The organism is Caproiciproducens lactatisolvens (genome assembly GCF_052443335.1).
GTDB lineage: Bacteria > Bacillota > Clostridia > Oscillospirales > Acutalibacteraceae > Caproiciproducens.
In genome coordinates this window covers 1-57,671 of sequence record NZ_CP195750.1, presented here as the reverse complement: position 1 = coordinate 57,671, position 57,671 = coordinate 1, and the positions used below count along the sequence as shown (strand labels likewise).

Annotated in this window: 54 protein-coding genes and 1 tRNA gene (1 of these 55 running past the window's edge); 27 read left to right on the top strand and 28 right to left on the bottom strand. The window is 55.7% G+C overall.

What is annotated here, in order from left to right:
- The 10 genes from ACRQV7_RS00275 to ACRQV7_RS00230 form a co-directional block, all read right to left on the bottom strand.
- Window positions 1-297: the 5' portion of an ABC transporter substrate-binding protein gene (locus tag ACRQV7_RS00275; protein ID WP_444659004.1), read on the bottom strand. 915 nt of this gene lie to the left of the window's left edge; only the first 297 of its 1,212 coding nucleotides appear in the window; its start codon is at window positions 295-297; its stop codon lies off the left edge, out of view.
- Window positions 298-458: 161 nt separating this feature from the next.
- A complete protein-coding gene (locus ACRQV7_RS00270; RefSeq protein ID WP_444659003.1) occupies window positions 459-1,352 on the bottom strand; it encodes a dihydrodipicolinate synthase family protein in 894 nt (297 codons plus the stop codon).
- Complete coding sequence (locus tag ACRQV7_RS00265; RefSeq protein ID WP_444659002.1) at window positions 1,345-2,385, bottom strand: 2-dehydro-3-deoxygalactonokinase; 1,041 nt, start codon at window positions 2,383-2,385, stop codon at window positions 1,345-1,347. Before ACRQV7_RS00265 ends, ACRQV7_RS00270 begins: the two co-directional genes overlap by 8 nt.
- 20 nt (window positions 2,386-2,405) lie before the next feature.
- The gene (locus ACRQV7_RS00260) at window positions 2,406-3,374 is read right to left on the bottom strand and encodes a C-terminal binding protein (RefSeq protein WP_444659001.1); all 969 of its coding nucleotides are present in this window, start codon (window positions 3,372-3,374) and stop codon (window positions 2,406-2,408) included.
- Window positions 3,375-3,536: 162 nt separating this feature from the next.
- Window positions 3,537-4,337 (bottom strand): IclR family transcriptional regulator, encoded by an 801-nt coding sequence (locus ACRQV7_RS00255; protein WP_444659000.1) that lies wholly within the window; start codon window positions 4,335-4,337, stop codon window positions 3,537-3,539.
- A gap of 466 nt (window positions 4,338-4,803) precedes the next feature.
- The gene (locus ACRQV7_RS00250) at window positions 4,804-5,229 is read right to left on the bottom strand and encodes a VOC family protein (RefSeq protein ID WP_275715043.1); all 426 of its coding nucleotides are present in this window, start codon (window positions 5,227-5,229) and stop codon (window positions 4,804-4,806) included.
- Between the two features lie 326 nt (window positions 5,230-5,555).
- Window positions 5,556-6,524 carry a ketopantoate reductase family protein gene (locus ACRQV7_RS00245; RefSeq protein ID WP_275715045.1) on the bottom strand — a complete coding sequence of 323 codons (969 nt, stop codon included), beginning with the start codon at window positions 6,522-6,524 and terminating at the stop codon, window positions 5,556-5,558.
- Between the two features lie 131 nt (window positions 6,525-6,655).
- Window positions 6,656-6,732: transfer RNA gene (locus ACRQV7_RS00240), tRNA-Arg, on the bottom strand.
- Window positions 6,733-6,793: 61 nt separating this feature from the next.
- Entirely contained in the window at window positions 6,794-8,713 is a 1,920-nt protein-coding gene (locus tag ACRQV7_RS00235; RefSeq protein ID WP_444658999.1) for a glycoside hydrolase family 13 protein, read from the bottom strand.
- A 27-nt stretch (window positions 8,714-8,740) separates the two neighbouring features.
- The gene (locus ACRQV7_RS00230; RefSeq protein WP_444658998.1) at window positions 8,741-11,203 is read right to left on the bottom strand and encodes a glycogen/starch/alpha-glucan phosphorylase; all 2,463 of its coding nucleotides are present in this window, start codon (window positions 11,201-11,203) and stop codon (window positions 8,741-8,743) included.
- A 497-nt stretch (window positions 11,204-11,700) separates the two neighbouring features.
- Between ACRQV7_RS00230 and ACRQV7_RS00225 the strand changes: the two genes are divergently transcribed.
- The 27 genes from ACRQV7_RS00225 to ACRQV7_RS00095 all read left to right on the top strand — a co-directional run bounded on the left by ACRQV7_RS00225 (window position 11,701) and on the right by ACRQV7_RS00095 (window position 39,114).
- Entirely contained in the window at window positions 11,701-12,222 is a 522-nt protein-coding gene (locus ACRQV7_RS00225; protein ID WP_275715051.1) for a cell division protein ZapA, read from the top strand.
- Window positions 12,209-14,275: a DUF3656 domain-containing U32 family peptidase gene (locus tag ACRQV7_RS00220; protein ID WP_444658997.1), complete on the top strand. Its 2,067-nt coding sequence runs from the start codon at window positions 12,209-12,211 to the stop codon at window positions 14,273-14,275. The genes ACRQV7_RS00225 and ACRQV7_RS00220 overlap by 14 nt, the downstream gene beginning before the upstream one ends.
- Before the next feature lie 9 nt (window positions 14,276-14,284).
- Window positions 14,285-14,746, top strand: coding sequence for a dUTP diphosphatase (dut, locus tag ACRQV7_RS00215; protein ID WP_444658996.1), 462 nt, complete (start codon window positions 14,285-14,287; stop codon window positions 14,744-14,746).
- Entirely contained in the window at window positions 14,743-15,009 is a 267-nt protein-coding gene (locus tag ACRQV7_RS00210) for a DUF4321 domain-containing protein (RefSeq protein ID WP_275715058.1), read from the top strand. Before dut ends, ACRQV7_RS00210 begins: the two co-directional genes overlap by 4 nt.
- Before the next feature lie 10 nt (window positions 15,010-15,019).
- Window positions 15,020-15,592: a Maf family protein gene (locus ACRQV7_RS00205; protein WP_444658995.1), complete on the top strand. Its 573-nt coding sequence runs from the start codon at window positions 15,020-15,022 to the stop codon at window positions 15,590-15,592.
- Between the two features lie 121 nt (window positions 15,593-15,713).
- Window positions 15,714-16,727 (top strand): rod shape-determining protein, encoded by a 1,014-nt coding sequence (locus ACRQV7_RS00200; RefSeq protein ID WP_444658994.1) that lies wholly within the window; start codon window positions 15,714-15,716, stop codon window positions 16,725-16,727.
- A gap of 86 nt (window positions 16,728-16,813) precedes the next feature.
- The gene (gene mreC / locus ACRQV7_RS00195; RefSeq protein WP_444658993.1) at window positions 16,814-17,731 is read left to right on the top strand and encodes a rod shape-determining protein MreC; all 918 of its coding nucleotides are present in this window, start codon (window positions 16,814-16,816) and stop codon (window positions 17,729-17,731) included.
- Window position 17,732: 1 nt separating this feature from the next.
- Window positions 17,733-18,245, top strand: coding sequence for a rod shape-determining protein MreD (gene mreD / locus ACRQV7_RS00190; RefSeq protein ID WP_444658992.1), 513 nt, complete (start codon window positions 17,733-17,735; stop codon window positions 18,243-18,245).
- Window positions 18,246-18,260: 15 nt separating this feature from the next.
- A complete protein-coding gene (locus ACRQV7_RS00185; RefSeq protein ID WP_444658991.1) occupies window positions 18,261-20,426 on the top strand; it encodes a penicillin-binding transpeptidase domain-containing protein in 2,166 nt (721 codons plus the stop codon).
- Window positions 20,427-20,543: 117 nt separating this feature from the next.
- Window positions 20,544-21,290: a nucleotide-binding protein gene (locus ACRQV7_RS00180; protein ID WP_444658990.1), complete on the top strand. Its 747-nt coding sequence runs from the start codon at window positions 20,544-20,546 to the stop codon at window positions 21,288-21,290.
- A gap of 36 nt (window positions 21,291-21,326) precedes the next feature.
- Window positions 21,327-21,731 carry a methylglyoxal synthase gene (locus ACRQV7_RS00175; protein ID WP_038322367.1) on the top strand — a complete coding sequence of 135 codons (405 nt, stop codon included), beginning with the start codon at window positions 21,327-21,329 and terminating at the stop codon, window positions 21,729-21,731.
- A gap of 274 nt (window positions 21,732-22,005) precedes the next feature.
- A complete protein-coding gene (gene hisS / locus ACRQV7_RS00170) occupies window positions 22,006-23,298 on the top strand; it encodes a histidine--tRNA ligase (protein ID WP_444658989.1) in 1,293 nt (430 codons plus the stop codon).
- Window positions 23,299-23,421: 123 nt separating this feature from the next.
- Window positions 23,422-25,206 carry an aspartate--tRNA ligase gene (aspS, locus tag ACRQV7_RS00165; RefSeq protein ID WP_444658988.1) on the top strand — a complete coding sequence of 595 codons (1,785 nt, stop codon included), beginning with the start codon at window positions 23,422-23,424 and terminating at the stop codon, window positions 25,204-25,206.
- A gap of 759 nt (window positions 25,207-25,965) precedes the next feature.
- A complete protein-coding gene (locus ACRQV7_RS00160; RefSeq protein WP_444658987.1) occupies window positions 25,966-26,640 on the top strand; it encodes an epoxyqueuosine reductase QueH in 675 nt (224 codons plus the stop codon).
- Window positions 26,641-26,718: 78 nt separating this feature from the next.
- Window positions 26,719-27,675 (top strand): MFS transporter, encoded by a 957-nt coding sequence (locus ACRQV7_RS00155; RefSeq protein WP_444658986.1) that lies wholly within the window; start codon window positions 26,719-26,721, stop codon window positions 27,673-27,675.
- A 160-nt stretch (window positions 27,676-27,835) separates the two neighbouring features.
- Window positions 27,836-28,243, top strand: a complete 408-nt coding sequence (locus ACRQV7_RS00150) for a winged helix-turn-helix transcriptional regulator (protein ID WP_444658985.1) — start codon at window positions 27,836-27,838, stop codon at window positions 28,241-28,243.
- Window position 28,244: 1 nt separating this feature from the next.
- Window positions 28,245-29,258, top strand: a complete 1,014-nt coding sequence (gene mgrA / locus ACRQV7_RS00145; RefSeq protein ID WP_444658984.1) for an L-glyceraldehyde 3-phosphate reductase — start codon at window positions 28,245-28,247, stop codon at window positions 29,256-29,258.
- Window positions 29,259-29,666: 408 nt separating this feature from the next.
- Window positions 29,667-32,000 carry an anaerobic ribonucleoside triphosphate reductase gene (locus tag ACRQV7_RS00140; protein ID WP_444658983.1) on the top strand — a complete coding sequence of 778 codons (2,334 nt, stop codon included), beginning with the start codon at window positions 29,667-29,669 and terminating at the stop codon, window positions 31,998-32,000.
- Window positions 31,990-32,511: an anaerobic ribonucleoside-triphosphate reductase activating protein gene (gene nrdG / locus ACRQV7_RS00135; RefSeq protein WP_444658982.1), complete on the top strand. Its 522-nt coding sequence runs from the start codon at window positions 31,990-31,992 to the stop codon at window positions 32,509-32,511. The genes ACRQV7_RS00140 and nrdG overlap by 11 nt, the downstream gene beginning before the upstream one ends.
- 128 nt (window positions 32,512-32,639) lie before the next feature.
- Window positions 32,640-33,854 (top strand): BTAD domain-containing putative transcriptional regulator, encoded by a 1,215-nt coding sequence (locus ACRQV7_RS00130; protein WP_444658981.1) that lies wholly within the window; start codon window positions 32,640-32,642, stop codon window positions 33,852-33,854.
- A gap of 33 nt (window positions 33,855-33,887) precedes the next feature.
- The gene (locus ACRQV7_RS00125) at window positions 33,888-34,979 is read left to right on the top strand and encodes a transglutaminase-like domain-containing protein (protein WP_444658980.1); all 1,092 of its coding nucleotides are present in this window, start codon (window positions 33,888-33,890) and stop codon (window positions 34,977-34,979) included.
- A 50-nt stretch (window positions 34,980-35,029) separates the two neighbouring features.
- Window positions 35,030-36,100 (top strand): type II secretion system F family protein, encoded by a 1,071-nt coding sequence (locus tag ACRQV7_RS00120; RefSeq protein WP_444658979.1) that lies wholly within the window; start codon window positions 35,030-35,032, stop codon window positions 36,098-36,100.
- Between the two features lie 18 nt (window positions 36,101-36,118).
- The gene (locus ACRQV7_RS00115) at window positions 36,119-36,445 is read left to right on the top strand and encodes a hypothetical protein (RefSeq protein ID WP_275715092.1); all 327 of its coding nucleotides are present in this window, start codon (window positions 36,119-36,121) and stop codon (window positions 36,443-36,445) included.
- Window positions 36,446-36,461: 16 nt separating this feature from the next.
- On the top strand, window positions 36,462-36,926 hold the full coding sequence (locus ACRQV7_RS00110) for a DUF4860 domain-containing protein (protein WP_444658978.1): 465 nt from the start codon (window positions 36,462-36,464) through the stop codon (window positions 36,924-36,926).
- Between the two features lie 13 nt (window positions 36,927-36,939).
- Window positions 36,940-37,383: a hypothetical protein gene (locus tag ACRQV7_RS00105; protein WP_444658977.1), complete on the top strand. Its 444-nt coding sequence runs from the start codon at window positions 36,940-36,942 to the stop codon at window positions 37,381-37,383.
- Window positions 37,384-37,395: 12 nt separating this feature from the next.
- Window positions 37,396-38,013 carry a hypothetical protein gene (locus tag ACRQV7_RS00100; RefSeq protein ID WP_444658976.1) on the top strand — a complete coding sequence of 206 codons (618 nt, stop codon included), beginning with the start codon at window positions 37,396-37,398 and terminating at the stop codon, window positions 38,011-38,013.
- 18 nt (window positions 38,014-38,031) lie between these two features.
- On the top strand, window positions 38,032-39,114 hold the full coding sequence (locus ACRQV7_RS00095) for a type IV pilus twitching motility protein PilT (protein ID WP_444658975.1): 1,083 nt from the start codon (window positions 38,032-38,034) through the stop codon (window positions 39,112-39,114).
- Between the two features lie 119 nt (window positions 39,115-39,233).
- Here ACRQV7_RS00095 and ACRQV7_RS00090 read toward each other — a convergent pair whose 3' ends face one another.
- The 18 genes from ACRQV7_RS00090 to dnaA all read right to left on the bottom strand — a co-directional run bounded on the left by ACRQV7_RS00090 (window position 39,234) and on the right by dnaA (window position 57,671).
- Window positions 39,234-40,667: a DUF4340 domain-containing protein gene (locus ACRQV7_RS00090; protein WP_444658974.1), complete on the bottom strand. Its 1,434-nt coding sequence runs from the start codon at window positions 40,665-40,667 to the stop codon at window positions 39,234-39,236.
- Between the two features lies 1 nt (window position 40,668).
- Window positions 40,669-42,351 (bottom strand): Gldg family protein, encoded by a 1,683-nt coding sequence (locus ACRQV7_RS00085; RefSeq protein WP_444658973.1) that lies wholly within the window; start codon window positions 42,349-42,351, stop codon window positions 40,669-40,671.
- Between the two features lie 12 nt (window positions 42,352-42,363).
- Window positions 42,364-43,068 (bottom strand): ABC transporter permease subunit, encoded by a 705-nt coding sequence (locus ACRQV7_RS00080; RefSeq protein ID WP_444658972.1) that lies wholly within the window; start codon window positions 43,066-43,068, stop codon window positions 42,364-42,366.
- Complete coding sequence (locus tag ACRQV7_RS00075; RefSeq protein WP_444658971.1) at window positions 43,065-44,051, bottom strand: ABC transporter ATP-binding protein; 987 nt, start codon at window positions 44,049-44,051, stop codon at window positions 43,065-43,067. Before ACRQV7_RS00075 ends, ACRQV7_RS00080 begins: the two co-directional genes overlap by 4 nt.
- A 325-nt stretch (window positions 44,052-44,376) precedes the next feature.
- A complete protein-coding gene (locus ACRQV7_RS00070) occupies window positions 44,377-44,628 on the bottom strand; it encodes a hypothetical protein (RefSeq protein WP_444658970.1) in 252 nt (83 codons plus the stop codon).
- A gap of 10 nt (window positions 44,629-44,638) precedes the next feature.
- Window positions 44,639-45,217, bottom strand: a complete 579-nt coding sequence (locus ACRQV7_RS00065) for an NUDIX hydrolase (protein ID WP_329493859.1) — start codon at window positions 45,215-45,217, stop codon at window positions 44,639-44,641.
- Between the two features lie 606 nt (window positions 45,218-45,823).
- Complete coding sequence (locus ACRQV7_RS00060; RefSeq protein ID WP_444658969.1) at window positions 45,824-46,459, bottom strand: lysozyme inhibitor LprI family protein; 636 nt, start codon at window positions 46,457-46,459, stop codon at window positions 45,824-45,826.
- Window positions 46,460-46,474: 15 nt separating this feature from the next.
- Complete coding sequence (gene gyrA / locus ACRQV7_RS00055) at window positions 46,475-49,021, bottom strand: DNA gyrase subunit A (protein ID WP_444658968.1); 2,547 nt, start codon at window positions 49,019-49,021, stop codon at window positions 46,475-46,477.
- Window positions 49,021-49,572, bottom strand: coding sequence for a YcxB family protein (locus ACRQV7_RS00050; RefSeq protein ID WP_275715116.1), 552 nt, complete (start codon window positions 49,570-49,572; stop codon window positions 49,021-49,023). Before ACRQV7_RS00050 ends, gyrA begins: the two co-directional genes overlap by 1 nt.
- 12 nt (window positions 49,573-49,584) lie before the next feature.
- Window positions 49,585-50,151 carry a YcxB family protein gene (locus tag ACRQV7_RS00045; protein ID WP_444658967.1) on the bottom strand — a complete coding sequence of 189 codons (567 nt, stop codon included), beginning with the start codon at window positions 50,149-50,151 and terminating at the stop codon, window positions 49,585-49,587.
- A 21-nt stretch (window positions 50,152-50,172) separates the two neighbouring features.
- Window positions 50,173-50,832: a YcxB family protein gene (locus ACRQV7_RS00040; protein WP_444658966.1), complete on the bottom strand. Its 660-nt coding sequence runs from the start codon at window positions 50,830-50,832 to the stop codon at window positions 50,173-50,175.
- A 133-nt stretch (window positions 50,833-50,965) separates the two neighbouring features.
- On the bottom strand, window positions 50,966-52,906 hold the full coding sequence (gene gyrB, locus ACRQV7_RS00035; protein ID WP_444658965.1) for a DNA topoisomerase (ATP-hydrolyzing) subunit B: 1,941 nt from the start codon (window positions 52,904-52,906) through the stop codon (window positions 50,966-50,968).
- 58 nt (window positions 52,907-52,964) lie between these two features.
- Window positions 52,965-53,363, bottom strand: coding sequence for a hypothetical protein (locus ACRQV7_RS00030; protein WP_444658964.1), 399 nt, complete (start codon window positions 53,361-53,363; stop codon window positions 52,965-52,967).
- 9 nt (window positions 53,364-53,372) lie between these two features.
- Window positions 53,373-53,645, bottom strand: coding sequence for an extracellular matrix regulator RemB (gene remB, locus ACRQV7_RS00025; RefSeq protein WP_444658963.1), 273 nt, complete (start codon window positions 53,643-53,645; stop codon window positions 53,373-53,375).
- 15 nt (window positions 53,646-53,660) lie between these two features.
- Window positions 53,661-54,728, bottom strand: coding sequence for a DNA replication/repair protein RecF (gene recF / locus ACRQV7_RS00020; protein ID WP_444658962.1), 1,068 nt, complete (start codon window positions 54,726-54,728; stop codon window positions 53,661-53,663).
- A complete protein-coding gene (locus ACRQV7_RS00015) occupies window positions 54,725-54,943 on the bottom strand; it encodes an RNA-binding S4 domain-containing protein (RefSeq protein ID WP_275715130.1) in 219 nt (72 codons plus the stop codon). Before ACRQV7_RS00015 ends, recF begins: the two co-directional genes overlap by 4 nt.
- 2 nt (window positions 54,944-54,945) lie before the next feature.
- Window positions 54,946-56,052, bottom strand: a complete 1,107-nt coding sequence (gene dnaN, locus ACRQV7_RS00010; protein WP_275715132.1) for a DNA polymerase III subunit beta — start codon at window positions 56,050-56,052, stop codon at window positions 54,946-54,948.
- 305 nt (window positions 56,053-56,357) lie between these two features.
- Window positions 56,358-57,671, bottom strand: coding sequence for a chromosomal replication initiator protein DnaA (gene dnaA / locus ACRQV7_RS00005; RefSeq protein ID WP_444658961.1), 1,314 nt, complete (start codon window positions 57,669-57,671; stop codon window positions 56,358-56,360).

The following is a 57,671-nucleotide window of genomic DNA, read 5'->3' as shown; positions in this document are numbered from 1 at the left end:
TTCCGCTTTCAGATTCTTGCCCAATACTCCCCCGGCCGCGTTGATTTCCTCAACGGCCATATCGATCCCCTGCTTTGTCCGCTCGCCTTCCAGGGGCGCGGCGCCTGTGATTGCCGTCGAAACCCCAAAAAGGATGTCCCCTTTCGGCGACGCGTCAGAACCCGCTGCGGAACCTGTGCCCGCCGACGCGTCGGAGGCTGCTGAAGGACTGCCGCCGCAGGCCGACAGCGGAACAATCATCGACAGGGCGAGAAGCATTGCAAGAATTTTCGAAGTTTTTCTGGACTTACCGTTCATTTTTCAATCTTCCTTTCTTTTACTAACAGTGTTATTCCTTTATTTCTGACATGCTTGGAAATGTATTCTGCTGACCGCTAAGAAAAGGATAATCTTTTACAAAAAGTTATTGGTTCGCATACTGAAATTTAGCAGTTTTGTAGTTTTAACCCTAAAATTGACTAAAGTTTTATAACGCCAAGCGCGAGAAGCTTTGCTTTGATTTCATCCTTTTCAAGCTGTGTGGGCGGCAGAAAAGGAGAACGGGGAAACGCTTTGAGGATTCCGCGGATCTCCAGCATCGCATAGATCGCAAGCTGAGTCGATTTCGCAAGATACATAATATCCCGGATCTGATTCACTTCGAATTGGGTTTCACGCAGGGCGTCATATTCTTTGTTCATTCCCTGATCGAACATCTTACAGCAAATCTCGGGGAGCGCGTTTCCGATTCCCGGAATGAAAGCCTCGCAGCCCAGGACACAGGCGGAAAGCCACATGGCTTCCGTCCCCAGCGCAACGTCGAAATAGCCGTCCTTCAGAACGCGCATATAGCTTGCGTGGGCCAGAATATCGAAGGTAGCGTCCTTCACGCCGTGGATGCCCATGCCTTTCAGCCGTTTCAGCAGCTCCAGGCTGATCGTATAGCCCTGAAACTGGGTATTGTTATAAACATATACCGGGTAATCCGGTCCGACCGCCTTCATAATTCCGTCGTAAAACGCACAGATGCTGTCGTCGTTATGTTTGTAGTAATAAGGCCCCACCGCCGCGACCGCCTGTGCGCCGGCCTCTTTCGCGTACTTGGACAGCCGCGCCGCGCTTGCGGTGTCGGCCGTGCCCGTGTGAACGATCACGGGAATTTTTCCGTCAACCTCTTTCACCGTAACGTCGATGATTTTCTTTCTTTCTTCTTCGGTAAGCAGTACGCCGCTCCCGTAAGAGCCCGTTATAAACATTCCATGCACATTGTTTTTGAGAAAACGGGCTAATGTTTTTACCCCTTCGTAATCCACCTCGCCGTTTTCCAAAAAGGGCGTAATTACCGGCGGAACTACCCCTCTCATCTTAAACATGATCGATTCCTCCCTTTTCACTTAATTGCCTGTACAGATCTGCGATTTTGACTCCGCCCCGAACCGTCAGTTCGGCAAGCTTCTCTTTGTCGAAAACGGAAACGATCTTCGCATTCTCCCCATATTCCTTCTTCAACAAATAGGAGTATAATTTACAGCGGGATTCCGGCCCGAAAAGAATATAAGCACCTCCATTATATTTCAAATCGAAGCTTCTGATGGCATTCATATCATCAACCGCAATGGAAGCGTCGACAAAACCGCGCCTTTCCATATAGTCCGATTTCAGCAATACCTGCATGAATCTGGGGATCATGAAACACCGGACAAGCCCCTTCGTACGGACGCAGCGCTCCGCAAACGTCACGATCTCCTCAAAGGTGTATCCTCCGCTTTCTTCGCCGTCGCACGGAACCAGACTTTTCCCCACGTTGGTCTGGTTGATGACCGCTTCAAACAGCTGCCCGCTGAGAGTCGTCATGCTTGCTTCCACTTTTCCGTCCCCGTTCACATGAATCATCTTTGAGTGGGAGCTGAGCACCAGGATATTCACCGGTTCCTTAATCCGGTATTCGTCGAGGATCCCAATGACCTGCGCCTCTTCGCCGCGCATAAAATCCACATCGTCGATTTCCGTCAGCGTGGCGTTGTCGCCGTAGTTGTTTCGGATTCCCCGTATAAACATGATGGGGATGTCGAGAGAAATAATTTCCCTGCCGGAAACGATTTTCACATTTTCGGCGAGTTCCCGGATTCCCGCGGGCGCCACCAAATGCGGGATTTCCATCAGTCCGATCTCCGACGTGATCATTCCCGAAGCAATCGCGTATTTTATATCCTTTGTTTTTGCTCCGGATTTTTCGATTGCCTCCAAAATAGCTTCCCGAAGACCGTTTCTCAGCGCGTCCTTCGACCCCGTCATAGAGGTGTCCCGAACGCCCACCTTACGGGCGGCCTGACCTACCATCTGGTTTTCGTTATTTAATATGTAGACTCTTGTATTGGTCGTGCCGCAATCAATGACTGCATACATGATCTTTCAGCCCCTTTCCATCAGCGTAATGACTTGTTTACCAGGTTCTTAGGCGCATTTCCCGAAAGCACCCGCGCCACCTCTTCGCCCACCTTCTGTTGAAGCGCATGAATGGATTCTTCCGTATACCACGCAATATGCGGTGTGACGATAACGTTATCAAAATGAAGCAGAGGGTTGTCCATGGCAATCGGTTCCGTTTCCAGCACGTCGATTGCCGCCCCGCCGATCTCCTTTTCCCGAATCGCTTCGATCAAGGCTTTTTCATCCACGACGCTGCCCCTGGCCGTATTGACGAGCACCGCTGTTTTTTTCATTTTCCTGAATACCTCCGCATTGATGCTCGCCCTGGTCTGCTCTGTAAGAGGACAATGGACGGACAGATAATCGCTGGTTTCGACCAGCTCTTCAAAGTCCACCTTCCGGACGCCGCACTGCTCCATCTGTTCTTTTGTCACATACGGATCATAGGAAATGATCTTCATTCCGAAATTTTTCATCTTGCCTGCGACCATTTTAGGAATTGCCCCAAAACCGTCGAGGCCAAGGCAGGCATTGCCTGTTCTGTACATTGGTTTCAGCAGGGAGTAATTCCATTTTCCTCCTCTCACCAGAGAAACGGTTTGGTTCAGCTTGCGGCTCATGGCCAAAATCAGCATCGCCGCGTGGGTCGAAACCTCATCAATGGAATAATCCGGCACATTTGCGACATAGATGCCCTTTTCCGTTGCGGCATCTATATCTATATTATCAACACCAATCGCATACCGTACGATCAGCCTGCAATGTTCCAAACTATTGATGACTTTTCTGGTGATGGGGCAGAACTGGACGATCAAAGCGTCGCAATCTTTGGCGACCGCGATTACTTCGTCTTCCGTTTTACACTGATAATCGAAAATTTCGGCATTGACTTTCGATATCTCCTCCTTTTCCGCATCAAGATTCTGATAAGCGTAATCCGTTATTACAACCTTTAATTTTTCCATTCTTCTATAATTCCTTTCATTAAAAATTACATAATTTAGATCTGTTTTAGTTTTACTGAGTAAAACTAAGGTTCATTAATTTTGCAGAACCCGCAAATTGAATTTGTCCCGGCCGGTCTTTTCCCCCGCCGCTGGTCCGTTATTTCCGCTTTCTCTGTAAAATCACTGCAGATGATAACCCAGCTCATTGGAAATGTCTTCCGAAGCCTTCTTCGCGGCGTCTTTGATTCTGTTGATATCCGTATCCAAAATCACCTCGCGGATTCCGGAAGCGCTGAACCCGGCAATCATTTTATTTGTATGGTCATAAATCGGGTAGCAAATACTGATGATTCCGTTTTCATGTTCGGAACTGGTGATAATTGATTTCTCTTTCGCAGCTGTTTTTACCAGGCGCATGATTTCGTCTCTGTCTAAAATAGTATTGGGCGTATACTGTTTTAACTCACAGGAATTCAAAATTTCTCTTGCCTTTTCCTCTTTCATATTGGCAAGAAACAAGCGGCCGATCCCGGTGCACCATATTGGCATGGAACCGCCGATATGAGAGCTTAAAGCCCGGCTGAATCCTACCTTCGGCAGGATTTTCAAAGTTAAGATCAGCTCATTTTTATTTAAAATCGCCATTTGTACGATCAGCCCGGTTTCATCTGCTAATTTCTTCAGTCTCGCAGATGCGATTCTATTTAAATCTAAAGAGTCAAAAGCAGACAAGCCCATTCTGACAATTTCAATTCCGAGCTCATATTTTTTTGATGTCTCATCTTGTTTTAAAAAGCCTTCCTGCACTAAGGTAAACACAATGCGAAGGGTAGTGCTTTTACTGATTCCACTTAATTTGCTGATTTCAATCAAAGAAAGCTGCACATTCTGCGCATCAAATAATTTTAAAACCTTTAGCGCGTTCTGAACGCTGGTAATTGCATATCTGCCGTTTCCCTCAGGTTTATTTCCCCTATACATAATATTTCAAATTGTCCCCTTAATCAAAATTTATTGTATTTAAATTTTATTGAGTAAAACTAAGTTTTATTATATGTCAATAATAACATGCGATTATGCAAAAGTCAATAATATATTTTTACATGAAATGAAATTTTTAGTTGTAATTTTAAAAAATGTGATACAAGGTATCAGCAGAAAGGCAATTTAAACAGTCATAAATTTCTATATTGGAACGGAATACAGGTGCTGCACGCTTAACCCGCGTTCCGGACGCAGTGCGGCCTTTGCACCTGCGGCGGCGGTCGCCCAAACCTGCACCGGGGTTTTCGCCTCGTGGCAGACAAAAAACAAGGACAGGGGCAAAGCCTGTCCTTATTTTTGGAGTAATAGTGGAAAAAAGATTTTGTAGATCCCATAAATCATCTTACCAATTAAACCCGTATTTACAGGAATATCGTGAATTTCCTCTCAATTTCGTGATTTTCTATAACAACGCAAACTGGGCACTCTCGATAATCGATTTCATTTGACATAAGCAAAAAGGGTGTCCGGCGGGATCAAGCATAACTCTCCAATGATCAGAAAATTGCTCATCTGCGATGGTTGCTCCACAATGGATTGCATATTGAACTGCTTCTTCTAAATCATTAACAGCGAAGTCTATATGTGCCATTTGCTGTTGGGCTTCAGGCTCTGCCGGCCATACAGGCGGTTTATACTCCGGATTCCGTTGAAACATTATACCAGGATATGTCCCCTGATTGGTTCCCGGAGCGTATACACACGCCCAATCTTCATCGATAAACATGGTCTCCCACTTGAGCAACGCCGCATAAAATTCTGCTAATTCATGCGGGTCCTTGCAATCCACTGTAAATGAGTACAATTTTATTTTCAATTCATCATCCATAACGCTAATCCCTCCTATAATAATCTACACTACAACTGCCTGTTTATCGGCATGATGCAATATCTTTGAAATCCATAATATCACATTTATATATATAAAAAAAGACATACTATCCTCCTGACGGGAAAGTATGTCTTTTAGGCGCCCGGAGGGACTCGGGTGCGGAACGCTTCACCCGCGTTCCGGACGCGGCGCGTCTTTCGCGCCTACGGCGGCGGTCGCCTAAACCGTCGTGAAAAAACTTTCATACAGGGACTGTTGCAGAAAATGAATTGCCGCTTAGGGTTTTTCCCTCTGCACCGGGGTTTTCGCCTCGTGTCATTCGGTCAAAACAGATGCTCAATCTGCTTTTGAACCGCGCTGTAATTTGCATAAAAAGTTGGTGCCTGGACCTTGTTTTTTATTCCGCATTTATACACACTTTGACAGACAAACAACAAATCGTCCAAATTACTGTGGAGTGTCATAATTTCCCTTGTTAAAAGATTGCTGGCAAACATTTTTTTCATAATGAGGCCCGCCAGCTTCGATGGTATTTTATAAGGTAGAAGCTCATTTCTGTAATTTTTCAGGCATACACCTCTGGAAGCAATAATGTTTGCTGTGTCTCGAATGGATAAAACTACTTCCGACAGAGCTTTTGATGAACGCATAATCTTTTCGGCCGCGGCAGAGGTTTCCTGAACATTACCATATTTCCCGGCCGTGGTGATGACCCCGGCATTGATTGCCATGTGAAGCCATATCCATTCCAGCATATCAAATGGGACTTCAGGCTTAACCTCACAATCTGAAAAGAGCTGAACTAACTTTTCATAATTTAGAATATTAGTTTTACTTCGGGATTCAAGCATAAAATGGTCAAAAACACAGCAGCGTAGTCCTGATTCTGAAATGCTTCCGCCTGCGACCGGATAACCAAGGACATATTTCCAGCCGTCCATTGTTTTTTCAAGACAGGAGCGCTCCTCCCATATACCACATGATAGCAGAACGGTCCCATGCATATTCCACTCTTTTAGGGTAGCTATAACGCCAGACAGCTTACCTGCCGGCACACTGACAAAAATCAAATCATAGTTTTCATTTGGAGCTGCGTGATTTACAGAATATATTCCGTATTTTCTTTCTCCCTTTGAATTGATTCGTCCATCCAGAAGAGAGACACTCAATTCAGTGGTGGAAGCATTTCTGCTGCTATTTTGGATCAGATGCTCCACTTGGTGTCCGGCGCTTTGAAATAAGTATCCGTATGTGCTCCCTATGACGCCAAGACCAACAATTAATATTCTCATAACTTTTTACTCCCCACAAATGTTTTTTTCAGTTCCTTTGCCTTACTAACAATATCCATGTTTTTAAATTATGAATAATAAAAATCAAGCCGGAACAGACGCAGCTTTGCATCTGTTCCGGCCTATAATATTGGCGCGCCCGGAGGGACTCGAACCCGCGACCTCTTGATTCGTAGTCAAGCACTCTATCCAGCTGAGCTACGAGCGCATTTTGCGGCTTTGTTTTAAGCCGCCTAAGTATCATATCACATTTAGCGGGGATTTGCAACTTATTTTTTCAATTCAACTGATTCCTTCTGGAATTGCCCGCACTCCGGCCCGGCCGCCTTTGCCGTTTCCTTTTTCAGCAAAACGGCGCAGTCCTCCGGATTCAGGTACAGCGTATTGTTCCCGTCCGGCACCACGCCGATCACCGCGCGGGACTGCCGCCATTCTCCGGGAACCCGCACGCTGCGGCTTTCCGCCCCCGCATTGACGACGCAGAGCAGGCTGACCGCTTCGTCCCGGCGGAGATACCCCATGCAGGAGCCGTCGGCAAGAAACGGAAGAAAATCTCCTTCCCTGAGCGCGGAACAGTTGCGGCGCAGCCTGCCCAGCAGACGGTACCACTCCACCAGCTCCTTCTCTTCCTGCCCCCACGGGTAACAGGCCCGGTTGAACGGGTCGCGGTAGCCCTCCATTCCGGCCTCGTCGCCGTAGTAAATGCAGGGTACGCCGGGCAGGGTGAACTGCATCAGCGAAGCGAGCCGCATCAGGCGCAGGCCGCGGCGGCGGCGCTCCCTTGTCAGGCGCGCGGTGCTCTGCCACTCGCGGCCGCGCCCGTCCAGAGGCTCGCCCGCAAGCACAGTGAGCGCGCGTTCGGTGTCGTGCGTGCCGATATGGTTCATCAGCAGGCGGATGACCTGCGGCGGGTAATTTTCCAGAATACCGAGGATGATTTCCATCATATCCCCGGCGTCCGCCCCGGTCAGAAAGCCCAGGATCGCGCTGCGGAACGGGTAGTTCATCACGCTGTCGAGCTGTTTGCCCAAGAGGTACCGGCGCCTTTGTCCATAGGCCGTCTTATTGGAGGCATCCTCCCAGACCTCGCCCAGAATCAGCGCATCGCGCTTTTGCGCCTTTGCCGCCGCGCGGAGTTCGTCCAGAAAGAAGTCCGGCAGCTCGTCGGCAACATCCAGCCGCCAGCCCGCCGCGCCCGCAGAAAGCCATTTCCGGATGATGCCGTTTTCGCCGTTGACATATTCCCGGTAGGAGGGCTCGCTCTCGTTCACGCTGGGCAGGGTAATGAAATTCCACCAGCAGTCGTATTCCTTCGGCCAGTGCCGGAAGGTGTACCAGGGATAGTACGGCGAATTTTTGGAATGGTACGCGCCGGGGGCGGCGTAGCGGTCCTGCCGGTTAAAGTAGACGCTGTCGCTGCCCGTGTGGTTGAAAACGCCGTCGAGCACCACCCGGATGCTCGCTTTTTCGGCGGCGGCGCACAGGCTCGTAAAATCCTGCTCATTTCCCAGCAGGGGGTCTATTTTGGAATAGTCCGCCGTGTCATACCGGTGGTTGGAGTGGGACTCGAAAATCGGGTTCAGGTACAGGCAGGTGACGCCCAGCGACTGAAGGTAGGGAAGCTTTTCCTCGATTCCGCGCAGGTCGCCGCCGAAATAGTCGGTGTTGGTGATCCTGCCGTCCTCATTGGGCCGCCAGTCGGGCTGTTCCTCCCAGCTTTCGTGCAGCTTTCGGTCGGCGGGAACGCCGGTTTTCGGCTGCGCCGAGCGGGCGAACCGGTCCGGAAAAATCTGGTACAGGATGCCGCCGGCAAGCCAGTCCGGAGTGGCAAACTCCCGGTCATAGACCGTCAGCTGCCAGAAGCGGGCCGCGTCGCTGAAAACGCCCGCGCCGCCGCGGCCGCGCGTGATCTGCAGGATCCCGCGTTCGGTATCGGTCTGGAACCGGTAAAAGAAAAGTCCCGGTTTTTCCGGCGTAAAGTGGCACTCCCACCACTCGCCGTCGCCGCCGTTCATACCGCACCAGAACATGCCGCGGGTAATCTCCCGTCCGGTAAAGCCGTCCTTTATCATCAGCCGCGCCGCGCTGCAGTGCAGCGCACGCGGCAGGGTAATCTTAAAATGCACCGGCGTGCCGTCCGCCACCGCCCCAACGGGGTCGCGGAATGCCGGATTGCGGGAATCAAACATGGATATTCCTCCCAGGAAGCTTTCCAGTTATTTGCTCTTTCTGCCCGGACGTACGCGTCTGACCGGAACTTCCTGCTTTACGGCTTCTTCCGGCAGGGGCCGGGCGTGCCAGATTTTTTCCGCGTACTCGCGGATCGCGCGGTCCGCCGCGAACCGGCCCGCGTTCGCGGTATTGATCAGGCACATGCGCTGCCAGGCTTTCGCGTCGCCGTAAAGGGCCTCCGCCTTTTTCTGCGCCTTTGCGTAGGACTCGAAATCCGCCAGCACCATATAGGGGTCGTGATTCAGCAGGGAATCGGCGATATCGTTGAATTTTACGCAGCAGAAGCCGGTGTTCAGCTCCTCGACCGCCTTTTTAATGGCCGGGCTGCCGTTGAAGTACTTCCTTGGGTCATAGTTCGGCTTGAGCGCCTCGACCTCCGACGCCGTCATGCCGAACAGAATAATGTTGTCGTCGCCGACCGCGTCGTGGATTTCGACATTCGCCCCGTCCAGGGTGCCGATGGTGACCGCCCCGTTGATCATGAATTTCATGTTGCTGGTGCCGGAGGCCTCGGTCCCCGCGAGCGAAATCTGTTCGCTCAGGTCGGCGGCGGGGGTCAGCAGCTCCGCGAGCGTCACGCGGTAGTCCTCCAGATAAACGACCCGCATTTTCTTGTTGACCCGCGGATCGTTGTTGATGGTATTGCCCAGGTCGACGATCAGGCGGATCATCTGTTTTGCAAAGTAGTAGCCCGGCGCGGCCTTCGCGCCGAAAATATAGGTGTGGGGGGTGAATTCCGCGTCGGGATTCTCCCGCAGCCACTGGTAGACCGACAGGATATGCAGGGCGTTCAGATGCTGGCGCTTATATTCGTGCATGCGCTTGACCTGCACGTCGAAAATGGAGTCGGGGTCCACCTCCAGACAGTTCTCCCTTTTGATATACTCCGCGAGGCGGAGCTTGTTTTCCCGCTTGACCTTCGCCATCTGTTCCAGAACGGAAGCGTCGTCCGCGTAGCGCGCAAGCTTCTGCAGCTGCGCGGCGTCGTGAAGGTAGCCGTCGCCGATCAGCCCGGTGATCAGCTTCGAAAGCCCGGGGTTCGCCTGGTTCAGCCAGCGCCGGTGGGCGATGCCGTTGGTCACGTTCGTGAATTTCTCCGGCATCTCGGTATAAAAATCGTTGAACACGGTATTTTTCAGAATGTCGCTGTGGAGCTGGGACACCCCGTTGACACTGTGGCTGCTGACGACCGCGAGGTTCGCCATTTTGACGTAGCCGTCGTTGAGCGGGGCCATGCGGCCCACCTTGTAGCCGTCCACGCCCTTTTCATGCATCTGCGCGCAGAAACGGCGGTTGATCTCCTCCACAAGCTGGTAGATGCGGGGCAGGCGGGATTTGAACAGATCGACCCCCCAGCACTCCAGCGCCTCCTTCATGACCGTATGGTTCGTATAGGCGACGGTGCGGGTGACGATATCCCAGGCCGCGTCCCAGCCGTAGCCGCACTCGTCCAGCATCACGCGCATCATTTCCGGGATGGCGAGCACGGGATGGGTGTCGTTCAGGTGGATGGCCACCAGATCAGGCAGGTTGTCGAGCGTGCTGTATTTGAACAGGTGGCGGCGGATGATATCCTGAATGGTCGCGGAAACCAGAAAATACTGCTGCGAAAGACGCAGGCTCTTTCCCTCCATGTGGTTGTCCTCGGGGTAAAGCACCTTGGTGATGACCTCCGCCATGGCGTTCTGCTCCATAGCGCGCAGATAGTCGCCGCTGTTGAACAGCTTCATGTCGAATTCGGCGGAGCTTGCCGCCCAGACGCGCAGGCGGCTGATGCCGCGCCCGTCCATCCCGGCGACGTACATATCGTACGGCACCGCGGTCACCTTTGTAAAATCCTTATGATTTACAACATGGTACTGGTTGTTCCAGAATTCCTCGATATGTCCGTTAAAATGGACCTCCACGCTTTTTTCCGGTACCGCCTGCATCCAGATTTTCCCGCCCGGAAGCCAGAAATCGGGCAGCTCCGTCTGCCAGCCGTCCACCAGCTTCTGGCGGAAGATGCCGTACTCATAGCGCAGGGAATACCCCGTGGCGGGGTAGCCCTGTGTGGCGAGGGCGTCCAGAAAGCAGGCGGCAAGCCTGCCCAGTCCGCCGTTGCCCAGCCCGGCGTCCGGCTCCTGCTCGTAAAGACAGTCCAGCTTCAGCCCCAGCTCGGCCAGCGCTTTGCGGAAATCCTCCTCGATCCCGAGGTTGAACAGACTGTTTTTCAGCGAACGGCCCAGCAGGAATTCCATACAAAGATAGTAAACCTGCTTGGTATGGGTTTTTTCCGCCTCCGCCATATATTCGCTCCGGCCCGCGGCCATCAAATCGCGCACGGTGAGCGCGACCGCCTTGTAACACTGCTCGTCGGTCGCGTTTTCAAGGCTGACGCCGAAAACACGGTCGAGCGTCGACAGGATCGTTTCCTTGATTTTTCCGACCGGCTGTCTGTAATTCATAATGATGTCCTCCATAATCAGGGAAACGCCGCGAAAATTCCGGCGCTTCCGGATGGTAATGCCGATGATTTTCCCGTTTGGGATTCCAATATACCAATATCGAATTTGTGTCTATTATATACCAATATCCGCAGTTTTTCAACAACAGCGTCCGGAAGAACGGATTTCACGGAAGAAACCGGAAAACAAAAGACGCAGAGCGGTTTTTTTCTGTTTTTCCCAGTGAAATCTTTCTTTTGTTATTACAACGTATTTTTCGCAGAAAATTGTACAACATTCACAAAACCGTAAAGCAAAGAAAAGCGGTTCCGCCGCGACGGAGGGAGTTGCCCCGGGAGTATCTGCCTAAGAGCGCCGCCGTAGGCGCTTCCCGACCGGCAGGTCCGCGTCCCGGCGGCAGGTCCGTAAAAAATAATGAAAGCTCTTTCATATTATGTTATAATATATTATAATGTAAATAATTCTGAATTCGCTGTTGTGTGAAAGGGTATGACTTCATGAGTAAAAACAGAGTGAAATTGAATATTTGCGGCTGTGAGTGCGTCATCAGCTCGGACGACAGCGAGAGCTATGTACGCTCGATCGGTGACGAAGTGGAGAAGGCCATGGACGATATCACGGGCAAAAACGAGCGTGTTTCCATCACCATGGCGGCCGTCATTACGGCGCTCCGCTACTGTGACGAAGCCCACAAATCCGCGAACGGGGCGGACAACCTTCGCTCCCAGATCAAGGATTATCTGGAGGATTCCTCCCACGCGCGCATGGAGGCCGAGGAAGCCCGGCGGGAAATTGAGCGCCTGAAACGGGAAATCCAGACCCTTCGGGCACGTTTGTCGGAGGGCGGAGAGCCCGCCGCGGACAAGCCCGCGCAGGAGGTCCGCGCGCAGAAGCCGGCCGTTCCCGGCTCCCCCGTGCAAAGGCCGCAGGCGGGAAGCTATTCCCGCGTGAACCCGGACATCACCGCCGAGCAGGAAGGCTTTATGAGCTTCTTTGAAAAGAAAAATGACGAACAGTAACATAGAGGTTCTGGCCCCCGCCGGGTCGCCGGAAAGCCTGACCGCCGCGGTGCGCGCGGGGGCGGACGCGGTGTATCTGGGCGGAAACGCGTTCAGCGCGAGGGCCGGCGCCAGGAACTTTGACAGCGGCGAGTTGAAATCCGCCGTGGAGTACTGCCATGCCCGCGGGGTAAAGGTCTACCTTGCGGTCAACACCCTGCTTTTGCAGGACGAGCTGCAAAAAGCGCTCGATTTTGTTTCCTACGCCTGCACCCTGCCGGTGGACGCGCTGATCGTGCAGGACACAGGCCTGATTTGGCTTTTGCAAAAATGCGCGCCCGGCCTGCGGCTGCACGCCTCCACCCAGATGAGCATCCACACCCCGCTGGGCGCTTTGGCGCTTTCCGAGGCGGGAATCAGGCGCGTGGTGCTTTCCCGCGAGCTGAATCTCCGGGAAATTGAGGAAATCCATCGGGCGGCCCCCGTGGAGCTGGAAGCCTTTGTCCACGGCGCGCTGTGCATGTCCGTCAGCGGGCAGTGCTACTTCAGTTCCGTGCTCGGCTCCCGCAGCGGGAACCGCGGCCTTTGCGCCCAGCCCTGCCGGCTGCCGTTCTCCGTTTCCGGCGGAACGGGGCACGATTTGAGCTTAAAGGACCTTTCCATGATCAGCCGCATGGACGAGCTGAGCCGCGCGGGCATTGCCAGCGCGAAAATAGAGGGCCGCATGAAGCGGCCGGAATACGTCGCCGCGGCAGCGCGCGCAAGCCGGCTGGCGGCGGACGGCGAACCGGTCCCCCCGGAGCTGGTGAAAAACCTGGGCGCGGTCTTTTCCCGCTCGGGCTTTACCACCGGATATCCGGACGGAAAGCTGGGCCGCGACATGTTCGGCGTGCGCTCCAAAGAGGACGTGACCGGCGCGACCGGCGCGGTTTTCGCCGAGCTGCACGGCCTTTACAACCACGAATACCGGAGGATTCCGGTCTCTTTCCGCCTGACCGTTCAAAAGGAGCGGCCGGTGGTGCTTTTCGCCGCCGACCGCGACGGCCGGACGGCCCGCGTTTCTCTGGGCGAAACGCCCCGGCCCGCGCTCAGCCGCGCGACCGACGAAGAGCGCTGCGCCGAACAGCTCAAAAAGACGGGCGGCACGCCGTTTTACGCCGACGAAATCGTCTGTGAGATCGGGGAGGGGCTTTCCGTCCTGGTTTCTTCCTTGAACAGGCTGCGCCGGGAAGCGCTGGAAAAGCTGGAGCAGATGCGCACTCGCCGCGCGGAAATTCCGTTCCAAATGTGCCGGATACCCGAAGCGGGCACCCATACGGCGAAAAAGCTTCGGCTGCGCGCGCGGTTCGCAAACACCGGTCTTCCGCCCGCGGCAAAGCAGTGTGAACTCGTTTATCTTCCGTACGATACGGATTTGGATATTCTTCAAAAATTAAAAGCAGACGGCTATCCCGTCGCGCTGGAAATCCCGCGCGGCATGTTCGGGATGGAAAAAGCCGTCCGGGCGCGGCTTTCCGCCGCGAAAGAAGCCGGCTTTGCCGACGCCTGGGCGGGGAACCTCGGCGCGGCGGCGCTCGGCCGGGAGCTGGGGCTGACCGTACACGGCGGCTTTTCGCTCAACATCACCAATACGGCGGCGCTTCTCTGGCACAGCGAATTCGGGCTTGCGGACGCGGAGCTTTCCTTTGAGCTGACGCTCGCGCAGGCTGCCGCCGTCGGCGGGGAGCTGCCGAGGGGCCTTCTGCTCTACGGACGGCTGCCGCTGATGCTGACGCGCAACTGCCCCGCAGCGAACGCGGGCGGCTGCAAAAACTGTGAAACCGCGCCGTTTCTGACCGACCGGAAGGGAATCCGGTTCCCCGTCCAGTGTTACGGCGCGTGCAGCGAGGTCCTGAACTGTGTTCCTCTCTACATGGCCGACCGGCTCGGGGAAGTGCGCAATCAGGATTTCGGGGTGCTGCGCTTTACCACCGAATCCGCACGGGAGGCGGAGGAAATCATCGGCCGGTATCTGGCCGGTTCCCCGGACGAAGGGGAACACACCCGCGGGCTTTACTACAGGGGAATAGAATAGGGGTAATTTATGACTGACCATGTTTTAAAAATGAAAAAACTGAGGCAGAACGCCGTCACGCCGACCCGCGCAAGCGAGGGCGCCGCCGGATTCGACCTGTACGCCTGTCTGGACGCGCCGCTCACCATCGAGCCGCGCGGGCTTTACAAAATTCCCACGGGAATCGCCATCGCGCTGCCGGATGAAAACACGGTCGGGCTGATCTTCGCCCGCAGCGGGCTGGGAGTCAACCACGGCGTTTCCCTTCCCAACGCGGTCGGTGTGATCGACAGCGACTACCGCGGCGAGATCCTGGTCGGAATGACCAACTGCAGCGGCAAGCCCTACACGCTTCAGCCGGGCGAGCGCTGCGCGCAGCTTGTGGTGACGCCGGTGCTGCTGCCCGTTCTAAAAGAAACCGACGATCTTGGCGAGACCGCGCGGGGCACGGGCGCCTTCGGTTCTACGGGAAAGAGAGGGCTGCAAAAATGAAAAAGGGCGTTTTGAAAACAATTTTGTTGATTGTTCTGCTTGTATTGGCGGTGGTTTTGGGGCAGATTATTGGTACGGCCTGCGCCGGAATCCATTTTCTTTCCTGGCTGGGCGCCGCGGCGGACTTCGGACTGTCCACCACCGAGCTGAACCTCTCCATCATAAAAATCACCTTCGGCATCCGGCTTGGAATCAACGCGGCGCAGTCGATTCTGGCGCTGGCCGCGGTCATCGCCGTGATTCTCATCAAAGTGAAGGAATAGGAGGATCCCCATGTTGCTGCTTGCATCTACTTCGCCGCGCCGCAGCGAGCTGCTGAAAATGGCCGGCTACGAATTCACCGCCGCGCCCTCGGATGTCAGCGAGGGATATCTGCGCGGAACCCCTCCCATGCAGATTGTCGAGCTGCTCGCCGCCCGGAAAGCGGAAGCGGTGGCAAAGCGGAACCCGCAGGACACCGTCCTCGGGGCGGACACCGTCGTCGTTTTCAAGGGCCGCGTGCTGGGCAAGCCGAAGGACGCGGAGGAAGCCAAAGCGATGCTCCGGCTCCTGTCCGGAAACGTCCATCAGGTATACACCGGCTACTGCGTCATCAGCGGCAAGGAGCTGATCCGCGGGCACGAGTGCACCTCGGTGGAATTTTACCCGCTGAGCGAAACCGAAATCAGCGCCTACTGCGAAACAGAGGAGCCGATGGACAAAGCCGGAGCGTATGCTATCCAGGGGCGCGGCGCACTGTTTATCAAGCGGATCGACGGGGACTTTTACAATGTAATGGGCCTGCCGATCGGCAAAATCAACCGTATTCTGACCGGGCTTAAAAATTCATCGAAAGAAAATTCATAAATATTGCACGCTTTCTGAATTAATAGTTGAGAAATGACTCTTTTGAGGTTATAATAAATACTATCTGAAGCGATGAAACGATTTTTATTTTTTTGCCAGGTTTGAAAGGGGAAAATGATTCATGTTTTCAAAAGATATAGGAATAGATTTGGGCACCGCAAATACTTTGGTTTTTATGAAGGGAAAAGGAATCGTCATGCGCGAGCCTTCGGTGGTCGCCGTTGACGTCCGTACCGATACCGTTCTGGCCGTGGGCGCGCAGGCCAAGGAAATGATCGGGCGCACCCCGGGCTCCATCGTCGCGGTCCGCCCGCTGAAGGACGGCGTCATCGCCGACTTCGACATCACCGCCACGATGCTCAAGCACTTTATCCGCAAGGCCGTGAAATCCAACGCGTTTTCCCGCCCGCACATTATCGTCTGTATCCCGTCCGGCGTAACGGAAGTGGAACGCCGCGCGGTGGAGGACGCCGCCCGTCAGGCGGGCGCCAACAACGTCGAGCTGATCGAGGAGCCGATGGCCGCGGCCATCGGCGCGGGGCTACCCGTAAGCGAGCCGACCGGCAGCATGGTCGTCGACATCGGCGGCGGCACGGCGGAGGTCGCCGTGATCTCGCTGGGCGATATCGTCACCTCGGTTTCGGTCCGCGTCGCGGGCGATAAATTCGACGAATCCCTGATCTCCTACGTAAAAAAGAAATACAACCTGCTGATCGGCGAGCGCACCGCCGAGGAAATCAAAATCAGGATCGGCTCCGCCTTCCCGACCGAGGACAACGAGGACGCCACGGTGGAAATCAAGGGCCGCAACCTGGTGGACGGCCTGCCGAAGAACGTGACTATTTCCGCCGAAGAGGTGAGGGAAGCGCTGAGCGACCCGCTGGCGCTGATTATCGACGCGGTGAAATCGACCCTGGAAAAGACCCCGCCGGAGCTTTCCGCGGATATTATAGACCACGGTATCATGCTGACGGGCGGCGGCGCCCTGCTGCGCGGCCTGGACAGACTGGTCGAACAGGAGACCGGCATGCCCGTCCATATTGCCGATAGCCCGCTGGACTGTGTTGTTGACGGAACGGGCAAGCTGCTTGAAATCACCATGCCCTCCTCGTATTATAAAAACAACAGAAAATAAGGGGATCACTTCAGCGGAGGGTGAAAGCTCTCCGCTTTTTGCACTTTCAGGAAACCGCGCCAAAGACTTGAAAAGGAGGTGCTGCGTTGAAAGATTTTTTTCATTCGAGGGGATTTAAGCTTCTCATCACCGTTGTGTTCATTATGTTCGCTCTGATGCTTTATACGGCGAGCACCGGCAGTTCCCTTACCGCGAACCTGCTCAGCCTGATTTCCACCCCGATGCAGAGGGTCAGCACCGTCGTCACCAACAACGCCGCCGTCGCGGCGCAGAACGCCGCGCGCACCAACGAAGAGCTGTCGGCGGAAAACGCGGCGCTGAGAAAACAGATCGAAGAGCTGAACAAAAAGCTGATCAACTATTACAGCTACCAGCAGGAAAACGCCCAGCTGCGCAAATTTCTGGAGCTGAAAAACGAAAACAAGGATTTCAAACCGGTCTCCGCCGCGGTCATCGGCCGCGACCCGAACGACCTGTTTTATAATTTTCAGATCGACAAGGGGTCCCTTGCCGGTATTGCCGTGAACGACCCCGTCATTACCGAAGGCGGCGTGGTCGGCTGGATTTCCAGCGTAAACGCCAGCTACAGCCGGGTGACCACGATTCTTTCCGCGGACACGAAAATCAGCGCCATCGACAAGGTCAACCGCGATTCCGGGGTCATCAGCAGCGACATCAAATTCGCCGACAAGGGCGTTCTGAAGCTCGGCTACCTGACCGCGGACACGACGGTAAAACCCGGCGACATCATTGTGACGAGCGGTTTGGGCGGCGTATTCCCGCGCAACCTTGCCATCGGCACGGTCAACGAGGTGAAGAACGATCCCTACGACGTTTCGCTTTATGCGGAGGTCAAGCCCTTTGTGGATGTGAAAACCGTGCGCGACGTCATGGTCATTACCGCCTTTGAGGGACAGGGCCAGGCACTTTCCGACGGCGGCTCTTCCGCTTCCTCGACCGCCTCTTCGTCTCCCTCTTCCGCCGTTTCTTCCGGGGGGAAATAAAATGGAAAAGCTCAAGGTTCTCCGTTATTTTGCCTATACCATTGAAATACTGGTGTTTTATATGGTTCAGGAAACACCCGGCCTTGTTCCCGACCTGTTCGGCGCACGGCCGGTGCTTTTGATACCCATCGCGCTTTCCATCGCCATGTTTGAGAAAGAGACCGCCGCCATGGCCTTCGGCCTGCTGTGCGGGCTGCTGATCGATTTCGGCGCGGGCGGCGTGCTGGGCTTTCACGGCCTTCTGCTCTCCGTCATCTGCTACAGCGTGGGGCTGATCGCCGCCAACCTGATCCAGACAAATTTTCTGACCGCCATGATTACCGCGGTGATTTCCACCGGCTGCGTCGTTTTGCTGCAATGGGTTTTCTTTTACCTGCTGTTCAGCTACTCTCACGCGGCCTACGCGCTGACCGCGCATTACATTCCGCGGTTTTTCTATACGACCGCGTTTATGCCGGTCGCGTACTACTTCAACAGGGCGCTCGCCCTGCAGATACGGACGAAGGAAGAATGAAAAGGAGGTTCCGCCTTGGACAAGCTGAAAGGACATTCCCGTTACTGGGCTATGGGGCTGATTATTTTCGTCATCATGGCCGTCTATACCCTGCGCCTTGTGGACTGGCAGATTCTCAACGGCTCCTCCTTTCTGAAGGAAGCGGACAAACTCAGGCCCTCTACCGTCGTCATGGACGCCGCCCGCGGCGAAATCCTCGACGCAAACGGCGTGGGCCTTGCCGTAAACAAAACGGGCTACGCCATTGTGTTCGACCGCGTCTATATGAAGTCCGAGACCCAGAATAACACCATTCACCAGCTGATTCAGCTTTTGAACCAGCGGGGGGAAAAATGGACGGACATTTTGCCGGTCAGGCTGAACGCCAAGGGGCAGTATGAGTTTGTTTCCGGTATGGACAAGGAAATCGCAACGCTCAAATCGGCGGATTACGCGAATGTGAATTCTTACGCTACGGCGGACCTGTGTATGGCCCACCTGATCGAAAAATACGAGGTGACCGGGTACGAAGCCGCACAGGCGCGCGATATTGTTTCCGTGCGCTACAATATGACAAAATCCGCCTTCGGCATTTCGGCGCCGTACACCTTTGCCGAAGACGTCAGCCGCGACACCATCGCCATCATCAGTGAAAATTCCTCCCTGCTGCCCGGCGCGGCCGGGAAGGTCACCACCGTGCGCCAATACCCGAACGGCAGCCTGATGCCGCATATTCTGGGAACCATCGGCTCCATTTCCCGGGAGGAATACGACGAGCTAAAGGACAAGGGCTACGCGTTTAACGACCGGCTGGGAAAGAGCGGCATCGAGCAGGCCTTTGAAAGCATGCTGCGCGGCAAGGCCGGGGAAAAAGTGGTGGAGACCACAAACACCGGCGCGCTTGCCTCGGAAACGGTAAAGACCGCGCCGGTTTCCGGAGACACCGTTTACCTGACCGTGGACAGCAAAATCCAGAGCGTTCTCAACGTTTCCCTGGCCAACAACGTAAAGGCGACCCAGGCCAACGGGCGCAAGCTTTCCGCCCAGCGATACAAGGGGATGTCGAGCGGCCACGGCGAGGACTGCGTCGCGGGCGCCGCGGTGGTGCTGCGGGTAAAGGATTTTTCCGTGCTGGCGGCGTCCACCTATCCTACCTACGACCTGACGGAATATCTGAACGACACCAACTATTACACGTCCCTGATCAACAACAAGGATAAGCCACTGATCGACCGCGCCTTTAACGGCGTGTTCACCCCCGGCTCCGTCGTGAAACCGTATGTTGCGCTGGCCGCTTTGCAGGAAAAGGCCATCACGGCCTCCACCCGGCTGGAAGGCAACAGCAAGTACACCCGCTTTGCGGACACCGGCCTGATTCTGGGCAGTATCGGCAACTACGGGATGATCACCGCGAATTACGCGATTCAGAAGTCCAGCAACTCCTTCTTCTATGAAGTGGGGTACCGGCTGGGCATTACCAATATGAACCTGTACGCCAAGCGCTTCGGGCTGGGCGTGAAAACCGGGATCGAGCTGCACGAAAGCGCGGGAATCCTGGCGGGCAGGGAGGAGCGCGTCGCCTCCGGCGGTTCCTGGTACGACGCCGACACCGTGGAAGCCGCGGTGGGACAGAGCGACAACCAGTTCACCCCGCTGCAGCTTGCCACCTACGTCGCGACCGTCGCGAACAACGGCGTGCGGTTAAAGCCCCATCTGGTCGGCAAGGTGACCGACTACTCCCGCAAAAACGTACTTTCACAGAACGCCGCCGAAGCGGTGGACAATATCGGGGTTTCCCAGTCCTACCTCGATTACGTCAAGGATGCCATGCGCAGCGTGGCGACCGCCGGTACGGCAAGCTCCACCTTTAAAAACTACGGGATCGCCATCGCCGCCAAAACCGGTACCGCGGTACAGACCCCGCACTCCGACAACGTTACCTTCGTGGCTTTCGCGCCGTACGACAATCCGGAGATCGCCGTGGCGGTCGTTCTGGAGCGCGGCGCGACCAGCATGTACTGCAACGCCGTGGCCAAGGATATCTTCGACGCGTACTTTTACGGGAAAACCGTCGACGCCGACGGCAGCCTCGTGATGCCGTCCGCTTCCGGCACCGCTTCCTCCGGGGCCTCTTCTGGGACGGCTTCCGGCACGGCGTCGGGAAACCCGTCTTCGTCTTCCACCGGCTCCTCCGCGGGCTGAGCGCAGCAGAGTTAAATTGTTAACAAAATATTAAATGTTTTGTTTTGTGTATTTACGACAATAAAAACGCTTTGACTACCGGGAATGTTTGTGGTAATATGAGAGCGAGGTTTTTATATGGGTGTCGCAACAGTCATCACATCGGGTAAGGGCGGTGTAGGGAAATCCACCGTAACAGCCGGCCTTGGTTTTGCTTTGGCAGCCAGGGGCAGGCGTGTTTTGCTGATTGACGGCGACGCCGGTCTGGGATGTCTGGATCATATGCTCGGCGTTGCGGAGCAGCAGGTCTTTGATATTGCGGATGTGGTTTCGGGCCGTGCCGAACCGGTAAAAGCCGTTTATCCGTGTCCCTTTTCGGAAAGGCTGTTTTTGCTGCCCGCCCCCGCGAGGGAGGACGATTTGATCAGCCCGGATATTATGAAGCAGCTCGTATCGGTACTTTCCCGGTATTACGACCACGTACTGATCGACAGCCCCGCCGGCGTGGGCGGCGGCTTTGCGAGCGCGGCGGCTTCGGCCCGGCGCGCGCTGATTGTCACAACACCCGATCCCATCTGTGTGCGAAACGCAAATAAAGCGCATTTTTTACTGGAACAGGCCGGGATAAAGCAGCAGCGGCTGATTATCAACCGTTTCAGCGGGCATAATTTCTACACGCAGGGATTTTACCCGGATCTTGATTCCGTGATCGATTCCGCCGGGGTGCGGCTCATCGCCGTGATTCCGGAGGACATGCTTCTGGCGGCCGCCGCTTCCAACTGTGAACCGGCCCCGCAGAAATCGGCCGGCGCGATGGCTTTCGGCCGGCTTGCCGCAAGGCTGGAAGGCGAACATGTGCCCCTGGCCGCGCTGCAGAAATTCTGATTTTACATATTCCTGATTATTAGGGAGGAAATAAATATGAATATTGCTTTAATCGCCCATGACGCAAAGAAGGAACTCATGGTTCAGTTCTGCATCGCCTACTGCGGTGTTTTGAGCCGTCACCTGCTTTGTGCGACCGGCACCACGGGCAAGATGGTTTCCGAAGCGACCGGGCTTGAAATACAGCGCTTTCTGGGCGGCTCGCAGGGCGGCGACCAGCAGATCGCCGCGCGCATTGCCTGCAACGAGGTCGACCTGCTCCTGTTTTTCCGCGACCCGCTGAACCCGAAGCCGCACGAGCCGAACGACATGAACCTGCTGCGCCTGTGCGACATGCACAATATCCCCGTCGCGACCAACATCGCCACCGCGGAGGTCCTGATCCACGGTCTGGAGCGCGGCGATCTTGACTGGCGCAACATTTTGAATCCGAAAGCCTGATTTTTGATTTCGGCAACGACCGGAAGGAGTACCCAGAAGCTTGGCCACAGGGAAGGCGCGTCCCGGACTGTAAGCGCGCCTGCAGAAGAGCTTTGGGGAAGACATCCGCGAGCCGGCACGCCGCCCCGCGTTTCGGGGCTTTTTGAGGAGAGCTTCGGCTCTTGAAAAAGGGTGGCACCGCGAGGTTTATTTTCCCTCGTCCCTTTGGCTGGGACGGGGGCTTTTTGCATTTTTAACCGTTTTTACAGATTATTTTAAGGTAAGGAGAAACGCTATGGAACTGATCAAGGCACAAAAAGGGACGCAGGATTTACTGCCCGCCCAGACGGAAAAATGGCAGGTCGTGGAGGACGTGATGCGCAGCGAGGCCAAAACCCACGGCTTCGGGGAAATCCGCACCCCGGTTTTTGAGGATACCCGGCTTTTCCAGCGCTCGGTGGGGGAAACCACCGACGTGGTGCAGAAAGAGATGTATACCTTCAACGACAAGGGCGGCCGCTCCGTTACTCTCCGGCCGGAGGGGACCGCGGGCGCGGTGCGCGCCATGCTGGAGCACGGCATGTACAACGACGGGCTGCCGCTGCGCCTTTCCTACTTTACCTCCTGCTACCGCTATGAAAATACCCAGGCGGGCCGTCTGCGCGAATTCCACCAGTTCGGGCTCGAGGTGTTCGGCACCCAGTCCCCCATGGCGGACGCCGAGCTGATCGGCACGGCGAAAAGCATTTTCGGCCGGCTCGGCGTACAAAACCTCAAGCTGGAGATCAACTCCATCGGCTGCCCCGGCTGCCGCGCGAAATACTACGAGGCTTTGCGGGCGTATTTCAGCGACTACAAAGACCAGCTCTGCGAAACCTGCCAGGGCCGTCTGGAGCGCAACCCGATGCGGATTCTGGACTGCAAAAGCCCGGTCTGCTCCAAAATCGCCGCGGGCGCGCCGCGGATGCTGGACTATCTGTGCGACGACTGCCGCACGCACTTTGAAAGCGTGAAATCCTACCTTGACGCGATTTCTATCGAATATACCGTCAATCCCTCCATTGTCCGCGGGCTGGACTACTACACCAAAACGGTGTTTGAGTTTGTTTCCGACGACCTCGGCGCGCAGAGCACCGTCTGCGGCGGCGGGCGCTACGACGGGCTGGTGGAGGAAATGGGCGGGCAGCCCATGCCCGCGCTGGGCTTCGGTCTGGGCATGGAGCGTCTGATGATGATTCTGGACGCGCAGAAGGTCGAATTCCCCGAGCCGGAGACCTGTGACCTGTTCATCGGGGCGCTCGGCGACGCGGCCAGGCTGGAAGCGTTTAAGCTGACGCACAGCTTACGGGAATATTCCATCAGCGCCGCGTGCGACATCAACGACCGCGGGCTGAAGGCGCAGATGAAATACGCGGACAAGATCTCCGCGAAATACTCCCTGGTCCTGGGCGACGACGAGCTTGCAGCCAAAAAGGCCGTCATCAAGAATATGAAAACCGGCGAGAAGTCGAAAATCGATCTGAGCAAAGACTTTGTCGAGCAGTTTGTCACGCTGCAGACGAAGGACGAGGATTCGATCGCATTTTAACACAATCCCCTCTAAGAGGGCGGCAGGGGTCGGCTTTTTCGCCTTCCTCCTTGAGGGGGGCTGGCAGGCGAAGCCTGGCTGAGGGAGTCATATCTATTAATATACTTATTGGAGGCTATTTTAATGGCAGAATTCATGACAGGAATGAAACGGACCCACTACTGCGGCGAGCTGCGCGCCGCCGATATCGGCAAAACCGTGACGGTTTGCGGCTGGGTGCAGCGCCAGCGCGACCTGGGCCAGCTGATCTTTATCGACCTGCGCGACCGCACGGGCATCCTTCAGCTTGCGTTCAACGACGCGACCGACCGCACGGTTTTCGACAAGGCGTTCTCCGCCCGCGCGGAATATGTTCTGGCGGCGACCGGCGCGGTGCGTGAGCGTTCCTCCAAGAACACCGAGCTCCCGACCGGCGAAATTGAGATCGAAGTGCGGGAGCTGCGCGTTCTGGCGAAGAGCGAGACCCCGCCGTTTGAAATTGCGGAGGATTCCAACGTAAAGGAAGACCTGCGGCTGAAATACCGCTATCTGGACCTGCGCCGTCCCGACGTGCAGAATAAAATCATCGGCCGCCATAAAATCGTGAAGGTTGCCCACGACTACTTCGACAGCAACGGATTTATCGAGGTCGAAACGCCGGTCCTGATCAAATCCACGCCGGAGGGCGCGCGCGACTACCTCGTGCCTTCCCGCGTGTTCCCGGGCAGCTTTTTCGCGCTGCCGCAGTCGCCCCAGCTTTACAAGCAGCTTTTGATGCTTTCGGGCTTTGACCGCTACATGCAGATTGCCCGCTGCTTCCGCGACGAGGACCTGCGCGCGGACCGCCAGCCGGAATTCACGCAGATCGACCTGGAAATGTCCTTTGTGGATCAGGACGACGTGATGGCGGTCGGCGAGGGCTTTATGAAGCAGGTCTACAAGCAGGTGCTGGATATCGATATCCAGACGCCGTTCCGCCGCATGACCTGGCACGAGGCGATGCGCCGCTTCGGTTCGGACAAGCCCGACCTGCGTTTCGGCCTTGAGCTGATCGACCTGACGGAGGATTTAAAACGGACCGGATTCCGCGTGTTCAAGGGCGCGGTCGAAGGCGGCGGAAGCGTGCGCGGCATCAACCTGAAGGGCCTTGCCGACAAGCTCAGCCGCAAGGAAATCGACAAGCTGACCGAATGGGTGAAAGCCTACGGCGCAAAGGGCATCGCATGGACAAGGCTGACCGAAGGCGGGGAAACCTCTTCCTTTGAAAAATTCCTCGCTCCGGAGGAAACCGCCGCGGTGCGCAAAACCATGGGCGCCGAAACCGGCGACGTGCTGCTGATTGTCGCGAGCGACGAGGACGCCGTGGTGTATGCTTCCCTTGGCGCGCTGCGCTGCGAGCTTGCCGCGCGGTTTGACCTGATCGACAAAAGCAAGCCCTGCCTGCTGTGGGTCACGGACTTTCCGCTGTTTGAGTTCAGCAAGGAAGAAAACCGCTTTATGGCGATGCACCACCCGTTCACCGCGCCGCGCGCGGAGGACATCGACAAGATCGAAAGCGACCCCGGCAATGTCTGCGCCGTCGCGTACGACATGGTCTTAAACGGAAACGAGGTGGGCGGCGGTTCCATCCGTATCAATAACCCCGAGCTGCAGCAGCGCATGTTCAAAGCGCTGGGCTTCACCCCCGAGGAAGCGCAGAAGCGCTTCGGCTTCCTGACCGACGCGTTCCGCTACGGCGCCCCGCCGCACGGCGGCATGGCGTTCGGCCTGGACCGTCTGGTCATGCTGATGCTCGGCTGCGACAGCATCCGCGACGTGATCGCGTTCCCGAAGGTCGCCTCTTCCTCCGAACTGATGTCGGGCGCGCCGACGGACGTGGACGAAAAACAGCTTACCGAGCTGGGCATCGGCCTCCTTCCGAAGGAATAACCATCCGGCGCTCCGCTGTTTCGCGGAGCGCCGTTTTCCATTTACGGCAAAGTTTTCGGTTTTTATCATAATGGAAATATTGTAGCAAATCCTATAACCTGTTATAATGAAGCAAAGGAGTAACTCCCTCCGTCGCGCCGGGCGCGGACCATGCGGTCGGCAGTCGCCTACGGCGGCGCTCTCAGACAGTTACATGTTGAATCGGTCTCGGAGCACTCCGAAACAACTCCCTTAGCAGGGGAGCTGGCAGGCGCAGCCTGACTGAGGGAGTTTAATGCTCGCTTTTCCGTGCCTTCGTCAATGAAAACCAACACAGTATCGTGCCACACAAAGGTACTTTGGGGATACCCCGGGGGTGCAGGGGGATTTTATGGGACCCTCCCGCCGGGAATTAAAAATCCCCCTGCGCGTACTTTGCCTACTTTCGTACAAGAACCGAAAGTAGGGGCCCGCCCGGCCTGAGGGCAGAGCTAACGATCAATTCCTACTTGCGGCGATGCACTAATGAAGCAGGCGGAGACTCCTTTCGACGCGCCGGGCGCGGACCATGCGGTCGGCACTCGCCTACGGCGGCGCTCTCAGACAGTTACATGTTGAATCGGTCTCGGAGCACTCCGAAACAACTCCCTTAGCAGGGGAGCTGGCAGGCGCAGCCTGACTGAGGGAGTCCAAACCCGTCGGCTGACTACTACTATGGTTTTCATTGATGGCAGTACGGGAAAGCAAAACCTTTACCCAAAGACAGAAAAGGAGGGCACCATGGTCAAAATCAACTATCAGAAGCAGCTGGACGCTGTGATCGCCGGCCTGCACGGCGAAACGCCCTCCCTTTTGCTGCATGCCTGCTGCGCGCCGTGCAGCAGCTATGTGCTGGAATACCTTTCGGACTATTTCCGGATCACGCTGTTTTATTACAACCCCAACATTTCCCCGGAGGACGAATACCGCAAACGCGTGGAGGAAGTGAAGCGTCTGATCGCGGCGCTCCCGGTGAAGAACCCCGTTTCCTTCCTGGAGGGAAGCTACGACACCGGCCGCTTTTTCGCCCTTGCGAAGGGGCGCGAGGACGAGCCGGAGGGCGGCGAACGCTGTTTTTCCTGCTATGCCCTGCGGCTGCGGGAAGCCGCTCAGGCGGCAAAAGAGGGCGGGTTCGACTGCTTTACGACCACCCTTTCCATCAGCCCGTACAAAAACGCGGAAAAACTGAACGCCATCGGCGCACAGCTGGAAAAGGAATCCGGCGTGCGCTACCTGTATTCCGACTTCAAAAAGAAAAACGGCTACCAGCGTTCCATCGCGCTTTCGACAAAATACAACCTGTACCGGCAGGATTACTGCGGCTGTGTCTTCTCCAAAGCGAAGCGTGACCGCCGTTTAAAAGTTCAAAACTTTTCCACACAAAAAGGACAGCCAGTGGAAAACCTTCCGATTTGATTTTCGGCAGGAAAATCCGGCCCAAATTTTTCAATGGGCCTGATTTTTGTGTCCGGATTCAGACGGGAGGTTTTTTCTTTGAATAAAAGGAATGTTTATCTGCTGTACGGCGTCGCCCTGCTTCAGGGCATGGTGTTCTACGCACCCATTGCCACGCTGTACCGGCAGGAGCGCGGGCTGGGGATTTTTGAGATCACGCTGATCGAAAGCATCAGCATGGTGGTCAGCCTTGCGCTTGAGCTTCCATGGGGCTTTCTGGCGGAACGCATCGGATACCGCCGGACCCTGCTGATTTGTAACTTTTTCTATTTTGTATCAAAAATCGTCTTCTGGCAGGCGGCCGGCTTCGGCATGTTCCTGCTGGAGCGGCTGATCCTTGCCGTGGTGATCAGCGGCCTTTCCGGCTGCGACAGCGCGTTTCTCTACCTTTCGGCAGGAAAGGCCGATTCCCTTCGGGTATTCGGCATTTATTCCGCCATGGGTTCCGCCGGAACTCTGCTGGCTTCGACAGTATTTTCCCTTTTTCTGCACGGAAACAGTTCCCTGTCCGCGCTTTTTACGGTTTTCAGCTACGGGTTCTCGCTCCTTTTAACAATCTTTTCAACAGAAGTGGAAAACCATGTTGAAAACTCCAAAAATTTCCGCAAACAGGTTTTCGGGATGTTCGCCACCCTGAAAAACCAGAAAACTTTTTTATGGTTTTTACTGGCGGCGGCGCTGTTTGCGGAGTGCAGCCAGACGATTACGGTTTTCCTTAACCAGCTCCAATACCAGCGCGGAGGAATCCGCCCGGAAACCATGGGCCTGCTGTATATTCCCGTGATTGTCGCCGGGCTCTTCGCCGCGCGTTCCCACCGGCTGGTCGGCCGGATGGGGGAAGGCAAAGCCTGTGCGCTGCTGTTCCTGACCGGAGGTGCGGCGTGCATGGCAATGTTTTTTTCCGCGAACCCGGTGCTTTCCGTCGGGTGCGTCGTTCTGCTGCGCGCCGCCGCTTCCCTTTTCGTACCCATTCAGATGGAGGCGGGAACCCGGTAACACATTTTTGTTTACAATCCGCTTTGACGGTGCTATGATATGCTTATTATTCATGATATACTCAATATTATTGAGTGGGGCAGTCTTGAAAATCGGGCGTCTGGAACCCGCGTGGTAAAATTGCGGCTGTGCCGATGATCCGAAGCGTCGGAGGCAGGACATGAAAAAAGACAAGGAAAAGAAAAAGAAGCGCGCAAAGCGCCCGGAGTCAAAGCAGGAGTCCGCGGAAAAAATTCGGGAAGGCGCGGCGGAGGAATCTTCCGAGGACCCTCTTTCGTATGCGCTGACCGCGGTGGGCGGCAAATGGAAGCTCCGGATTCTGTGGGCGCTGCGCGGCGGCACAAGCCTTCGCTACGGCGAAATCAAGCAGCAGATTCCCCCGATCACCGACATGATGCTCAGCCAGAGCCTACGCGAGCTGACGGCCTCCGGGCTGATTATACGCCAGCAGTTCCAGCAGATTCCGCCGAAGGTGGAATACCGGATCACCCCCGCCGGAGGCGACCTGATTCCCGCGGTGGAGCTTCTGTGCGCCTGGGCCTCAAAACAAATCAAAGGAGAGAAATAAGATGGAGCGATACACCCTGGTTCCCCCTTACATCGCGGAGGAAACGCGCTATACGCAGATGCAGTACCGCCGCTGCGGCAAAAGCGGCCTGAAGCTGAGTGCCGTTTCGCTCGGCTACTGGCACAATTTCGGCACCTACGACCAGTACGAAACCGCCCGCGCGGTCACCCGCCGCGCGTTTGACCTTGGTATTACCGTTTTTGACCTCGCCAACAACTACGGTCCCCCGGCGGGCAGCGCGGAGGAGACCTTCGGCCGCCTGATGAAGGAGGACATGCACCCCTACCGCGACGAAATGGTCATCACCACCAAAGCGGGCTATACCATGTGGCCCGGCCCGTACGGCGATTTCGGCTCCCGCAAGTACCTGCTCGCAAGCCTTGACCAGAGCCTGAAACGGATGGGGCTTGACTATGTGGATATTTTCTATCATCACCGCATGGACCCGGAGACCCCGCTCGAAGAAAGCATGGGCGCGCTCGCGCACGCGGTTAAGAGCGGCAAGGCGCTTTACGCCGGGATTTCCAACTACAGCCCCGATAAGGCAAAGGAAGCCGCTTCCCTCTTAAAGGAGATGGGCGTTCCCTGCCTGATCTGCCAGTCGCGCTACAGCCTGCTGGACAGAAAGGTGGAGCGGGACGGGCTGTTTGAGGCGCTTTCCGGCTGCGGCATGGGCGCGACCGCGTTCAGCCCGCTGGCTCAGGGCCTTCTGACCGGAAAATACAACAACGGCATCCCGCAGGATTCCCGCGCTGCGGGGGCTTCCGCCTTTTTGAACAAGGACCGCATTACGCCCGAAACCATTGAAAAGGTCGTGGCATTCGGCAAGCTGGCGGCGCGCCGGGGCCAGACCACCGCGCAGTTCGCCCTTTCGTGGGTGCTGCGCCAGCCGGTGATGACCAGCGTGCTGATCGGCGCCAGCCGCGTTTCCCAGCTGGAAGAAAATATTGGCGCGCTGAACAATCTGGATTTCTCGGAAGAGGAGATCCGCGAGATCGACGCGATTCTGCGGTAACGGCAGTTCCCTTTGCAAAAATACCGCCCCCCGGAAGGGGGGCAAGCCAACGAAAGCCTCCCTCCGTGAGGGAGGTGGCGTGCTTGGCACGCCGGAGGGAGTGAAAACTCCTTCCGTCAGGCTGCGCCTGCCAGCTCCCTCAAAGAGGGAGCCAAAAGAGGAGAAGAATCGACTTTACCGTCACTTTTTGGCCCCCCCGGAAGGGGGGCTTTTTGCGCCTGATTCCGACTTTTTTCTACATTTGTATCAAAATGGTACATATAGTGTAATAATTCCAATAATTAAAAATTTAACACAATATATTGTTGACAAGCACACAATATTGCGGTAAAATTCAAAGTATCCACTGAAAAAAAGGGCAAATTACGGAATTTTTGCTTTGATTTGCTTTGAAAGGAATGTTTCGAAATGGCTGTCAAAATACAGAAGCGCAACGGTGTGGTCGTGGCGTTCGATAAAGAAAAAATTCGCAATGCGATTTATAAAGCCAATCAGGCGGTCGCGGAGGAAGAGATGGGCGCGCCCGTCCTTGACCGGCTGACGGGCAAGGTGGTCAAATCTTTTCAGGGCGACAGCGTCCCCACCGTCGAGCAGGTACAGGATACGGTGGAGGAAACCCTGATCGCCGCGGACTACGCCAAAACCGCGAAGGCTTACATCCTCTACCGCGCGGAGCACGCCAAAATCCGCCAGGCCGAGGGCGACCTGATGGATATCTACAAGGAGCTGACCTTCCGCGACGCGAAGGACGCCGATATCAAGCGCGAAAACGCGAACATCGACGCGGACACCGCCATGGGGACCATGCTGAAATACGGCTCCGAAGGTTCCAAATATTTTATCAACAACTACGTCCTTCCGAAGGATATTGCCGCCGCGCACATTGACGGCGACATCCATATCCACGACGAGGACTTCTATATGCTGACGGAAACCTGCTGCCAGATCGATCTGATCAAGCTGTTCAAGGGCGGCTTCTGCACCGGCCACGGCGCGCTGCGCGAGCCGAACGACATCCGCTCCTACGCCGCGCTGGCCTGTATTGCGATTCAGGCCAACCAGAACGAGATGCACGGCGGGCAGTCCATTCCGAATTTCGATTATTCCCTGGCGCCGGGCGTCGCCAAAACCTTCCGGAAGGCTTATTTCAAAGCGCTTTCCCAGTTTTTCCAGGTTGCGAACGGCATGAAGGAAGCAGACGCCGACGCGCTGGTCAAAGCCGTCCGGGCGGATTTGGGCACGGACATTACGCTTTCCGCCGCCGGCCGGTACGGCGAGGCTTTGAAAGCCTACCTTCCGGAGCACCAGAAGAAAAACGGCTTTGAAGAAATCTCCGAAGAGGAAGCCGCGCGCGCGCACCGGTACGCCGTAAAGACCGGCACCGGCAACACCGAGTCGGCGACCTACCAGGCGATGGAGGCGCTGATTCACAACCTGAACACCATGAATTCCCGCGCGGGCGCGCAGGTCCCGTTCTCTTCCATCAACTACGGCACCGACACCTCGCCGGAAGCGCGCATGGTCGTCCGCAACCTGCTGAACGCCACCTCCGCCGGGCTGGGCGACGGCGAAACGCCGATTTTCCCCGTACAGATTTTCAAGGTAAAAGAGGGCGTTAACTACAACGAGGGCGACCCCAACTACGACCTGTTCAAGCTGGCCTGCAAGGTAAGCGCAAAGCGCCTGTTCCCGAATTTCAGCTTTATCGACGCGCCGTTCAACCTGCAGTATTATAAAGAAGGCGACTATAACACGGAAGTGGCCTATATGGGCTGCCGCACCCGCGTCATGGGCAACGTTCACGACAGGACGAAGGAAGTCACCTGCGGACGCGGAAACCTGAGCTTTACCTCGCTGAACCTTCCCCGCATCGCGATCGAGGCGAAGGGCGACCTCAGGGCTTTCTATGATACGCTGGACAAACGGATGGACCTCGTCATCCGCCAGCTGATGCACCGCTTCAAAATCCAGTGCTCCAAAAAGGTATACAACTATCCGTTCCTCATGGGGCAGGGCGTCTGGATCGACTCCGAAAAGCTCGACCCGCAGGACAGTGTGGAGGAGGTCCTGAAGCACGGCACCCTGAGCATGGGCTTTATCGGCCTTGCCGAAACGCTGAAAGCGCTGACCGGCAAGCATCACGGGGAAAGCGCGGAAAGCCAGAAGCTCGGCCTTGAAATCGTTTCCTATATGAGAAAGCGGATGGACGACGAATCGGCGAAAACCGGCCTGAACTTCACCCTGCTTGCCACTCCGGCGGAAGGGCTTTCCGGCCGCTTCGTGCGCATTGACCAGAAGAAATACGGCAAAATTCCGGGCGTTACCGACCGCGAATACTACACGAACTCCTTCCATGTGCCCGTCTATTTCCCGATCAGGGCGTTTCGGAAAATCGAGCTGGAAGCGCCTTACCACGCGCTGACCAACGCGGGCCACATCAGCTATGTGGAGCTGGACGGCGACACCTGCAAAAATACCGACGCCTTTGAAGCGGTGATCCGCTGCATGAAGGAACACGGCATCGGCTACGGTTCGGTGAACCACCCGGTCGACCGCGACCCGGTCTGCGGCTTCAACGGGATTATCGACAACGAATGCCCCAAATGCCACCGCACCGAAAACGACGGCGGCCCCAAATTTGAGCGGATCCGCCGGATCACCGGGTATCTGGTCGGCACCACCGACCGGTGGAACAACGCGAAGCGCGCGGAGGAAAGGGACAGAGTGAAGCATGGGCTCTAAGCTGAAAATCTGCGGGATCGAGCCGGAGTCGATCGTGGACGGAAGGGGCTTCCGCTATGTGGTGTTTGCACAGGGCTGCCCCCACCGCTGCCCCGGCTGCCACAACCCGCAGTCCCACGATTTTAACGGCGGAAGATGGGCGGACATTGACGACCTGTTCGCCGAAATCTGTGAAAACCCGCTCCTGAAGGGCGTGACCTTCAGCGGAGGGGAGCCTTTTTCCCAGCCGAAGCCGCTGGCGGAGCTGGCCGGGCGGATTCACGCAAGAAAGCTGGATCTGACCGTCTTTACGGGCTATACCTATGAGCAGCTTTGCGCGCGGCACGACCCGGGCACCGACGCGCTGCTGCGGGAAACCGACGTGCTGATCGACGGGCCGTTCCTGCAGGAGCAGAAGGACCTGACCCTTGTGTTCCGGGGGAGCCGGAACCAGCGCGTCATCGATATGAACCGAACGAGAGAAACCGGCGCGATCGTGCTGGATGAAGTCGAAAAAGAAGCGTCCTCCTGACGGAGGATGCTTCTTTTTTGTAAAAATATAGGTTTTCCTGTATCAAATTTTCCTTGTCAATTTGATTTCCATGTGTTACCATAATTATATATATTCCGGTTGATCTTTTCGGAAGGGGATGAGCGCTTATGCGGCCCGACGTTGTTGCACAGGAACAGATTCAGGTCAAAATGCTGGGCGAATTTTCCATAACCATCAACGGCAATCAGCTTACCAACTTGAAAGGCCGCACCAAAAGGGTGTGGATGCTGATTCAATACCTGATCGCGAACCGGCATAAGGAGAATTCCACCGAAAAGCTGGTGGAAGTGCTGTGGCCGGATAATCAATGCAACGACCCGCTGAACGCTCTGAAAAACCTTGTTTACCGGGCCCGGGAACTTTTAAAGGGACTTTCGGGAAACGACAGGGCGGAGTACATTCAGTATATCCACAATACCTATTCGTGGAACAACAGTTATTCCTGCCTGATCGACACGGAACAGCTTACGGAGTTTTACCGGCTGGGGAGCGACGTTTCCAAAACGCAGGACGAACGGGTACGGGCGTTTCAAGCCGCCCTTCAGCTTTACTGCGGGGAGTTCCTGCCCAAATCGGCCTACAGCAACTGGGTGATTTCCGCCGGCGCGTACTACGCGAACCTTTACAATCGGTGCGTGCTGCGCTGCTGCGGGCTGCTGATTGACCTTCGCCGTTTCGGCGAGGTGACCCGGATCTGTGAAAACGCGCTGATTTATTCCCCGCTTGAGGAATCCATCCACAAGATGCTTCTGTTCGGCTACCTTTCCACCGGCCAGCGCAACAAGGCGCTGGACCATTACAACCATGTGATCGACCTGTTTTACAAGGAGCTGGGCGTGGATATCTCCGAATCCATGCGCGCGCTGTATAAGCAGCTGGTCAACAGCATCAACAACGTGGAAATGGACCTGGGCGTCATTAAGAACGACCTGAAAGAAGCTTCCGCCGTGGAAGGCGCGTACTACTGCGATTACGACGTATTCAAATCCATCTACCGGATTCAGGCGCGTTCGGTGGCGCGCACCGGAAGCTCGGTCTTTATTGTTCTGTTCACCATCAGCGGCCTGGACGGCGAGCTGCCGAAGCCGCGGGTCGCCAAGCTGGCTTCCGAGCGGCTGAAAGCCACGATTATGGACAGCCTGCGCAAGGGGGACACGGTCGCTTCCTACAGTGCCACACAGTTTATCGTGATGCTGCCCCTCATCAGCTACGAAAACGCGGAAATGGTGGTGGACCGTATCCTGCAAAAATTCCGTTTCCGGTACCGCAGGGACAATGTGAAAATTTCCACCAGAATCAACGCGCTCGATTCAGCGGAGTAAGCGATTTGAAACCGGGCTGAGGGGAGGGACGACATGCGGAAATACAAATCCATATTCCTTGTGTTTTTGCTCGCGTTTCTGCTGTCCGCCTGTGCCGGGCAATCCCCCGGCAGCGCTCCGGCGCCGGTTTCTTCCTCCGTAAGTTTTCCCGCGGAGTCCGGCGCCGTTTCGGTTCCGTCTTCCTCACGGGACATTTTCTCCGGGGAAGCTTCCTCTTCCGGGGACGGTTCCTCTTCAGCCGCGGAATCCTCCTCCGTACCGTCGGAACCGGAGTCCTCTTCCAAACAGGGTCTTGTTTCCAAGGTCCTGAACCCCTCTTCCGAAACGGTCGTAATGAGTTCGTCCCTGCCGCCCAAGGCGGCCCCGGCCCCCGCCGCAAAGCCGATGCCCGCCGTCACGGCGAAGATGCCGCAGGCCCCCGGCACGGAGGTTTTCAGCAAAAGCGGCGCTTCGGTCGATTACAGCAACGCCGGGCAGGGCTATGTCATGGTACGCTACAGCGGTTCCTCGGTCATCAAGGTATTGGTCTATTTCAACGGCGGTTCCTCCTATTACCAGTACAACCTTGCGGGAAACGGCGCTTATGCCGCCCTTCCCCTGCAGAGCGGCAGCGGTACCTATAAAGTGCGGTTTATGGAAAATGTTTCGGGGAACAGCTACGCCGAGCTTTGCTCCACGGAGCTGAGCGCTTCCGTTTCGGGCTGGGGGTATACGCTTTACCCCAACCAGTACGTCAGTTACGGCGCTTCCTCCGCGGCGGTGGCCAAGGCGAAAAGCCTTTGCGCTTCGGCCGCCGGCAACGCGCAGAAGGTCTCTGCCATTTATCAATTTATTACCTCAGCCATCAAGTACGATTATCAGAAGGCGCGCAGCGTAAAAGCGGGCTATCTGCCCAATGTGGACAGCACGCTGTCCGCCGGAACGGGCATCTGCTTCGACTACGCGGCGCTGATGGCCGCCATGTGCCGCGCGCAGGGAATCCCTACGCGGCTGATCATCGGCAACACCAGCGTAGGATACCACGCCTGGAACGAGATTTATCTGGACGGGTGGAAGCGCTACGATTCCACTTTTGCCGCGGCCGGACAGTCCGCCGGAACCTATACGGCGGAAAAATACTATTAACGGCGGGGAATCGGAACAAAAAAGCCAATCGGCGGTTTGGAGGATGAACCATGGATCAAAACCCGGCTGTCAGCCAGCGTAAAACAAAGCCTCTTTCCTCGGGCGACGTTTCTCTCTTCTGTTCCCAGGTGGTTCTTCTGCTGCGGGCGGGAATCCCCCTGCGGGAGGGCATCGGCACGATCAGCGAAAATATTGCGGATGAAAAGGGACGGGAGCTGATCCACCGGATCCAGGCGGCGGTGGAGCAGAACGGCTCGCTGTACCTTGCGCTGAACAGCACCGGCGCTTTTCCGAAATACATGGTCAACATGGTGAATATCGGCGAGAAGGCGGGCAACCTCGACAATGTGCTGGAGGCTTTGGCTCTCTACTACGAGCGCGACGACAGGCTGCGCAGCTCGGTGCGCGGCGCGCTTCTGTATCCGTTTATCCTTGTCCTGATGATGGCGGCGGTCGTTTCCGTTCTGGTCATCAAGGTCCTTCCTGTTTTCAACGAGGTTTTTCTGGACATGGGCAGCGACGTTTCCGACGCGGCCGCCGCCGTGATGCGCGCGGGCAGCGTGATCGGCAGCTGGGCGCTGGCCCTGATTTTCCTGCTTTCCGTATTCCTTCTGGCCGCGCTGATTCTTTATAAAACGGAAAAGGGATACCGGTGGATGACCGGCTTTTTAAGCAATTTCCCGCTGACAAGGCAGCTTTCGGAAAAAATCGCGCTGGCGCGCTTCGCGTCGGCCGTTTCCATGCTGCTTTCCAGCGGATACGATACCGAACAGGCGCTGGGGCTGGTTCCCGGCATTCTGAGCAGCCGGGCGGTCGCCGAAAAGGTGGACCGCTGCCGCGCGCTGATGAGCGTCGGCTCCTCCTTTACACAGGCGCTGAGCGAAGCGGATATTTTTCCCGGCATCTATTCGGGCATGGTGCGCATCGGCTGCAAAACCGGCAGCCTTGATTCCGTGATGCGCCATCTGGCGGAGATTTACAGCGAGGACGCGGACGAATCCGTCAGCCGCGCGGTTTCCGTGATAGAGCCCGCCATGGTCGCGGCGCTGTCGATCATTATCGGCGCGATCCTGCTTTCCGTCATGCTTCCGCTGATGGGAATCATGTCGTCGATCGGTTAGGGGAAAGGGGACGATCGCTTGCGGCTTTACAAAAAGAAATTCGCTTACAGGGACCTTTTGCTTTCCGTCCTTCTCTTCTGCGCTTTGCTGTCCCTTTTCTGGTCCGGCCTGAGCGGCGCCCTTCGCGCGAACAGCGAGGAAAAGCTGCGCGTGACCCGCGCGGCCGTACAGAAAGCCATTGTCAACTGCTATGCGGTGGAGGGGTTTTACCCCCCGGATATCCAGTATCTGGAAGACCACTACGGAATTGAAATCGACCACGGCAAATACGTCGTCCAGTATGAAACGGCGGGCAGCAACATCATGCCCTCGGTGAGGGTGCTGGAGAAAGGCGCCGAATCTTAACGGGGAGGGATCCAGATTGAACAGCAGAAATACCCATTCCGTCCACACCGTTTTCATCCTGCTGATTTTTTGCCTGTTCGCGGTCTGTTCCCTGTTTCTGGTGCTGATCGGGGCAAATGTTTACCGCGGGATCGTGGGGAAAATGGACAGCAACAATGAAACGCGCGCCACCCTTTCCTATGTCACCAATAAGATTCACTCGGCGGACAGCCGCGACGTTTCCGTGGAGACCCTGGACGGGCGGCAGACGCTGGTGATCCGCTCCGATTTCAGCGGACGGGAGTACAAGACCTACATTTACTATCACGACGGTTATCTGATGGAATATTTCACAAGCGCTGAAAACGGCTTCAGCGCAGGCAGCGGCGACAGGATTACGCCGGTGTCCTCCTTTTCCATGGAGAAAGACGGGAACCGGCTGAGCCTTTCGGTCAGCGGCGAAAACAGCCGCGCGCTCGCGCTCAGCCTTTCCCTTACATAAAGCGGGTGATGGAATGAAACGGAACGCGGTACAGGTCAACAGCTTTTTTGTGGAGATCATTCTGGTCATCCTGTTTTTCGCCGTTTCCGTCACGGTGACCCTGCAGCTTTTTGTGCAGGCCGACAACCGCGCGCGGCAGAGCAGCGACCTGAGCGTCGCGGTGATTCAGGCGGAAAATATCGCGGAGCAGGTCCGTTCCCTCTCTTCGCCCGATCAGCTGCCCGAGGCGCTGAAAACCGCAAAGCAGGAAAACGGCGGAAGCTATCGCATCCTTTACGACCGCGACTGGAACCGGACGGATACCGACCCGCGCTACGTTGCCGACGTCACCCTGAAAAAAACGCCCTCCGGCGGAGGGACCATGGTCAGCGTGAGCGTTTCCGTCAGCCGCCGCCGGAGCGGCGGCGACAACCGTATTTATTCGCTGAGCTCCGCAAAATATCTGCCCGAAAGCTGAGGAGGTGCCCGTGTGAGAAGAAAAGGAACTGTTCATTTGGGTGTGGGCGCGTCTTCCATCCTGATGATTTTTGTCGTGCTCTGCCTGACCACCTTCGGCATCCTTTCCTACGTGACCGCGAACGCGGACAACAAGATTTCCACCAAAAACGCGGAAACGGTTGAAAACTACTACGCCGCAACCGCTATTGCGGAGCAGAAGCTCCAGAAAATAGACGAAGCGCTTCTGAGCGCAAAGGAAAACGCCGCGAAGGCCGCGGACGGAATCTCCCTTACGCAGTTAAGCGAATACAATCAGTATAAAAACCGTTCTGAATTACGATCAGTAACGGAAATCCTGGCAGGCAGCGCGTCTGCGGAGCAGAAAAAGGCCGTTTGTTACCGCAGCTTTGCCCAGATGCTGCTCACCCGCCTTGACGGGGTCACGGTGGAGCCTTCCGACGGGGACCCGCTGAACGTTCGCTTTCTGGCCGACGCGGGCGCGGGCAGGCAGATCGAAACGCGGCTGGCCGTCGGCGCCTTTGACGACGCGGAGCGGTACCGGATTACGGAAAGAAAACTGACGCCCCAGGCGCTTGAAAGCGACGGCGGCGATACGCTGGAGCTTTGGCAGGGCAACAGCGCCCAATAAGCGCAATGGAGTGATTGCATGGAATTTAATATTACTGAAATTCTGAAAAGGGCCGTGGAGGAGAACGTATCGGATATTTTTATCATATCGGGCTGCCCCCTTTCCTTTAAGACGAGCGACCGCATCCATCCGGTAGGCATCGACGGCCTTAATTCCTACCGGCTGAAGCCGGAGGATACGAAAAAATGCATTGAGGAAATCTATTCGCTCGGCAGCGGCCGGGACATTCAGCCGTTTCTGAGAAGCGGCGACGACGATTTTTCCTTTTCCATAGAGGGCTTGTGCCGCTTTCGCTGCAACACCTATCTGCAGCGGGGGTCCATGGCCGCGGTGCTGAGGGTGGTCGCTTTCCGGCTGCCCGACCCCAAGGTCCTGCACATTCCCGATACGGTGATCGATTTAAACAAAATCAAAAAGGGCCTTGTGCTGATTACCGGCTCGGCGGGCAGCGGAAAGTCCACCACGCTCGCGTGTATTATCGATAAGATCAACCATACGCGAAACAGCCACATCATCACCATAGAGGACCCGATCGAATACCTGCACCGCCACGATAAAAGCATCGTGAGCCAGCGCGAGCTCGCCCACGACACCCGAAGCTATGTGCGGGCGCTGCGCGCCGCCCTGCGGCAGGCGCCCGACGTTATTCTGCTGGGGGAAATGCGCGACTATGAAACGATCACCACCGCGATGACCGCGGCGGAAACCGGCCAGCTGGTGCTTTCCACCCTGCACACGGTGGGTGCGGCCAACACCATCGATCGGATTATCGACGTGTTCCCGCCCAACCAGCAGCAGCAGATCCGCGTGCAGCTTTCCATGGTGCTGCAGGCGGTGGTTTCCCAGCAGCTGGTTCCCACGCTGGACGGCGGGCTGATCCCCGCGTTTGAAATTATGCTGGTCAATCCGGCTATCCGCAACCTGATCCGCGAATCCAAGGTGCACCAGATCGACAACACCATCTATTCATCCGGCAGCGAGGGCATGGTGGCCATGGACCTGGATCTGCTCCGGCTTTACCGGGAAAGAAAAATCTCCCGGGAAAACGCGCTGATCTACGCCGCGAACCCGGAGACCTTAAAAAAGAAGCTGGACAATTAATAGGGCGGGGAGCAATGCTCCCCGCCTTAAAATATCTAAAAACTCCCTCAGTCAGGCTTTGCCTGCCAGCCCCCTCAAAGGGGGAGACAAAAAGAGGAGAAGCCCTCTTTCTGTATCCGTTATGCTTCGTCCTGCAGCGTTTTCGCGCCGGTCAAAATTTTCTGAACGTCGTCCTGCGTTACGATCCCGTACACCGCGCCGTTCACCACCGCGGTGTAAAGCCGGTCTCCGGTCCTGTAAAACGCGGCCGTGTCCGTCCCGCTTTTGTCAAAATAGGTATATTCCAGCTTCAGTTCCGGAGTTCCGGCTGGCGCAGCGTTCGCCGCTTCCAGAAGCTGGATTCCCGTGGCCTGCTGAAAATACGCGGTATAGTTTTTCTCATAGTTCAGCTTTTTCCCGCCGGTTCCGGTGACCGCATAGGCGTATTCGGTTTTATCCTGGGTGGATTTCGTTTCATCCTTGGTTCTGGCGACGGCAAAGGTCAGGACCGTGCCGCCCGCCGTCACGGAAAGAGATTTTACCGCCGTGATGTCGGGCTTGAGGATGTCCTTGCTGCGGAGCGCGAACGCGTCCGCGCTGACCCACGCGTCAAGGCTTTCCGCCTTGACCAGATACACGGCGTCCACCTTGTCAAGCTTTACATAATAGGAAGAATCCTTCTTTGCGCCGACCAGAAGCCGATAGCTTTCCTTGTTTACCGTAAAATCGGCAATCGCTACGGGTTTGTCAAACCCGTAGCTTTTCAGCGCCGCGGCGTCGGGGTTCACGGCCTCGACGGAGTCCGCGGTCAGGTCCGTCAGCGCCGACTCGACCGCGCCGAGCTTTTCGGTGTCCGTGGGCGCGCTGACCGGGGAGGTAATCACGCTCTCTGTCCCGCTCTTCTCCACGGTGACGGGCTGCGGAAAATTCGTGCCGCTCAGCGTTATTTTTGTAAAGTCATTTACGCCGCTGCTGCTGGTAACCGCCATCACGGTCTTACTGACGAAATAGATCCTGCTTTCCAGAATCCCGCCGTCAATGCTGACGATGTATACGTTGTCGGAATTTTCGCCGCACATATAGTACGCGCTGCTGTCCGTGGCGGAGGGATTCCCGATTTTATAATTATAGGTGCTTCCATCCTTGAAAGCGACTTCCACGGTGGCCTGAGGGTCCTTCAGGCCGAATTCGCCCAGGTCGCTGACAATCCCCAGATTCTTGGTGGCGACAAGGCTGAACCCGTTCTGCACAACCTGAGAGGCGGCGGCGCTGTTGATCGGCACGCCGCCGAGCTCTTTGACCAGATAGGTGATTTCCGCCGCGGTGCCGGAGGCGGCGGACGAAGCGGTATCCGATTTTTCAACCGGGACGAGCGTATAACCGCCTTTTTTATTTTTTACGGACATGGAGACGATATCCTGGCTCGTTTTGGAGACAAGCTCGATGGTCGAAGCGGAAGTCTCGGAAGAAGCGGTCTCCTGTTTATCCCCCGTCGTCAGCAGGACGGCGGCCACTCCGCCGAGCACCACGATACAGCCGGCGACAATTGCCAGATTTCTTGTGCTGGTTTTCATCTTACAGGCGCCTCCTCTTGCGGTACACACAAACGCCGGCAATGGCTACGAGCAATGGGATCAGCAGGGTAAACACGCCGATGCCGAGCAGGACGCTCATTTCGGCGCTCAGGGTAATATCGGAAACATTGGTCTGTACGGAGGTTTGCGTAATGGCGGTGGCGGAATTGGTGGTACCGGTCGCGTAGCGGGAAAGGTCGACCACGTATTTCGCGTTGCCGAAGGTGCTCGCGCCCAGGATCTCCCCGGCAAACATGGTGGTGCTGCCCAGCGCGATCACATTCGTCTTGTATTCCTTCGCCCCGGCCTGCACCTTATCCTGTGAAAGCACCGCCGTATTATATGCGGTTTTCTGCGGAGTATCGTCCGCCTTGGTATTGTTGTCCACCAGATAGCAGGAATCGTTGGACTTCGCCAGCGAGTAAGTCGTTTTGGTCCCTCTGGTTTCAAACAGAAGATTGACCGGGTTGGACTGCGGGGTGGTAAAGTAACCGTAATCCGACTGTCCGCCCAAGCTGATCCCCGTCTGCACGGTGGAAAGAATATAGCTTGGGTCGTCGGTATAGTATTTGCTCTGGTCACTTTCCACAACCACGGCCTGCGGCACCTCGATGCCCCATTCCTTCAGGAAAGCGGCGAGCTTCGGCATGGCCTGCTGGCTGGGATGGAAGGTAATCAGCAGGGAACGGTCGCCTGGGATTGCGGCGCTGCTCAGGAAGGTATCCAGCTTTTTCAGCTCCGCGTCGGTATAGTCGGTGGCGGGGCAGCCCAGAACCACCAGACGGGTATTGTCGGGAATCGCGTCCGTCAGCAGGTTGAAATCCTTCGTTTCAAAGCTGTTGTTTTCCAGCAGCTTTTTATAGGTGGCCGTTTCCAGCTGCTCGCTGTGGCCCGTGTCGAACGAGGCGATCGCGACGGTGTCCGCGATCACGGAGTTGAGGGCGGAAGCAAGCGCGCTGTCCACCATGGAATAGGTTTCCGTCGACACGCCGTCCGCGCCGTACTGCACGTTGAACAGGTCGGTGTAGGCGAGCACGCGGTAGCGTTTGTCCGTCTTGACCAGCACGTCGCCCGCGGTCAGATTGTCGTTTTTATAGGTGCTTGCGAAGGTCGGATTCTTATCAAGGTCCATATACTCCACCTTGATATTGGTATTTTTCTCGGCGATTTTCTCGGCGAGCTCCCCGACCTGGCTGTACTTGATGCCGTATTCTGACAGAAGCTGGTCTCCCTTTGTCTGCGCCTGTGTCGCCATAATATAGATGGTGGCCGGCACGTTCACCTTGGAGACGATTTCCGCCGCCTGAGCGGAGAGGGTATTCACTTTATTTTTTGTCAGGTCCAGATTCATGGACGGGTACCGCTGCGCCAGCACGCTTACGATCACATTGATAAGAATGACGACGATCAGGAACCCGGCGGTAAACGCGGTGGAAATTCCGCCGCGGCGGAATTTTGTGCTTTTCGTGTACGCGCCGACCTTTTCGGTCAATCTGCCTTTTTTCTTCTTTTCTTCCGGCTCTTCCGGCGTATTGGCGGCGTCGGCCTCTTCCGTTTCGGAGTCAATGTTTTCCTTTCCGGCGGGTTCCCCGGCGGCAGGCTCCGTCTGTTCCGCCGCGGCCTCTTCGGCGGCTTCGGTTTCCGGAGTGGTCTTTTCTGTTTCTTGATTGTTATCCCTGTTCATTTTCATACCCCCTTAGCTCCATCTTCTGCTTTCAAGCTTGCGGGCGGTCAGGAAAATAAAGACCGCGATCACGCTGAGGAAAAAGACAATGCTTGAAAGATCAAAAATTCCTTTGGTAAACGGCTGGTACCGCGTGTTGAAGGACAGCCAGCCGATCAGCTTGACCGCGGCCGGATTGCTGACAAGGCCGGTAAGCTGATCCACGACCAGAAGAAGGATGGAAATGCCGAACGTGCCGATGGCGGCGACGATCTGGCTTTGCGTCAGCGAGGAAATAAAAATGCCGATGGAGATCATGGCCGCGCCGTACAGCAGGGACCCGAAAAAGTTCCCGAAAACCAGCGCCCATTCCGGCGCGGAAAACAGCCCGATCACGGCCACGGGAATCAGGGTGCCGACCATGGCAATGGCGTAAACGGCCAGCGCGGCCAGAAATTTGCCCGCCACAATGGAGGTGACGCCCACCGGCGCGGTCAGAAGCGCCTGATCGGTGCGGTTGCGCATTTCCTCACTGAAGCTGCGCATGGTGATGATCGGAATAATCATCATGCTCCAGATAAACATGGTGGCGTATACGCTGGAAATATAGGAGGAGGAACGCAGCATCAGCACCTGAAAGAAATAATATCCGTACAGCGCCAGAATCATGGCGACGCAGACATAGCCGATGGGGGAGGTGAAATACGCCTTCAGCTCCCGTTTCGTAATCGCTCTCATCCTTCTTCCTCTCCTTCCGTTATCGTTTCAGCGGCGGCGACGTCCTTCGTATAGGCCGCGCTGGTCAGGCGCAGGAACACGTCCTCCAGCGAGAGCCCGGTGTTGGACATGGACAGGATCGGGTAATTTTTCGCCGCGGCCGCCCGGAAAAGCTCCCGGCGCACATCGCGGCCGTCGCGGGCCTCTACCTCGTACTCGAAAACGCCCGCCTCCTTTTCGCCGCAGCTCTGCACGGTTTCCACAAACTTGACGGATTTCAGGGCGTTTCTGACGTCGGTCTCATTTCCCTCTATCCGGACGATCAGCTTATGGTCGGCGCTCAGGCTTTGGGAAAGGCTTTCCGGCGTGCCGTCCGCGACCAGCGTTCCCTTATTGATAATGATGATGCGCTCACAGACCGCCTGGATTTCCGGCAGGATGTGGGAGCTTAAGATAATCGTATGTTTCTTGCCCAGATTGTGAATCAGGTTGCGGATTTCGATAATCTGCTTGGGGTCAAGCCCGACGGTGGGCTCGTCTAAGATCAGAACAGGGGGATTGCCCAACAGCGCCTGCGCAAAACCGACGCGCTGCTTGTAGCCCTTGCTCAGGTTATTGATCAGGCGGTGGTACACCTCGTTGATTTTCACCAGCGTACAGATTTCCCTGATGTGCTTTTCGCGCGGGAGCGTGACTTTTTTCAGGTCAAAAAGGAAATCAAGATATTCCTTCACCGTCATATCCGGGTAAAGCGGCGGCATTTCGGGCATATAGCCGATCAGCTTTTTCACTTCGTTGGGATTGTCCAGCGTGCTGTACCCGCCGACCGTGACCGAGCCGGAGCTGGCCGACAGATAGCCGGTAATAATGTTCATGGTGGTTGACTTCCCCGCGCCGTTCGGCCCCAAAAAACCGACGACGGTTCCTTCTTCGACCGAGAAGCTGATGTTGTTCAAAGCGACGTTCTGACCGTAGCGCTTCGAGAGGTTTTTCACCTCAATCATGCAGATCCCTCCTGATGTTTCCATTATTTTCATGACCGATGCAGGTTGTAGACAAACTGCAGATTGCGACAAATCGTGCAAGAGCAGCCAACGCAGAAAGCAAAATGGTTTTGCAATTTTGCGGCTGCGCGGCTTTGCCGTCAATCTGCAGCGGACAAAGCCCGCTGTAACGCCATTTTATTGTAGCAATTCGGCGCGGCGGGAATGTAAACTTTTTTTGAATGTTTCCATTCTATTTTATAAACTTTATGTGATGGCTATGTGAAAAGAGTCGGGAAATAAAAGAAAAGAGCCGCCCCGGGGACCGCGGCTCCCGGACGGCAATTCATTTTTTCTGTTCTTCCCCGCTTTTTGTCTCGTCCGGCTCTGCGGCGGCTTCCGCACCGCTTTTCCTGCCTTTCAGCCGGCGCAGGGCTTCGGGCGCGTACGCCACGATCAGCCCGATCCCAAGGCCGACGGGCAGCCAGCTTCCCTGCGGGTTTCCGATGGCGAAAAACAGGGAGGCGGCCCAAAGGCTCAGATACATCATAAGACGTTTTTTCGGCTCGCTCAGCTCAGCGGTTTTTTTCTTTTTCATGGCGCACCCCTCAGATTTTTCCGTCCTTCAAAAGCCGCGCGGTTTTTAAAACCAGCACCTGCGTTTTAGAATCGGGGATTTCCCCGTTCATCACCATGCGCACCGCTTCGTCTACCGGGATTTTTTCTGTCTCCAGAAACTCGTCCTCGTCAAACTGCGTCTTGCCGGAGGTTTCCAGACGGCAGGCGTACAGATAAATGATCTCGTTGGAGTAACCGGGGGAAGGATAAAGCTTTCCCATGTCGATATAGCGGGAGCCGGTGGTTCCGGTTTCCTCAAGCTGCTCGCGCTTCATCGCCTCAAACGGATCCTCGCCGGGTTCCAGCTTGCCCGCCGGCGTTTCCAGAACGACCTCTTTATAGGGATAACGGAACTGGCGCACAAACAGAATTTCGTTCTTTTCCGTCAGCACGGCGACGCTGACCCCGCCCGGGTGGTCGACGCACTCCCGGGTGGAGGTTCTGCCGTTAATCAGCTCCACCTTATCCACGTGAAATTTGAGGATTCTTCCTTCATAGATATCGTTCCTGCTCAGGGTCTTTTCGTTGAATTCCATCGTTTTCTCCCTGTTCTCAATTATTCTGATCATGAATATACCCATGCTTTTCCGTCTGTAAAACAAACGGTTATTTGCTTTAAGTATAGATTATAATTAATATAACAAATAGTATTGAAATATTTTCTGAAAGAGTCGCCGTAGGCGCGTGCCGACCGCATGGTCCGCGCCCGGCGCGTCGAAAGGAGTCTCCGCCTGCTTCATTAGTGCATCGCCGCAAGTAGGAATTGATCGTTAGCTCTGCCCTCAGGCCGGGCAGGCCCCTACTTTCGGTTCTTGTACGAAAGTAGGCAAAGTACGCGCAGGGGGATTTTTAATTCCCGGCGGGAGGGTCCCATAAAATCCCCCTGCACCCCCGAGGTATCCCCAAAGTGTCTTTAGGAAATACGGGACTTGTATAATTTTCATTGACGGGGGATACGGAAGCTTAGAGCGAACTCCCTCAGTCAGGCTGCGCCTGCCAGCTCCCTCAAAGAGGGAGCCTTAGAAGAACCCTTACCTCCCTCTTTGAGGGAGGTGCCGCGCCCGGCGCGACAGAAGGAGTTTCGGAGCACCTCGCTCACGATTTCGTGTAAGCTTACTGGGAACATCGCCGTAGACGCGTGCCGACCGGCAGGTCCGACGAAGGACTTATCCCTCTTATTTGAACGCGTAGGTGTAGTTTTGATCGAAAGAGTAAAGCTGGCGGTAAATCTGCGCGGCGCGGCTGCGGTAATAATCCATGGTTGCGCTCGCGGCGTTGACCTGGGCCATGGTTCCGCCCGCGGCCTGGGCCTCGTCGCTGATTTTTTTCAGCGCTTCGGTCTTGCCATTCACCCAGGCGGCCTGCTCCGCTTTGATCTTGGAAAGGGCGTCGCCCGTGGCCTGCTTCGTGACCTTATCATAGGCGGAGGCGGCTTCTTTTTCCCAGATTCCGGCGTACTTGTTGGACAACTCGACCATCTCCACATTGGAGAAGGCTTTGTTGGACTCCGCGATATATTGCTTGTCAATCGGATTTTTCTTAAACAGCGCGTTAAACTCGGGGCTGTCGGTCTCTATATCGATGACCGGGCCGGGCTGGGATTCGGACGGTTCGTTCGGCGTTACCACGGGAACGCTGCTCGCCGGTTCGCTCTGCGCGCTGCCGGCCGGAAGGGACTCCGCCTGAGAGGATTCGCCGAGCCCGCTTGCCGGGACGGAGCTTTCCCCGCCCTTCACCGCCCCACAGCCCGTGAACGCTGCGATCGTCACGGCAGCCGCCAGGGGAATGCAAAGTTTTTTCCAGTGATTCATTGACTGCACCCTTTCTTATTCCTCGGTGTTTTCCTGTTCCGTGTCCGTTGAAAGATTCTCTTCCATGTCCTCCGGTTCGTCTTCGCAGCCGGCGTCCGCGTCGCCCTCGTCCGCGGGCAGGGCATCCACCGCGTCCTCCTCGTGCGCCGTGCGGGCCAGCGTGACAACCTCGCTGTTTTCGTTCAGGCGCATGACGCGCACGCCCTTGGCGGGCCTTGCGCATTCGCGGATGGAGTTGGCCGGAATGCGGATAATGATGCCGTCGGAGGAAATCAGAATCACGTCGTCGTCCAGATCGACCACCTTGATGGCGGCGACCTCTCCGTATTTCTGAATATGATAGTTGGTAAGGCCCTTGCCGCCCCTCGACTGGATGCGGTAATCGTTAATGCCGGAAAGGCGCCCGTAGCCGGTTGCGGAAACGGTCAGCACAAGGCCGTCCGCGCGCAGCGAGCTCATTCCGACGACATAGTCGCCGTCCTTCAGGGTGATCGCCTTGACTCCGCGGGCGGTCCTGCCCATGGGGCGGACGTCCCTTTCGTCAAAACGGATCGCCATGCCCAGGCGGGTCGCGACCAGAAGCTGCGTATCGCCGGAGGTCAGGCGCACCCAGGAAAGCTCGTCGCCGTCGTCCAGATCGATCGCGATCACGCCGCCCTTGCGCGCGGTGTTGTAAGCCGAAAGGCTGGTGCGCTTGATGATACCGTTGCGCGTCACCATGCACAGATAGCTTTCGTCGTCGAATTCCGGCACGCGGATCATGGAGGTGACCTTCTCATCCTGCGCGATCGGCAGCAGATTCGCGATATTCATCCCCTTGCTCGTGCGGGAGCCCTCCGGGATTTCGTAGCATTTCAGCCGGTAGACGCGGCCCAGATTGGTAAAGAACATGACATAGTCGTGGCTGTTGATGACGAACATGTCGCTCGCGACATCCTCTTCGCGCCTTGTCATGCCGCTGACGCCGCGGCCGCCCCTGCGCTGAATATGGTAAGTATCGGTTTTCTGACGCTTGACATAACCGAAGTTGGTCAGGGTCAGCACGCATTCCTCCTGCGGAATCAGGTCCTCAATATCGACCTCGCCGCTGACGGTCGCAATTTCCGTGCGGCGCTCGTCGCTGAATTTATTCTTTACCGCGAGCGCCTCGTCCTTGACGATGCCGAGCAGACGCGTTTCACTGCTTAAAATATCTTTGTAATCCGCGATCTTCGCTTCCAGCGCGGCGATTTCGTCCAGCAGCTTCTGGCGCTCCAGGCCGGTGAGCGCGCCGAGCGGCATCTGTACGATCGCCTGTGTCTGCGGGTCGTCCAGCCCGAAGCGTTCCGTCAGGCGGGCCCTTGCCGTTGCCCTGTCCTTGGAACCGCGGATAATGGAAATCACTTCGTCGATGTTGTCGACGGCGATTTTCAATCCTTCCAGAAGATGCGCGCGCTCCTCGGCCTTTTTGAGGTCGTACAGGGTGCGGCGCCTTACGACGCTTTCCTGGAACTGAATGTATTCCTGCAGCATTTCCTTGAGCGTCAGCGTTTTGGGTTCGCCGTTGACGATGGCGATCATGATGACGCCGAACGTCGTCTGCATCTGGGTATAGGAATAAAGCTGATTCAGGACGATCTGCGGGGAAGCGTCGCGCTTTACGCTGATGAGCAGGTGCATGCCCTCGCGGTCGGAGTGGTCCTCCACATTGGAAATCCCCTCGATGCGCTTGTCCTTGACCAGCTCGGCGATGCTTTCGACCAGCCTCGCCTTGTTGACCTGATAGGGCAGCTCCGTGACGACGATATTGAAGCGGCCGTTTTTCTCTTCCTCGATCTCCGCGCGGGCGCGCACCGTGATGCGGCCCCGTCCGGTGGCGTAGGCGGCGCGGATACCCGCCCGGCCCATGATGATGCCGCCGGTGGGGAAGTCCGGCCCCTTGATGCTCTGCATCAGGTCGTCCAGAGAAGCGTCGGGGTTGTCGATCAGCGTGCACATGCCGTCGATGACCTCGCCCATGTTGTGCGGGGGAATGTTCGTGGCCATGCCGACCGCGATCCCGGTCGAACCGTTGACCAGAAGGTTCGGAAAATGGCTGGGCAGAACGATGGGTTCCTTCAGACGGTCGTCGTAGTTCGGCTGGAAATCGACGGTATCCTTGTCGATATCCTCCAGCATTTCCACGGCGATCTTACTCATGCGGGCCTCGGTATAACGGTAGGCGGCCGGGGGGTCGCCGTCCACGGAACCGAAGTTGCCGTGTCCGTCCACCAGCATATAGCGCATGGAGAAATCCTGCGCCAGGCGCACCAGCGCGTCGTAGACCGAAGCGTCGCCGTGCGGATGGTAGCGGCCCAGCACGGAACCGACGGTGTCCGCGCATTTGCGGTAAGCCTTTTCCGGGGACAGGCCGTTTTCAAACATGGTATACAGAATCCTTCTGTGAACCGGTTTTAACCCGTCGCGCACGTCCGGCAGCGCGCGGGACACAATGACCGACATGGAATAGGCAAGAAACGACTGTTTCATTTCCTTTTCAAGGTCGACATTGATGATTTTTTGATTTTCCTGAAATTCGTCCATTAGCGGGCACCTTCCTGCTGATATTTTTCCTGAAGCTTTGTCTCAAGAATGTTGTGAATCCTGGCACATTCGCTTTCGTTCATCGCCCTTTTGGGGATGAACCTCATCTCGTTGATTCCTGTGTATATAATAAAAACCCTCGCGTCCTCATACGCTTTATACAGCATCTCATAGGGAATTGCAGCCGTATACCGTTCGGTTTGAAAGGTTATGGTTTCCTCTGAAAATTCCGTGGTCTGTGCGATAAATTTTTCACTGTTCGCCGTAAAGTAGCTCAGGGCGTGCCGCCGCACAGCGTACAGGACGATCGTATCGTAAAAGCATCCGATGATCACGCCGACCGCGGCCATGGCCGCATAAATGAAATTCTGATAGAAATTCCCGTAAACAAAGGCCCTTAAAAGAAACGCGGCCAGAATCAGAACGGTTCCCGTAGCTTTCAGAATGATTTTTTCGCTTTTCCTCATGGCGGCTTTCGCCGCCGCGGCCTTGAAGTCGGCATAATCGAATTTTGTGGTAAGGCAGCTTACCGAAATTGGGCTTTCAGGCAAATAAATCCCTCCTTAACGCCCGCTTTTCAAGTAGCGCGAAGCAAACGCGCCGGCAAGGTGTGCGGAAATTTTTTCAATCTGTTCGTTCGTAAGTCCCTGCTTTTTGATGACCAGCAAGTCCCGTTCCCGCCCGCCGGTCACGACAAAGGCGGAGGGGGTCTCTATGCACCTGCTGAAATCGGTCCAGTACTCCAGCATTTTTTCACAGCTGCTTTGAATCACCACGCTGTCCCGGAAAATTTCAATTTTCTGCGGCAGGGCCAGCAGCCGGTTGGAGCGGTACAGTTCCGCCGCCCATTTCCGGATATCGTCCGGCTGGATAAAAAAGAACAGAAAGGCGAGCGCAAGAGCCAGGACAATTCCGCACGCGGGCCCCCAGCAGGTAAAGAATCTTGCGCGGTAAAACGGAATAAAGGAAGCGATGACGATGGCCGCGGAAAGACAGATCCCCGCCCGCACCCATTTTGTGTGGATGGGGGAAACCGCGCTCTGCGCGGTGTAGTACGCCGCGGCGTATTCGTCGGGGCCAACCGTCTGTTCCACCGTATCGACCGGCCCTCCCTCGTAAAACGTCGGCATCTTTCCGTCTCCTTTCCTTTTTCAGCTTTTGGGGTGCGTCCCCGCCAGAAGCATTGCCTGAACCTCCGGCAAAACGGCCGGTTCCACACAGCGCAGCGGAAGAATTACCATATTCCGGTCGTCTATGTACAGCACGATCAAATTTTCGATCTGAACACATTCGCTGGTCCCGTCGAGCGGGATTTCCCATCTTTTGCCGGGCAAGCCCATTTCGATATGGTCGGGGTAAATCTTCATGCGGATCTCCCTGCCGTCGGCGATTTTTGACGAATGCGCCCGGATGACGGCTGTCGGGAAAGCCGCGACCACCAGAACCAGCAGAATGCACACCACCGCCAAAGACGCGTAACGGCTGTCGCCCGTCGAGCGGAACTGCATCAGAAAGACGACCGCCATCGCGGTGCTCAGTACGACCGCAACGGCTGAAAGCCCTAACCTTGTGCCGGTGTACTGGCTTTTCCAGAGAACCTTGAAAATTTCGCCGGAGGTCAGCGTGTAGGTCAGCTTGATCCCCGTATTCTGTTCCTCAAACGCCAGCGCCGTTTCGTCGGCGACCAGCTCGGCTTCGGAACCGTCCCATTCCACTTTGTTTTCCTCAGGTTGGTCCTCGTCGGGGGTCTGTTCCCCCCGGGGTTCAGGAGGTTTTGAGGCAGTTTCCTGTTCCTTCACAAATTGTTTCATGAGAAATTCTCCTTTTCGCTTATGTAGTACGAACTGTAATTTTCATACTAAAAAATACATTCTGCAAAAATTCAGGCTGAATTTGCCCGTTTATAACGAAGGATGCCCGCGCAAAGTACGAAAAACCGCAGCGTCAGACATCGAGGTTCTTTGCGTACTTCGCGTTGCTTTCAATAAAAGCGCGGCGCGGCTCGACCTTGTCACCCATCAGAATGGTAAAGGCTTCGTCCGCGGCGGCGGCGTCTTCCACCTCCACGCGCAGCATGGTGCGGGTTTCCGGATTCATGGTCGTTTCCCAAAGCTGCTCGGCGTCCATTTCACCAAGGCCTTTGTAGCGCTGGATCTCGTAATTGCTGGCGAGCTCCGCCATTTTCTGGTCGCGTTCCTCGTCGCTGAACGCGTAGTAATGATTTTTTCCCTTGCTCAGCCGGAACAGCGGCGGCTGCGCAAGGTAAACGTGGCCTTCCTCCACAAGCGGCTTCATAAACCGGAAGAAGAAAGTCAGGAGCAGGGTGCGGATGTGCGAACCGTCGACATCGGCATCGGCCATGATGATGATTTTCCCGTAGCGCAGCTTATTCATGTCGAATTCTTCGCCGATCCCGCAGCCGAGCGCGGTGACGACGGGCATCAGCTTTTCATTGCCGTACACCTTGTCGAGCCTTGCCTTTTCCACGTTGAGCATTTTGCCCCAGAGCGGCAGAATCGCCTGATATTTGCGGTCGCGTCCGCCTTTTGCGGAACCGCCGGCGGAATCACCCTCGACGATATAGATTTCCGTCTCGTCGGGATTGCGGCTCTGACAGTCGGCAAGCTTGCCCGGAAGCGCGGCGTTTTCCAACGCGGATTTGCGGCGGACCAGGTCGCGGGCCTTCCTCGCGGCGTCGCGCGCGCGGGAAGCAGCCAGCGCCTTATCGAAAATCGCCCTTGCCGTCGCCGGATTTTCTTCGAGATAGGCGGCCATTTTATCGGTGATGAGGTTGCTGACCAGCGTGCCGATTTCGGTATTTCCCAGGCGGGCCTTTGTCTGGCCCTCAAACTGGGCGTCCTTCATCTTCACGCTGATAATGACGGTCAGGCCCTCGCGCACGTCGTCGCCCGAAAGGTTTTTATCGCTTTCTTTGAGAATGTTGTATTTTCTGGCGTAATCGTTCATCACACGGGTCAGGGCGCGTTTGAACCCGTCCTCGTGCGTGCCGCCGTCGGTGGTATGGATATTGTTGGCAAAGGACAGCATCAGCTCGTTATAGGAATCATTATACTGCATGGCGACTTCCGCCGTTGCCGAATTATCGGGGGAGACGGAGCTAAAGTGCATAATATCGGGGTGAATGAGCTCGACGGCTTTCTTTTTATTGATGAATTCCACAAAGCTGCTGATGCCGCCGTGGTAGCAGTAGTTGTCGTTTACGGGATTGCTTTCGTCGCGCAGGTCGAACAGCGCGATATGGATGCCGGCGTTCAGAAACGCCTGCTCGCGCAGCCTCGTCTGCAGGGTCTCGTAGTCGTAGGCGGTGGTCTCCCTGAAAATTTCCGCGTCCGGCTTAAAGGTGACGAACGTTCCGGTTTTGTCCGTTTCGCCGCGCATTTCCAGCTGGGTGACGGCTTTTCCGCGCTCAAAGCGCTGGTAGTAAATCCTGCCCTCGTTGTAAACCTCGACCTCCAGCCATTCGGACAGCGCGTTGACGACCGACGCGCCGACGCCGTGCAGGCCGCCGGCCACCTTGTAGCCGCCGCCGCCGAACTTTCCGCCCGCGTGCAGCTCGGTGAAAACAACCGTGACCGCCGGGATTCCCATCTGATGCTGGATGCCGACCGGGATTCCGCGCCCGTTGTCCAGTACGCTGATGATGTCCCCGGGAAGGATTTTGACTTCGATTCTGTCGCAGAAGCCCGCGAGCGCTTCGTCGATCGCGTTGTCCACGATTTCATAGACGAGGTGATGCAGTCCGCGCGGTCCGGTGGAACCGATATACATGCCGGGGCGCTTTCTGACCGCGGCCAGGCCTTCCAGTACCTGTATCTGATTTTCGTCGTATTTTTGTTTTATTTGCGTAACTTCGCTAAACTCCAAGTTTAACCCTCCAATTATAATACATATCGTATACTCTCGTTAAGCCGAAACGTTCTGTTCAGAATCTTCTGTCTCTTCTATCGTAAATTTTCTGTGTCTGCCGCTGGGGGGACGGCTGCTGCGGCCGGCCGGCGGGGGGTTGTTTCCTGCGCACTGCCGGCTTTCTGAGCCTGACCAGGAAAAAACAAAGCAAATAAAATATAAAATACGGCAGCATAATGAAAAAAATGGAAGCAAGACTGAGCATTTTTACGGAAATCATCCAGACAAGGTAAATCAGCCCGCTGAGTACGATTGCGCCGATGGCAAAAAAGTGAACGGCGGGGTCGAGCTCAATATTGGAGTAGCCGCCGCACTTGGGGCATTTGTACTCGCCCTGTGTCTTGATCGCCCAGGCGCGCAGCAGCGTCAGTTTATTTCCGCAGTGCGGACATCGTGCTTTTCTGAATTTTTTCATTTTTTCACCTTAAACATTTGATATCTCGTCGATAAACCCTGTCCTTTTCAGAAGGGTGGAAGAGGAGATCTGTGTGATATAAACGGTAATCCGGCGGCTTTTATCACAGCAAAGCACAAAGGACTTCGGCATTTCCATGGAAACGTTGACGACCCGGCCCTTTTTCTGGGCCGCGGAAAGATAGTTTCTGGTCGATTTGGAGATGGTAGAGGTTTCCATATCGAATATGCCCACAATATCACTGACTTTAATCACCGTGTCCTGCCCGAGATGAAGATACATAAAATAAAACCTTTCTCATTTTTTTATCAGGGTGCCGCCGTCCATTTCAAACAGGGCGCCCTCCCGGAGCTGCTGAATTGCGCCGGGTTCACAGCAGGTTATGAAAACCTGACAGCGATCCAAATGATTGAGTAAATAATCCTGCCTGCCGGAGTCCAGCTCGCTCATCACGTCGTCGAGCAGGACAACGGGTCTTTCTCCGGTCTGGCGGTAAAGCATCTCGGCCTCCGCAAGCTTTAAAGCAAGGACGGCGGAGCGTTTCTGGCCCTGTGAGCCGAACGTCCGCGCAGGGCGGAGGTCTATGGCAATATCAATATCGTCGCGGTGCGGGCCGACGCTGGTATGGCCCAGCGCCACATCCTCCCGGCGGGCCGCTTTCAGCGCCTTTTTCAGGTCTTCGGCGCTTTTCTGATAGGTTAAATCAATGATTTCGGTATGTTGGGAAATGCCGGCGTAAATCTCTTTGACCGGTTCCTTGATTTTACGGATATAATCCATCCTGCCGAGGACGATCGCTTCGCCGTAGGAAGCAAGCTTTTCATCCCAGATTTCGAGCGTATCCATCAGCTCGGCATGGCGGGGAATATCTTTTAAAAGGGTGTTGCGCTGGATCAGCGTGTGGTGGTACCGCGAAAGAAGCGCGGCATACCCGGGTTTGATCTGGCAGAGGGCGGCGTCCATAAAGTCGCGGCGCTGGGATGGGCCTTCGCGCACAAGCGCGATATGCTCCGGGGAAAAAATCACGGAAAAGAACTTTCCGACCAGCCCGGAAGCGTTTTTTTGGGGAATTCCGTTCAAAACGGCATTTCTGCGCCCGTTTTCAATCGTGATTTCCGCCGTCTGCTCACGCTCGCCGCTGAAAAATTTCAGCTTGAGCTTTGCGCCGGCTTCTCCCTGCAGAACAAGGTCGGCGTCCTTCGCTCCCCGAAAGGAACGGCCGCCCGTAAAAAGCCAGACCGCTTCCAGCAGATTGGTCTTTCCCTGTGCATTTTTCCCATATATTATATTGATCCCATTCTGCGGAATTATCACGCAGCGCCGGATATTTCTGTAATTTTCAGCCTCCAGGTGCTGGATAATCACCCGTTACACACCTCATATGTCACATCGTTGTATTCGGCCTTGTCGCCGCTTCTCATTTTTTTGCCGCGCATGGTGCAGATTTCTCCGTTGACCTTCACTTCGCCGGACTGCACGATAAATTTTGCCCGGCCGCCGGTGTCCACCGCGCCGCCAAGCTTCAAAAGGGCGTCCAGCCGGATAAACTCGGTATCAATGACTATTTTTTCCGTTTTCATTCCTACGCCTCGCTCTTCAAACGGACCGGCAGCACCAGGAAAAGGAAGGAGTCCCCTTCGCGCGGAAGGATCTTCATCGGGCTCAAAGCGCCGTTGAGCTGTATTTTCACTTCGTCGCCCTCGGTGTTGCGCAGGGCGTCGAGCAGATAGCGGTTGTTAAAGCCCATTTCCACGCCCGCGCCGTCGATTTTCGCGGAAAGCTGGTCGTTGGCGTGACCGATGGAGGTCGAGCAGGAAACCTTGATCTCCCCGTCCTCAAACACGCAGCGCACGGGGCTTTTCAGCCTGTCGGTGATCAGAAGGGAAACGCGCTCCACGCTGTCGATGAACGAACGGGTGGAAACGATAATCTCCGTTGAGCTGGCGCCGGGGATGGCGGCCTTATAGTCGAGAAATTCCCCTTCGAGAAGGCGGGAAATCACGCAGTAGTTTCCGATTTGGAATAAAATATGGCGCCGGCCGATCTGGACCTCCAGCTCGGTGTCGTCGTCGCTCAGAAGCTTGAGCACTTCGCCGAGCGTTTTGCCCGGGACGACAAAGCTGGTTTCCTCGCCGCAGGCGGCGGTTTCTTCCCTCAGAGCAAGACGGTAGCCGTCCACGGAGATCAGGCGGATCTTATTTTTGCTCAGTTCAAACAGGGTACCGGTGTGGATCGGCTTCGCGTCGCTTTCCGCGACGGCGAAAATCGTCTGCCGGATCATGCTTTTCAGAATGCAGTTCGCGATCTTGATCGAGGTTTCCCCTGTAATGGCCGGAAGCTCCGGGTATTCCTCCGCGGGGATTCCCACAATGGAGAAATCGGCCGGCCCGCTCTTGATGGAAGTGATTTTTTTCTCGTCGGTGGCAAGGTACACGGTGTCCGCCGGCAGACGGCGGACAATGTCGCCGAACAGCCGCGCGCTCAGGACGATGCTTCCCGGTTCTTCCACCTGGGCTTCTATTTTTGTGGTCATTCCCAGTTCAAGGTCGTATCCGCACAGTGTAATTTCATTCTCGCCTGTTTTGAGCAGGATACCTTCCAGAGCGGGAACGGATGATTTTGTGGACACGGCGCGCTGAACATTCAACACAGCTTCGTTCAGCTGCTGCCGCTGGCAGGTTATTTTCATAAACTCACCCTCTGCTTCCTTTTATAATAGATAGTATAGATTTAATTTAGTAAGAGTAGTAGGCGGCGCGGAAAAGTTGAAAGATTTTGGAAATACAGGCGCGGCTTTGTTTTTTTGCCGTTCACCGCGTGTGATTTCAATGTTAAGGTTTTGTTAACTTTTCGTATAAAATCAAAGTATTTAACCGAATGTTGAAAACTCTGTGGGGAATGTTGAAAACAAGTTCAATAATTCGGGATGTCTGAAAACCCGTTAAAAGCGCGGATGAACAGAAATTGTTGAAATGTCAACTTTTTTTCCACTTTTTAGCGGTCGCGGATATTCTTAATGATATCTTCGGCGGTCGCCTTGATTTTCGGGTCGCGCTTGATTCCTTTTTCTACCTGCTGGATGGCGTATACGACGGTGGAGTGGTCGCGTCCGCCGAATTCCTCGCCGATGGAGGTCATCGGGAGCTGGGTAATTTCCCTCACTACATAAATCGCCATCTGCCGCGCGCTCGAAATGTTTGCGGAACGCTTGGCGGAACGGATGTCCTCGCCGGTCGTACCGAACGTGCGCGCAACCTCGTCGATAATTTTTTCTACGGTAAACGGGGTGGGCTGGTCATTGTTGATGATATCGCTGATCGCCGCCTGCGCCGTGGTGATGCTGGGGGACTCGCCGGCAAGCAGGTAGTAGGCTTTCATTTTTTTCACCGCGCCCTCCAGCTGGCGGATATTGTTTTTCAGCCGGTTGGCGATGTATTCCGCGACGTTGTCGGGCAGATCAATTTCCAGAAGCTCCGCTTTCCTTTTAATAATGGCGATGCGCGTTTCAAAATCCGGTGGCTGAATATCCGCGGTCAGCCCCCACTCAAATCGGGTGAGCAGGCGCTCCTCCAGAGTGGCGATATCCTTCGGCGGACGGTCGGAAGTCAGAACGATCTGTTTTTTTGCCTCATATAACGTGTTGAAGGTATGGAAAAATTCCTCCTGGGTGGAATCTTTTCCGGCGATAAACTGAATATCGTCCACCAGGAACACGTCCGCTTTCCGGTAACGGCTGTGAAATTCCGCGGTGGTGCCGCGGCGGATCGCTTCGATCAGCTCGTTGGTAAATTCGTCGCCTTTTATGTAAATAATGTTCATTTCGGGATGGGTCCGGCTGATTTCGTTGCAGATCGCGTATAGAAGATGGGTTTTTCCCAATCCTGAATTTCCATAAATGAACAGGGGATTATAAAGGGTTGCGGGCTTGTTCGCCACCGCCATGGAGGCGGCGTGCGCAAATTTATTGGAAGAACCGACAATGTAGGTGTCGAAGGTGAATTCGTAGTCGTCGTTGATGGCGGGCGTTTCGACATTCTGTTTTTCGACCCCCGCCTCTTCCGGAGTACAGACGCGAATCTGGATTTTTTGACCGAAAATCTGTGTGAATGCTTCATCGAGCATATCCATATAATAATGTTTGATCGTCTGCCGGTGAAGTTCGTTTGGAACTTTAATGACCGCAACTCCCTGCGCAAAGTCAAGATTGACCGGTTCTATGCGCTTGATCCATGTGGAATAGGCAATATCGGTGATCTTGTTTTTGCAATAATCGCAGACCAGATTCCAGACCTCGGTGAAGGATTCCAT

Coding starts and splice junctions, on each gene's coding strand:
- ACRQV7_RS00270 (WP_444659003.1), bottom strand. CDS start 1,352: ATGTTTAAGATGAGAGGGGTAGTTCCGCCGGTAATTACGCCCTTTTTG.
- ACRQV7_RS00265 (WP_444659002.1), bottom strand. CDS start 2,385: ATGTATGCAGTCATTGATTGCGGCACGACCAATACAAGAGTCTACATA.
- ACRQV7_RS00260 (WP_444659001.1), bottom strand. CDS start 3,374: ATGGAAAAATTAAAGGTTGTAATAACGGATTACGCTTATCAGAATCTT.
- ACRQV7_RS00255 (WP_444659000.1), bottom strand. CDS start 4,337: ATGTATAGGGGAAATAAACCTGAGGGAAACGGCAGATATGCAATTACC.
- ACRQV7_RS00250 (WP_275715043.1), bottom strand. CDS start 5,229: ATGGATGATGAATTGAAAATAAAATTGTACTCATTTACAGTGGATTGC.
- ACRQV7_RS00245 (WP_275715045.1), bottom strand. CDS start 6,524: ATGAGAATATTAATTGTTGGTCTTGGCGTCATAGGGAGCACATACGGA.
- ACRQV7_RS00235 (WP_444658999.1), bottom strand. CDS start 8,713: ATGTTTGATTCCCGCAATCCGGCATTCCGCGACCCCGTTGGGGCGGTG.
- ACRQV7_RS00230 (WP_444658998.1), bottom strand. CDS start 11,203: ATGAATTACAGACAGCCGGTCGGAAAAATCAAGGAAACGATCCTGTCG.
- ACRQV7_RS00225 (WP_275715051.1), top strand. CDS start 11,701: ATGAGTAAAAACAGAGTGAAATTGAATATTTGCGGCTGTGAGTGCGTC.
- ACRQV7_RS00220 (WP_444658997.1), top strand. CDS start 12,209: ATGACGAACAGTAACATAGAGGTTCTGGCCCCCGCCGGGTCGCCGGAA.
- dut (WP_444658996.1), top strand. CDS start 14,285: ATGACTGACCATGTTTTAAAAATGAAAAAACTGAGGCAGAACGCCGTC.
- ACRQV7_RS00210 (WP_275715058.1), top strand. CDS start 14,743: ATGAAAAAGGGCGTTTTGAAAACAATTTTGTTGATTGTTCTGCTTGTA.
- ACRQV7_RS00205 (WP_444658995.1), top strand. CDS start 15,020: ATGTTGCTGCTTGCATCTACTTCGCCGCGCCGCAGCGAGCTGCTGAAA.
- ACRQV7_RS00200 (WP_444658994.1), top strand. CDS start 15,714: ATGTTTTCAAAAGATATAGGAATAGATTTGGGCACCGCAAATACTTTG.
- mreD (WP_444658992.1), top strand. CDS start 17,733: ATGGAAAAGCTCAAGGTTCTCCGTTATTTTGCCTATACCATTGAAATA.
- ACRQV7_RS00180 (WP_444658990.1), top strand. CDS start 20,544: ATGGGTGTCGCAACAGTCATCACATCGGGTAAGGGCGGTGTAGGGAAA.
- ACRQV7_RS00175 (WP_038322367.1), top strand. CDS start 21,327: ATGAATATTGCTTTAATCGCCCATGACGCAAAGAAGGAACTCATGGTT.
- hisS (WP_444658989.1), top strand. CDS start 22,006: ATGGAACTGATCAAGGCACAAAAAGGGACGCAGGATTTACTGCCCGCC.
- aspS (WP_444658988.1), top strand. CDS start 23,422: ATGGCAGAATTCATGACAGGAATGAAACGGACCCACTACTGCGGCGAG.
- ACRQV7_RS00160 (WP_444658987.1), top strand. CDS start 25,966: ATGGTCAAAATCAACTATCAGAAGCAGCTGGACGCTGTGATCGCCGGC.
- ACRQV7_RS00150 (WP_444658985.1), top strand. CDS start 27,836: ATGAAAAAAGACAAGGAAAAGAAAAAGAAGCGCGCAAAGCGCCCGGAG.
- mgrA (WP_444658984.1), top strand. CDS start 28,245: ATGGAGCGATACACCCTGGTTCCCCCTTACATCGCGGAGGAAACGCGC.
- ACRQV7_RS00140 (WP_444658983.1), top strand. CDS start 29,667: ATGGCTGTCAAAATACAGAAGCGCAACGGTGTGGTCGTGGCGTTCGAT.
- nrdG (WP_444658982.1), top strand. CDS start 31,990: ATGGGCTCTAAGCTGAAAATCTGCGGGATCGAGCCGGAGTCGATCGTG.
- ACRQV7_RS00130 (WP_444658981.1), top strand. CDS start 32,640: ATGCGGCCCGACGTTGTTGCACAGGAACAGATTCAGGTCAAAATGCTG.
- ACRQV7_RS00125 (WP_444658980.1), top strand. CDS start 33,888: ATGCGGAAATACAAATCCATATTCCTTGTGTTTTTGCTCGCGTTTCTG.
- ACRQV7_RS00120 (WP_444658979.1), top strand. CDS start 35,030: ATGGATCAAAACCCGGCTGTCAGCCAGCGTAAAACAAAGCCTCTTTCC.
- ACRQV7_RS00105 (WP_444658977.1), top strand. CDS start 36,940: ATGAAACGGAACGCGGTACAGGTCAACAGCTTTTTTGTGGAGATCATT.
- ACRQV7_RS00095 (WP_444658975.1), top strand. CDS start 38,032: ATGGAATTTAATATTACTGAAATTCTGAAAAGGGCCGTGGAGGAGAAC.
- ACRQV7_RS00090 (WP_444658974.1), bottom strand. CDS start 40,667: ATGAAAACCAGCACAAGAAATCTGGCAATTGTCGCCGGCTGTATCGTG.
- ACRQV7_RS00085 (WP_444658973.1), bottom strand. CDS start 42,351: ATGAACAGGGATAACAATCAAGAAACAGAAAAGACCACTCCGGAAACC.
- ACRQV7_RS00080 (WP_444658972.1), bottom strand. CDS start 43,068: ATGAGAGCGATTACGAAACGGGAGCTGAAGGCGTATTTCACCTCCCCC.
- ACRQV7_RS00075 (WP_444658971.1), bottom strand. CDS start 44,051: ATGATTGAGGTGAAAAACCTCTCGAAGCGCTACGGTCAGAACGTCGCT.
- ACRQV7_RS00070 (WP_444658970.1), bottom strand. CDS start 44,628: ATGAAAAAGAAAAAAACCGCTGAGCTGAGCGAGCCGAAAAAACGTCTT.
- ACRQV7_RS00065 (WP_329493859.1), bottom strand. CDS start 45,217: ATGATCAGAATAATTGAGAACAGGGAGAAAACGATGGAATTCAACGAA.
- ACRQV7_RS00060 (WP_444658969.1), bottom strand. CDS start 46,459: ATGAATCACTGGAAAAAACTTTGCATTCCCCTGGCGGCTGCCGTGACG.
- gyrA (WP_444658968.1), bottom strand. CDS start 49,021: ATGGACGAATTTCAGGAAAATCAAAAAATCATCAATGTCGACCTTGAA.
- ACRQV7_RS00045 (WP_444658967.1), bottom strand. CDS start 50,151: ATGCCGACGTTTTACGAGGGAGGGCCGGTCGATACGGTGGAACAGACG.
- ACRQV7_RS00040 (WP_444658966.1), bottom strand. CDS start 50,832: ATGAAACAATTTGTGAAGGAACAGGAAACTGCCTCAAAACCTCCTGAA.
- ACRQV7_RS00030 (WP_444658964.1), bottom strand. CDS start 53,363: ATGAAAAAATTCAGAAAAGCACGATGTCCGCACTGCGGAAATAAACTG.
- remB (WP_444658963.1), bottom strand. CDS start 53,645: ATGTATCTTCATCTCGGGCAGGACACGGTGATTAAAGTCAGTGATATT.
- ACRQV7_RS00015 (WP_275715130.1), bottom strand. CDS start 54,943: ATGAAAACGGAAAAAATAGTCATTGATACCGAGTTTATCCGGCTGGAC.
- dnaN (WP_275715132.1), bottom strand. CDS start 56,052: ATGAAAATAACCTGCCAGCGGCAGCAGCTGAACGAAGCTGTGTTGAAT.
- dnaA (WP_444658961.1), bottom strand. CDS start 57,671: ATGGAATCCTTCACCGAGGTCTGGAATCTGGTCTGCGATTATTGCAAA.